Genomic DNA, 57,671 nt, shown 5'->3' with positions numbered 1-57,671 from the left:
ATGCAGCCGCCGTATCAGCCGAGCGGCAACAAGCCGGCTTCGGGCGGCGACACGACGCTCGCCGACCCGTCCAACGCCACGACGTTGCCGGCGCAGACGCAGCAGAACATCGGCGACCTGCTCAACAACGCGGGCGTGTCGTGGGCCTGGTATGGCGGCGCCTGGGGCGCGGCGCTCTCCGCGGCGCAAAGCGGTACCTCGGGCGTGATCTACGGCGCGAACATGAGCGCGCCGAACTTCCAGCCGCACCACCAGCCGTTCAACTACTTCGCCGGCTACGCGCCGGGCACGACGAACCGCTCGACGCACCTGCTCGACGGCGGACTCGCGGGTTCGGAGTTCATCAAGGCGATCGACGCCGGCACGCTGCCGCAAGTGGCCTTCTACAAGCCGCAAGGCAACCTCAACGAGCACGCCGGTTACACGGACGTGCAGTCGGGCGACCAGCACATCGCCGACGTGATCGCGCATCTTCAGAAGAGCCCGCAGTGGAACAACATGGTCGTGATCGTCACCTACGACGAGAACGGCGGCTTCTGGGATCACGTCGCGCCGCCGAAGGGCGACCGCTGGGGTCCGGGCTCGCGCATTCCGGCAATCATCGTGTCGCCGCTCGCGAAGAAGGGCTTCGTGGACCACACGCAGTACGACACGACCTCGATCCTGCGCTTCATCACGCGCCGCTACGCGCTGCCCACGCTGCCGGGTCTCACGGCGCGCGACAAGGGGCTGACCGCGAACGGCAACCCGTCGATGGGCGACCTCACGAACGCGCTCGACATCGTGCACTAAGGTTTCTTCAAGCAGCAGCAATGCGCGTTACGCGCAACCTTTCGGGGCAGCTTCGGCTGCCCTTTTTTGTTTGCGCCGGGTCGACGCTCGTAATGCGCCTGCGCGCATCCGTCACGCGGTACGCCGCTAAGGTTTGGTAAGGGCTCGCGAAAAACACGCTGTGCCGCGCGTTTCGGCGCGGCGCCTCGCACGCGAAGATCGGAGCGCGAAATACGGTGCCGTCCCCTGTCGCCGTGTTTCGCGCATCAACGTTCAACCATCGGAGCGAGCCCTCATGCAACTGACCAACCTTCCGTCCACCCACTTGCCGAACCTCAACGAGGCCGCGGGCACGACCGCTGCCGCCGGGACCACGCCGGCCAGGATGGGCAACCGCACCGGCGCGCGCACCGGCACCGCCACGCAAGCGGCCGCCGAGCCCGCCGCCGACACCACGCACAAAGCCCGCACCAGCTCGATGGTCGGCTCGAACGTCGATACCACCGCGTGAGCGGCTCATGGTGACAGCTGTTCCGGCACGGTCGCGCGGATGGCGCAGCCGGCTCCGGCCGTTGCTGCGCACCGTGCGCGGATGCGGCGCGTGGCTCGCCGTGGCGGCGGCCACGTTCCCGCTCGACGGCTGCGCTGTCGCGGCCCTGCCGTGCCGCGTGGTCGCGGCCACGCTGAAGGTGGTTCCCGTCGTGGGCCACACCGCGGCCGTGCCGTTCGATACGTGCGCCGACGTGATCGACTGAAGCGGTCGACTGACGCGGTCGACTGAATCGGTGTATGGGCGAAAGGTGGACGGGTTTCATGGTGAGGCGCAACGGTCCGGTCGCGCCCGCCTTCTTGCAGCCTTGCCGTCATTCACCGACGCCGCATTCGCCCCGCCGCCGGTCGCCCGTCGCAATAATTCGCAAGACACGGCAAGCCCGAGCAAGCCCACGCAAGGTTCCGCAACGCGCCGGCAAGCTCTGATAACAACCGGGCGCGCCGCCGGGCGTATTCAGCGCATTGCCGCAGTCGTGTGCGCCGTATCGTCTGGCCATCGCTACATCGTGTTCGCTCGTGTTCGCTCATGTTCGTTATTGAGCCGTCATCCAGGTCCGCAGCCATGATCGCGTCGTTCCGTTTCCGTCCCACCGTTGGCCGCCCCGCGCGGCATCACGGGTGCCACCTGCGCCCCATGCGCGGCACGCGCCTCGTCAAGCCGCTCGCCGTCGCGGTTGCCGCGTTGCCGTGGCTCGTTACGGGCTGCGGGTCGAGCCGACAGCCTTCGGTGGTCAACATGCCGATGCAGCCGCCCACCGTCGCGCAGCCTTACACGGTCAACACGCAGGGCGCGATCTTTCAGCCGGGCACCGCACTCGCGCTTTACGAGACGCCGCGCGCCCAGCACGTGGGCGACGTGCTCACCATTCGCCTCTCGGAATCGTGGTCGGGCAACGATTCGGCCGACACCGAACTGAGCCGTGCAAGCTCGATCAGCGCCGAAGCCGCGGACAAATCGACGGGCGCCGCCGCGCGGCTCGCGCGCCTTTTCAACATCGGTTCGGCGGACACGACGTTCACGGGCAAGGGCACGACGAAGAACTCGATGGGCATGGACGGCACGCTCGCCGTTTCCGTGATCGGCACGACGGCAGCCGGCAATCTCGTGGTGGCAGGTGAAAAGGTGATCGCGATGGCCGGTAATCAGGAGCACTTGCGGCTCTCGGGCATCGTCAATCCGAAGGACATCGAGGCCGGCAACTACGTGGCCTCGAACAAGGTGGCGAACGCGCGTATCGAACAGGCGGGCGTGGGCAGCCTCACCGACTCCACCACGGTGGGCTGGCTACAGCATCTCTTCCTGAGCGTGCTGACGTTCTGAAACGGGCGCGGAAAACAGCGGACACCGCGTGACAGCGCAATGATCGCAACGACCTCTCACGCGGCGGCGCGCGCCGCGCGCTTACCCGGCGACCGGGCTGCCCGCGCCGTAGCGCTCGGCCGCGCCCGTCTCGCCCTGCGGCACGAAGATGTAGCCCTGCCCCCAGACCGTCTGGATGTAGCGCGGCTCGGAGGGATCGGTTTCGATCAGGCGGCGCAGGCGCCAGATCGACACGTCGAGGCTGCGGTCGCGGTAGGTGGCCGAGTGGCCGCGCAGCCGTTCGTTGAGCTGGGCGCGCGTGATGACCGTCATCTCGTTCTTGACGAAGATCTTGAGCGTGGCGAATTCGCTGGAACGCAGCGGCACGCGCTCGCCGTTGCGGCGCAGTTCGCGCGCCGCGAAATCCACTTCGAACGGACCGAAGCGGTACGAAGGACGAATCTCCGGCGCGCCCGGCGACACCGTGCTCTGCCGGCGCAGCACCGTGCGGATGCGCGCCACCAGTTCGCGCGGATCGAACGGCTTGGGCAGATAGTCGTCGGCGCCCAGTTCGAGACCCACCACGCGGTCGATCACGTCGGAGCGCGCGGTAAGAAAGATGACCGGAATGTTGTCGCCCGTGGCCCGCAGCTGGCGCAGCGCCGTGATGCCGTCTTGCTCGGGCATCATCACGTCGAGTACGACGATGGAAGGCCGCTCCATTTCGAGGCGGCGTTTCAGGCCGGCGCCGTCATAGAGCACGGACACCGCGAAGCCGTGGCCTTGCAGGTATTCGCGCACGAGATCGCGCACTACGGGGTCGTCGTCGACGAGCAGCACATGTTCAGTCATGCGACGGATTCTAAGTGCTCAAATCGCGTTTTTGCGACAACCAAACCTTTCCAGATATTTCCTGTAATGACCCTTTCGGGCCGCGGCATGCGACTGCGCCCCTCCTGCCGCCCGCCATGCCGATTTTGCGGAGCATTGCCATGCAGTGTTTCCGCGCGCATTTAACACGTCTTTCTCGCTCTTTCAGGAAAGCAACGCGGCTCACTGAACCTCATTCGAGCGTAAGAATTCGTAACGCCACTGTCGGCACTCTGCAAGGTTCTTTTTTTGATGGACGTCTACAATCTGGCCGTGTCGATTCCGGCGTCTGCCATGCCTCGCGGCCACGCCGGTCCGGCCGCTGGTCTGCTTTCCTGCCCGCCCTTCTGTCCCCGATGAACAAGCGAGCCTTTCTCAAGATTCCGTTCGACTCGCTGTTCGGCAGGATGGCGCTCATTTCCATGATCGTGCTGTTCGCCGTGCAGGCGGGCTGGTTCGCCGTGCTCACGGCGCAGCGCCGCCATCACGACGCGGACGGCTACGCGCGCGGCCTGCTGCTCGTGCTCGAAGCCGTGCACAGCGACACGTCCCACGGCGCGCATCTCGCGCCCGCGCTGCACACCCATCTCGTGCCCACGTGGAACATGCCGGCCAGCGTGAAGCTCGAAAACCCCGCCTCCACGCCCATCGCGGTGCTCGCGCGCAAGCTCGCCGCCGACTTGCCCGCGGGCGTGCAGATCGCCGTGGATGGCGAGGCGCAGCACGCCGTGCGCCTCTGGGTGCGTTATCCGGACAGCAGCAACTGGATCGTGACGCCCGTGGACCTACCGCCGCCCAAGCCCATCCTCGTGGAGTCGGTGTCGATGCTGGTGGGCGCGCTGCTGCTCTCCTTCGTGGCCGCGTGGCAGTTGCAGCGGCCACTCTCGCGCGTGGCCCAGGTGGCGCGCCATTTCGGCGGCGGCCGGCGCGCGGCGCCCGTGGCGGAGCGCGGGCCGCGCGAGTTGCGCGACCTGATCCGCGCATTCAACCAGATGATGCAGCAGATCAACGAGACCGACGACGAGCGCGCCGTCATGCTGGCCGGCATCGCGCACGACCTGAAGGCGCCGCTCACGCGCCTCAAGCTGCGCGCGAGCGTGACCGCCGGTGGCAACGAGGAAACGCGCACGCAGTTCATTCGCGACATCGATTCGCTCACGCGCATCGTCCAGCAGTTCCTCGAATTCGCGGCGAGCGCGCCCGCGGCCGGGCCGGACATAGGCGTGGACGACTTCCTCGCCGAGCAGTTCTCGCTGCCCGAAGACGACGATGCGCCGCTCTTTGTGCTCTCGCTCGCCGCCGGCCCCGCGTTCCGCCTGCCGCGCACGCTCATCGACCGGCTCGCCACGAATCTGGTCGACAACGCGCTCGAACACGGCGAGCCGCCCGTCGAGATCAGCACGCAGCGCGACGGCGACGACTGGGTACTCACAGTGCGCGACCATGGGCGCGGCATTCCGCCCGCGCGCATCGAAGACGCGTTGAAGCCCTTCGTGCGGCTCGATCCCGCGCGCGCGGGCGACGGTCATTGCGGCCTCGGGCTTGCCATCGTCACGCGGCTCGCGCGCGACCTGGGCGGCCGCTGCGTGATCGAAAACGCGGCGGGCGGCGGGCTTGCCGTGCGCATCGCCGTTCCCGCCCAGACGCCGCGCGCCCTTGCGGGCCGCCCGACGCAACACGACAACTCACGCGCCGGCACCCGGCTCGCAACCGCATGAACGGGCCCGCCATGGACGCTGCCTTCCACGCCTCACCGCCTTCCTCCATGCCGCTTCACACGGACACGCCGCACGAACCTGCGCGCAACGCTTCCTTGCACCCCGCGTTCATGCCCACGCTCGACGCTTCGCTGCACGGCTCATATGCGCCCGCGCTGCGCACGCACGGGGGCCGCCCGCCGCTGCCCATTCCGCCGCACGGGCTCACGCGCCGCGCGTTCCTGAAGAGCAGCGCGCGCGCCGTGGCGCTCTCCGGCCTCGGTGCGTGCCTGCTGTCGGCCTGCGGCGGCAGCGATACGACGGACGTGCCCGCAGCGGTCCAGCTCACCTCCGTCGAAAATTTCCGCGACGTGAGCGGCTCCGGTGCGGGCTATCCGACGACCGACGGCCGTCGCACGCGGCGTGGCGTCTTCTACCGCAGCGGCGCGCTCTCGCCCGACGACGCCGACGCGGCGACGCTCGCCCGCCTCGGCATCGTCCACGTCTACGATCTGCGCGTGGCAGCCGAAGTCGACGCGCAGCCCGACCGGCTGCCCTATGGCGCCGTGCGCAGCGAACTCGACATCTCGCCCATCGACGTGAGCGCCGCTCGCCCCGCGAGCGAAGCCGAAGCCGTGGCGTGGATGAGCGAGGCCGAGCGGCGGCTCGTGATCGACGCGCAATCGCGCTCGCGCTTCGGCGCCCTCCTCACGCAGCTCGCCAACACCGCGGGACCACAGGTTTTCCACGGGTCGACAGGCAAGGACCGCACGGGCTGGGCCGCGGCGCTGCTGCTCGCGATTGCGGACGTGCCGCTCGACGTGATCATGCAGGACTATCTGCTCACCAACACCTATGCGGCGGCGGCCATTTCCGCGCGCATCGACGCGCTCGCGCGCCGCACCGACAGCACGGCGGCCACTCGCGCCGCGCCGCTCTACCAGGCGCAGCCCGACGTGCTGCAAGCCGCGTTCGACCAGATGCAGCAAAGCTTCGGAACCCTAAACAGTTATCTCACGTCGGGGCTCGGCCTGAGCCAGGGCGTGATCGATACGCTGCGCGCGAAGCTCGTGGTGTAAGCGCCAATGAAAAAAAGGGGTTCTTCACTGTGGTAGTGAAGAACCCCGAAGTGTGGCCTGCCCGGTCGCACAGGCAGGCCTACGAGGGACGTTCCGGTACGCGTGCCTCATTCGGCACAGATACCGCTCGATGCGGCGCACGGCGCGGTGCCGCGCGCGCCGCATCAGGTTCGGTCAATCGGTGCGCGCCACGACCATCCGGTCGACGAGCGCGCCAAGCTTCGTTCTCGGGCTCGAAAAGCGGTCCGTGTTCAGTCCGCGCGTTTCATAGCGCGCATTCACGAGCACCTGACCGCCTCGCATGAGGGTGAGGTCGATGGCCGAGAGGTAAGCGGTCCATTCGTCGCTGAACGAACGGTGGCCCCATTCCATGGTCGCCGCGTAGACGAGCGTGGCTTCGCAGGTGAGCGGCGACGTGCCCGGACTGTAGACCTCCGACATCACGCCGCGCTTGCGCAACGCGTACTGCAGCGCGGGCACGAAATCGCCCAGCGAGACGTTCTGGTTCAGCTCGATGCACACCGTGTGCAGCGTGGCCGGATTGCCGTTCACGTAGGTCGCCGACGGAAAATTCGCGGCCGCAGCGAACCCTGCCTGCACGAGCGAGCCCGCGGCGTCCGCGGCGGAGATCAGCGTCCATGCGCAACCGGAGAGCGCGCTGAAGCACGGCGTGGCAAGCAACGCAGCCAGCAGCAGGGACGCACCGGGCATCGCGCAGCGGCGTCGCCGCCCGCTGCCCGCCGGTAAGCCGCCTGGCGGCACGCTTCTCACTGCCGTCGCCATCACGCGCACCTCATAGGGACACTCCCGGCGGACACGCCACGCCAACCCGCTGCGCAAGCGCCGCCGTCCTCAGCGGACGATGCGCAGATGCAGCGTGCGCGGCCCGTCGACGCTCGCGGTCACGCTCACGGGGCCGTTGTCGCTGCGGACCGTGAAATGCTGGCGCGTCGGCGTGTTCACGTCGTGCACGACGTTGCTGAAGCACGCGGCGATGTCGGCGCCCATTTCTTCGAGCGGGTCGTTCACCACGCCGTCCGGGCCCCAGTGCGCGGCGAAGCGGCAGTCGTAGACGTGGCGGGCGGCACGGCAGTCGCCGAGGAACGGCGCGTCGGTCAGCATGCCGCCGGTCTGGCCGCGCAGCGTCTGGAAGTCGCGCGTGGAGACGACGTGCGCGAGCGCTGCACACGTGTCGGGCACCTGGTCGGCATAGGCCAAGGCCGGCGCGACGGCGAGGCCGAGCGCGCACGACGCGGCAACGGCCGCCGCCATGCGGCGCGCGAGCTGCGCGGGACGCGCGGCGCGTGCATGTGCGACGTCTACCGCGTCGCGCTGAGACTGGGACAGGGAGAAGTGAAGATCGGCTTGCATGGGTAGCGGTCAGGTTCGGAGAGTAATCGACGTAACACACATAACCGGCATGTAACACGCACACGGCGCACAGACGGTGTAACGGCTGGCGTGCCGCGCTCCGCTTGCCGGCTGTCTCGCCGCAGAAGGACGCGTTTCACGCTTGCCGCCATGGTCGGTCAGCGGTGACGCTTCCGAAGCCGCAATAAACGCGGGGATCATGGCGCCCCCTTTCCGGATGTTATCGACGCTTACGTGGCGCGCCCCGGCTCTTACCGTCCGCCTCCGCACGTTACGGGCCGCGCCGCTTTCACGGCTCGCCGTCTTCGCTATCGGGCAGCGCCGCTTCGAGAATCGCCAGCACGCGCGCCGCGCGCCCGTGCAGTTCGTGGTCGAGCCGTTGCTGCCGGCGTTCGTCCGAGCGCAGCCAGGTGCAGGCGTCGAGCACCTCGGCGCCCGTCGGACCGATCTCCAGAATCTGGGCCACGACGTCGTCTTCCACGCGCCCGACGATGTCGCGAATCTCGCTCGCCGTGGCAGGCGCGGGGTGCGGCAGGTTTGTCCCGTTCATTGCGCTTCTCTCCCTCTTTCTCGGTTCATGGTCCGCTTCACAGCTCTCTTCATGGCGCTCTTCATCGCCCTCTTTACGTCTACGGATTGACGCAGGCGCTCCTCCGGCTTTCCATGCTGGCCGCGGCGCCTTGCCGGCCCGTTGACATGGCTCAAACGTATTGCCGTCGCACACGCGTAAATAGATCGTGCGAACCGCGCATCGCCAACGGAGACCTTCCAGATGAACGACGGATACGAACGCCGCGCCCTGCTGCTGCAGCTGGGCAGCGTGCTGCAGACCATCAGCCATGTGGTGGAGCGCGAACGCGACGACGAAACGATTGCCGAGTTGCTCGAGGCAGCACCGATCCTTGCCGACGTGGCGCTGATCGAACACGTGTGGGCACGCATGACGGTGCGCGAATTCGCGGATGCCGCACTGCACGCGTTTTGCCTCTGGCCCCAGTTGCTGCTGGAAGACACGCTGGATCGCGACGCGCTGGCCGCGCCGGTGCGCGAGCATCTGTTCGCCGGCAATCCCGGCGGCTGGATGGCTTACGCCGCTTCGCTGCGCGCGGACGTGCCGTGGTTCGGCGAACAGCCCACGCCGCGCGGCGCGGACGGTCACTACGACGGCGAGGCGGCTCGCAACGCCACGGCGTAAACGCACACCGTGCACACTCCGCACACTCGACGCGCCGCGTTGAAGTTCGCCGATTCGCCCCCACGTTTGCCAACGTCACGCAAGCTGCGGCGGACGGGCGTCCGCGATTCGGTGGCAAGCGCAACCAGGTGAACGCGAGTTCACGCACGCAGGACGGCGGCTCAGCCCGCAATAGATATGACTACGGCAGACCGGGTACAAGGCACGAACCGCAACGCGGATCGAAGCAGCGATCGCACGAACGAGTACGGCGAGAGCGTTGCGCGGCTGCTCGCGCTCGCCGCGACGCAGGGATACCTGATCGACGCCGACATCGTCGACGAGTTTCCGGACGAGCGCACCTCGCCGGAAGCGCTCGACGCCGTGCGCACCGTGCTGCAGCAAACCGGCATCGCGGTGCTCGAAGAGCGGCCGGACGGCACGTTCCCTGGAAACGAGACAACGCCTGCCGTAGACCGCGAGGTGCTGGAAGAGGCGAGCGACCTGATCGAAGACGCCGCACGCGGCGCGAGCGCCTCCACGGACCCGCTCGCGCTCTACGCGCGCCGCATGCACGCGGTGCCGCTCCTCACGCGCGACGAAGAAGTGACGCTGGCGAGGGAAATCGAAGCGGCCCGCCGGGACGTGCTGTGGGCGCTCGCCGGTTGTCCGCAGACCGCCGCGGTGCTGCTTGCCAACGTGAACCGCCCGGCAGGCGATGCGGCGGACAACGACGAAACCGATAGCGAAGCGGACGCGGACAGCGAAGCGCCTATCCGCAAGGCACGCGCCGCGCACGCGGATGCCGAACACGCAGAGCAGACGAAACACGCGCTCGCCGCCCTGCGCCGTGCGTTGCGCAGCAGCGGCCCGGGCTCGCGCGCGCATGGCAACGCGCGCACGCGCATCGTCGACATGGCGCTCGTCGGCGGATGGTCGCCGCGCGCGGTGGAAAGCGCGTCGGCCGCTCTGCGTGCGTTGCAGGCTCATGCCGGCGACGCGGCCATCGACCGCGACGCCGCTGAGGCTGTGCCGGCCAAACTTGTCGCCACGCTCGCGCACGAACTGGCCGAGGCGCAACGCCGCCAGCGCGACGCCACGCGCCGCATGCTGGAAGCCAACCTGCGCCTCGTGCTCTCGATTGCGAAGAAGTACGCGAGCCGCGGCCTGGAAATTGCCGATCTCGTGCAGGAGGGCAACCTCGGCCTCATGCGCGCCATCGACAAGTTCGAATATCAGCGCGGCTTCAAGTTCTCGACGTACGCGACGTGGTGGATCCGCCAGGCCGTGTCGCGCGCCGTCGCGGACCGCGCCCGCACCATCCGCCTGCCCGTGCACGTGAGCGATCAGTTGGGGCGCGTGCGGCGCGTGGGGGAACAGATTCGTCAGCGCACGGGCCGCCACGCGGCGCTCGACCAGTTGGCCGCCGAAAGCGGACTCAGCGAAGAGCGACTGAAGACGCTGCTCGCGCTGCCGGGCGAACCCGCGTCACTCGACGCGCTGCTGCCCGACGGCGAGACGGAACTCGTGGACATCGTGGCGGACACGAGTGCAGCTACGCCGTTCGCCTCGCTCGTGGACGAGCGCATGCGGGCCTGCGTGGCGTCGCTGCTGCAGTCGATGAAGCCTTCGGAAGCCGATGTCCTCAGGCGGCGATTCGGCATTGGCGGCGGTGCGCCCGACACCTACGACACCATCGCGCAGCAGGCCGGTGTGTCGCGCGAGCAGGTGCGGCAGATCGAGCGGCGCGCGCTGGCGGCACTGCGTTCGTCGGCTGAAGCGCGTGGGGCGAGGGAGTTTCTGGAAGCGGACGCCGCAGATGCGTGAGGCGCGAAGGGCGCCGCTGAGGAATGCCAGGGTAAATCGGTAACAGCTAGCCGACGTAGCGCGGCAAGCGCTCTGTCCCTTGTACCTCGTTGTCGTTGAACGACTTCGAGTTGCGCAAACCGGTTTGAACGCCGGTCAACGCAACGGCATGGATTGCGGCAGCCGCGCGATGGCACGCAGTAGCGAATCGCCGCGCGGCGTCACGCACGCGTTGACGTACTCGCTCTCGCGCTGCTCCAGCGTGATGAGGCGGTGCGACTGAAGCGCGTGCACCTCGAAACGATCCAGTTGATGCGGCTTGTGCCCGTGCTTGATGAGCATGAGCGTGGCGAATTCGTGCGGGCTGAGCATGATGAGTCCTCGTCGTAGGCTCGAGGCGCGTCGGCGTGCGCGGTATTTGCCCCACCTTATCGGACGCGGTGGGGTCGCCACTTGACCCTCATCAATTCGTGCAGCGCTTCGCGTGGGGCCATTTTCCGCAGACCATCAAGCCTTCGGCGAGGGTCACAAACGGCGATTGAAAACGGCCGTCGATATGGCCCGACGTTAGCGCGCGCGGCTACGCTCGCCCTTCTTTGCCCCTGCGGTGTTCGCCGCGCGCGGTACTTCCTTCGGCGCGACGGCGGCGCCATTCATCTGCTCGATCCACGACAAGGCATCGACATACGAGAGAAAGTGCTGGAGATAGCCCGGCGACAACTCGCGCATCAGCGAGAGCGACCGATGCACGAGACTGCTCGAATTGAGCGGGCCCGCGTTGCGCGGCACCCGGTCTTCGGACTGACGCAGCTGCCGCTCGGCACTGAGCCGCGACCACGTGGCGCGAAAGTAGTCGAGCAGTTCCATTTCGGGCCAGCTCGACGTATTGGCCCGCAGCGATGCAGTGTGGCCTGCGTCACGCTTGCGGTCCTGGCTCGCCAGTTGATCGAGCAGTTCGAACAAGGCCCCACGCACCGGTTCGCGTGGCGGTGAAGCGGCGCGAACCGGTTCTGCTTTGGCGGTATCGAAGCCTGCGCGTGCAAGTTCGGCCGTGTATTCGTCCAATGCCTGCGCCAGCTTCTCGTCGAGCAGATGCCGCGTCGCGCCGCTGTGCGCGGCGGCCCGGCGGCTCAGCGCGTCGATGAAGCGAAAGCGCATGGGTGCCACGCGATGCGCGCCACGCTCACGCCAGCTGTCGAGCAGCGACTGAGCCTGCGTGACGACATCAGACGCATTCGTCGCGTCGTGGGAGGTGGTCGAGTCGGGGCGCGTGTTTGTCGCCATGCCGTCGCCTGTCCCGGCGGCAGCACACTGCCGATCGCCCCGCGCCACGTCTTCCCGCCCGCTACTCACGATGCGCACCGTTGGCCGTAGCGAGCTTCGGCACCGCCGTGATCTCCACGCGCCGGTTCTTCGCGCGTCCTTCCTTGTCGGCGTTCGAACTCACCGGCTGCTGCGAACCAAACGCGGCCGCGAATACGGACGAAGCCGGAATGCCGGCATCGATGAACGCGCGCGTCACGGTCAGCGCGCGTTTGGCCGAGAGTTCCCAGTTGTCCGCGAACTGCCGGTTGCCGGAGCGCACCTGGAGGTCGTCGGCAAAGCCGCTCACCATCAGCATCTCGTTGTTGGTCTTGAGGAACGCGGCGAGCGGTCCCGCGAGGCTCTTCAGCAGGTCGCGGCCCTGCGGCTGCAACTGGTCGGAATTGAGCGCGAAGAGCACGCTGCCATTGATGCCGATGCGTCCGTTCACGAGCGTCACGCGCCCTGCCGCAAGCGGCCCCGCGAGCGCCTGTTCCAGCGTCTTGCGATGCTGCGCCTCCAGTTGCCGCTGGCGCGTCTCTTCGCGCAGCCGCGACGAGAGTTCGATCTGCAGGCCGATCACGCCCACCAGAATCAACACGAACGCGCCCACCAGCACCGACATCAGGTCGCCGAACGCGGCCCAGATGGGCGCTGTGGCCTCTACGGTGCCTGCGCTGCTATCGATTTCGTCGCTCATGCCGCGTCGGCTCCCGTCGGCGCGCCCCGGCCGGCCAGCTGCTGCAGGTCTTCGACGATCTGCTTCTGCGACAGCATGCTCAGGTCGATCACTTCCCGTGCCTGCGCCACGTAGTACGCCAGCTGTTCGTCACTGCGCGTGAGCGAGCGGTCGAGCGCGCTCTCGATACGCTCGAGGTGCGCCACCAGCCGGTCGTTCGAGGCACCGAACAACTGCACGGCGCCCGCGAAGGCGTCCGAGAGGCTCGCCACTTCGATAGCGCTCGCGCTCACCTGGCCTGCGACGCCATCGAGCCGCGCGGCCTCGGTCTCCACCTTGTCGCTGAAACGCGTACCGACGCGTTCGAGCAGATCGGCCGAGGTGGCGACGAGCGCATCGATCGCCTCGCGCTGCCGCGTCGATGCGTGATTGACCGCATCCAGCAAGGTCGCGAGCGTGTCGAGAATGCGGCTGCGCTCTTCGAGCATCGCGGTGTCGCGCACCATGCTCTCCGAGAGCTTCTGGCGCAGTTCGGCCACCACTTCGGCGGCGGCCTTCGGCGCTTCGGATGCCGCGGCGACCAGCCGGGAAATTTCGCCGATGGTTTCGCGCGCATGCGCCTCGCTCTGCGCCGACATGGCCTGCGCCGTATTGGCCAACGTCTCGCAGATTTCTCGCTGACGGCTCGCCGTCTGTGCGCCCGCCTCTTGCCACTCTGCGCGCAGCGCAGCTGCCATCGAGGCAAGCGACGCGCTCCATGCTTGCAGCCGTTCTTCGTCGCGTGAGGCAAGCTGCGTCTGCAGACTGGCGTGCGATTCGTTCACCGCCTGCACGAGCGCGGCACCGTGCTGCTCGAAGCGTGCCGCAGCGGCGCCGAGCGCCTGTTCGTTCGCCGCCGCGAGTTTCGCGCTCGTTTCGCCCTGGCGGGCGAGCGCCTCGTTCCATGCCTGCGAGAGGCTGCTCGCAGTCGTGTCGAGGCGCGCCGTCACGCCCTCCAGCATGCCGGCCGAGCGTTGTTCGAAGGTTTCGGCAAGCCGCGCGGCCGACGCGTGCAGATGCTGCATGAACACGTCGCCCGAACGCCGATGCTCGGCGAGGGCGCGGTTCCAGACCTCGGAAACGTTGGCAGCCGTCGATTCGAAACCGCTCGCCAGTCCGTCGAGTTGCCGCTGCACCGCTTGCGCGACGGTGTCGTGCAACGACGACGTCTCGCGTGCCAGGCCCGCCATGGTCGCTTCCACCACGGGCTGCAATGCCTCGCCTGCGGCGCGCGCGCTTTCGGCCGCGCTCTCTTTCAGCGATTGCCGCATGGATGCCGCAAGGCTCGCCCACGTCGCCTCGGTCTTGCCGAGAAACGCCTGCTGGCCCGCCATCTGCCGCTCGTGCGCGGCAAGGCTTTGTTGCTCGAGCGCGGCCATCATCGTTTGCAGGCGCTCGACGAGCACCGGCATGGCCTCGGCCTGGCGCTGCATGAGCTTGAAGGTCTGCTCGCGCTGATGCACCTGCGAGTAGACGCGCAGCGTGGTCGCGATCTTCGCGTCGAGCAATTGCACGGCTTCGCCGCGCTCGCGGCGGCACAGCGCGGCGAGCAGCCCGAGCATCGCCGAGGTCGCCACGCCCGCAATCGAGGTGCCGAACGCGAAGCCGAGCCCCTTCACGGGCGCAGCGAGCGTGGTGCGTACCGCGTCGAGATCGCTCGCGCCTTGCAGCGCCGCGCCGGTGCCCTTGAGGGTCGCCACCATGCCGAGCAGCGTGCCCAACATGCCCAGCAACACGAGCAGACCCACCAGATACGGCGTGAGTGCGGGCGCCGGCAAGACTGCGCGCTCGCCCTCCACGCGGGCGCGCACGGCGCCGCGCAGGCCGGGATCGAGCTGATCGAGCCAGGCGCCGAGCGCGGGCGGCCGGTCCGCCAGGCTCGCGACGGCGCGCACGAGCGTGGCGGTGGCGAGCCGGTAGCGGCGCAATTCGAGCGCGCCCGCGACGTAGCAGGCGCCGATCAGCAGCGTCACCGCCGAGGCAAGCGGGTTCGAGGCGGCGTAACCCACGGCGATCCAGCACACGGCGGCGAGACCGGCCAGGAACACAGCAAGATCGATGCGAAATGAGGACAAGGCGCGGGACAGGGAGTCGTGCATAGGGTCTTGAATCAGGCTTGGCGAGTGCGAAGCGCAGCGAGCAGCGCTTCGACCGGTTGGAACCGAACCTCCAGTTCGGCGAGCAATACGCTCTGCACGTCGCGCCGGAACGCGTCGAGGCGCTCGCCCGAGAGTACCGGCGGAGTTTCGTCGGAGGCGTCGACCGTGGTTGGCGCAGCGGTTGGCGTATCGATTGGCGCTGCGGCCTGTGCCTCGCGGCACAAACGGTCGAAGTACGCGCCGAGCAGCGTGGGCACCGAAGCAAGCAGCGTGCGTTCGCGTGCGAAGAGCGCGCGCTCCATCACCGCATCGAGCACGGCAAGGCGCGCCATGCCGGACGTGCGCGCTGCGAGCAACGCGCGCAGCCGGCCGCGCAGGTCGCCGATGTCCGTTTCCATCGCCTGCTGCAACGAGAGATAGGACTGGCGAAACGCGGCGTAGTCGCCCGCGGCCTGCTCCGGCATGACGCGCGAGCCGCCGCGCGGCGCGCGGGTGCGCCGGCTGACGGCGAGCACGCCGTCATTGGCGATCGCCTTCGTCAACGCGCCGCGCACGTTCGCGCACAGCGCTTCCTCGGCGCTGCCGAACGAACGCGCGCCGCCCGCGGGGACGCGCGGCGCGGGCGGCGACGCGTTCAGTGCCGTGGAAAGCGCAATGGCGTCGGTCCAGCCGAGCCATTGGCTCAGACGGTCGGAGAGCGACTGCGCGGACGCGGGAACGTTGGCGTCTACAAGACGGGCCAGCAGACGAACGAGGGTCGGACCGCCAAAGGCGGTACGGGGCGGGACTTGCACGATACGACCAGAGGCAAAAAGGCAGCAGTTTACACGCTGCCCGAAGGCTGACCGTCGTCTTTGTCAGGAAGGCAAGGCGCGCATGGGCGCGGTTCAGGCCACGTGGATCGCGAATCCGGTTTCGTCCGGTGCGAGGTCGGCGCGCAGCGTGAGCGCCGGTATCTCGTATGCGCCGCCGTTCTGCTGACGGAACGGGATGGGGGCGGTCGTGCCGAGCGTGTCGAGCCGTTGGCCGAGCGCCTCGCGCACCTGCGCGAACCGCGCTTCGTCCATGCGGCTCGTGCGATAGACGACGAACGGCGGCAGCACGTCGAAGCCCGGGTAATAGAGGATGCCGTGGTGGATCGGGAACAGCAGGTCGTCGATGGGACCGTTCACGCCGCGCGGACTGTAATGCGACTCCCAGCCGCCCGTGGTGACGACGAGCATCGCGCGCTTGCCCTTCATCAGGCCTTCGCCGTAGCGGTCGCCCCAGTGCGTGTCCGAATGCTCGCCCACGCCATAGGCGAAGCCGTACGCGTAGACGCGCTCCACCCAGCCCTTGAGAATGGCCGGCATGGCGAACCACCAGAGCGGGAATTGCAGGAGGACCGTGTCGGCCCAGCGCAGCTTCTCCTGCTCGCGCGCGATGTCCGCGGCTTGCGTGCCGTGCTGGAAGGCATGCTTCGACTCGAGCGAGGGATTGAACGGCGCGCCGGCTTCGCGCTCGGGGTAGTCGCTCGCGTCGAGCACGGCTTTCCAGTTCATCGCGTAGAGGTCCGAGACCTGGACCGCGTGCCCCGCCTGCTGAAGATGGTTGACGGTGAAGTCCCGCAGCGACCCGTTCAACGAGCGCGGTTCGGGATGGGCGTAGACCAGCAAGACGTTCATGAGTAAGCCTCCGTAGGTGAACGAAGGCAGGATAGGTGTGACGCCGGTATATTGGAAATGAATTCCCAATATGACAGGTATTGCCATGGACGATCTCAGAAAGCTGGACCTCAATCTGCTGATCACGCTCGACGTTCTGCTCTCCGAGCACAACGTCACGCGGGCCGCCGAGCGCCTGCATCTCGCGCAGCCTTCGGTCAGCGTGCAACTGGCGAAGCTGCGCAGCGTGTTCGGCGACCCGCTGCTGCTGCCGGGGCCGCGTGGCATGCGGCCCACGGCGAAAGCCGACGAACTGCGCGAACCGCTGCGGCAGGCACTCGAAGCGCTGGAGCGCGCGGTGCTGCCGGCGCGTGCGTTCGACCCGGCCAGAGCCACGCACACGTGGCGCGTCTCGGCATTCGATTACGGCGAATCGACGATCGTGCTACCCGCCTTGAGCGGTCTGCGCGCGGCGGCGCCGGGCACGCGACTCGCGGTGGTGACCGTCCCGCCATCGGAGCTGGCGAAGCAGGCCGAACAAGGCGCGATTGATCTCGCGTTCCACACCACCGAGGACGCGCCGCCCACCCTACGACGCCGCGCCTTGTTTACCGAGCGATACGTGCTGGTCGGGCGCGCCGGACATCCACGATTGAAGCGCCGCCCGACGCTGGCGCAGTTTTGCCAGCTCGAGCATGTGATCGTGTCGCCGAAGGGCGGCGGCTTCGTCGGCGTTACGGACGACGTGCTCGCCAAAGCCGGCATGACGCGCCGCGTCGTGCTTTCGGTGCCGCACTTTCTCTTCGTGCGATCTGTGCTGGAAAGCACCGATCTGGTCGCGATGCTGCCCGAACGGCTCGTGCGCGGCATGGACACGCTGCGCGTGGTCGAACCGCCGGTGGACGTGCCGGGCTACGAGATGTCGATGCTGTGGCACGAGCGTGTGCATCGGGACCCGGCGCATCGGTGGTTGAGGGAGTTTGTGGGGGGTGGGGTTTGAGGGGTGATTACGGTGCTATCTTGTCGGGCGTCGATGTACGGTTTGTGGCTAGGGAACACAGGTCGCCACGTCATTGCTCAAGGGATCGGTGGAGCTGACCTGCTGCTTGTCTTGGCTGAGGGCTCGCGGTTTCACTGAGCCATCAGATCCATCAATCTACACGTGCCTCTTAGTTTGATTTCGGCCTCGGCGATACTTCCTCACAGCCACCACACCCCAGCCGATGGCTTCAATTGAAAGCGCAACGATGAATGCAATCCGGTAAATCGATACGATCGTGCCGTGGCTTGCCACTTGGCGTACAGACATGGGCGTTAGCCCCCAATGTTTGGAGCCCCAAGCGATAGCACCCGGAAGGTACACAAGTCCGAGATAGACGAGGACTACCCCAGTTACTCGGGCACAAGCTCCCTTCCAACTGCCGCTCCGTAAGAGTTGGTCAATTCGTGATTGCTTCATTTCATTTCGGTGCTGGTTGACTAGGAACAAAAGATGTCGTACCGGACGATAGGCTCGTCATCACCCACGCTTGAACTTCGCGAAGTCCTTCGCATGATCCTTCGCCCACTGCCGCTCATTCGGGTGCAACTGCCGCTTGTAAAGGTCACGGCTTTCCGCCAAACAATTGAGACAGCTTGCCAAGGAAACCCTGCGGTGGCGGCACCCACCCTGGCTCAAGGAAGTCGTGAACGTTATCGTAGTGCCTCAGCGGACGGATAGGCAGTAGTTCCATCGGAATCAGGGGATGCTCGATCTCAACGGGGATGCCCCGATACCAGCACAGCTTGGCCTCCAGGGTACCGCGGTAAGCCATGAACTCTTCCGCCACATCGCCGCTTCCTTTGATAGATGCATGCTTCGCGATTAGCTCTTCCAGGCCTGCCTTATCACCCTTGAGTAAAAGCGAAAAGAAATCACGGCCTTCGGCACACTCCGTTCGCAGTGGCTTTCGGCCGTGCTCTGCAATTTTCTCGATCATGGCACGAACCGTTTGATCCTCGCCGCGGATTGTCATTTGCAACATGTAGACGTGGAAACGGCTATACAATGGATTATTGCGTTCGCTCACCAAATCCGCCGTTTCTAGACGAGCAATTTCTTTGACTACCTCCTCGCAGTCAGATAGCAGTGCAATCTCAATATCTCTTCCCACCTCGAAAGAAGCGCCTCCATCCTGCCCCACGCTTGCGAGAATGAGCTTGGACGCCAGATAGAAATTCTGCTTACACTTCTCGAGGTCGTGCTCAGTGAAATAGGCATAAATAGCTCTGTTTCGCGCGTACCCTGCGAGGCCGCAAAGAATGCTGCCTAACCTGACTGTCTTTCGACGATGCACGAACCACTCGATTTGACGAAGGCTTGCCTTTTCCTCTGCGCCAAGGACATTGAGAAGCTTTTGATCGCGGCTTAGTTCAATCATTTTGCCCCTCCGAGTTTGACAACAGTTGCCCCTTGGCTATCAACACCGGTAACCAACTTAACAAGCTTCCCATTATCCTTTGCCGCTTGAATAATGTCCGCGGTTTGCATCGCAGCAGCATCACCTGTTTGCCGCAGACGATCGATTGCACCGGTCACCCAATCATCTGTCATCTGCGTCGGTAAGGATCCGGAAGGGCCATTCAGCTTGATTGACCCGTTCGCATTGAGTGGCTTGACCTCGTTGATATAGACCATGTCGCCTTTCACATACACTCCGTCAAAGCAATTGACGCCACACTTTCCATCGAGCTGTGTGAAACCGTTGCGCGCAAAAGTTGTTTACGACAAATTCGCGCGCGTCACCCTGCAAGGTCGTATTCGGCAAGTTGTCGATCTGAGAAAGCATTGCGCGATCCGCAGCCGATAGCGGCAATGTCATACCCTGGTTCGTCACTTGGCCGGTTGCAATGAAACCTCCCGGAGAGGCAACCACCTCGCCCGCGAGGGTCGCGTCAAGTGCCCCTAGCAGGCTGTTGAAATAGCTTCCGCCATGGTCATCGGACCGGGAGCGGTAAACGTTGAAACAAGGAAGCGGACAACACTGAGACCGAAGCGATGCGCGGAGCGGACGGCTACACCGAGACGATGTTTACGATGGCAAGGCTGGATGACTTCGTGCCGGCCAATCACCCGCTGCGCCCGATTCGCATTTGGCTGAACGACGCACTCAAGCGCATGGACCCGGTGTTCGCTCGGATGTACGAGAGCGACGCGAAGGGTGGCCGCCCGAGCATCGCCCCGGAGAAATTGATTCGCGCGTTGCTGTTGCAGGTGCTGTATTCGATTCGAAGCGAACGCATGCTGATGGAGCAAATCTCCTACAACATGCTGTTTCGCTGGTTCGTCGGCCTTTCGATGGACGATGCGGTGTGGGACCACTCGACCTTCAGCAAGAACCGTGACCGGCTGCTCGAGCACGACGTCATCGTTGAACTGTTCAACGAGACGGTTGAGTCGGCGCATGCGCGCGGTTATCTGTCGGGCGAGCATTTCAGCGTGGACGGCACGCTGATTCAGGCGTGGGCCGGGCACAAGAGCTTCGTGAGCAAGAACAAGTCGGATGACGATGCGCCGCCTGATGGCGGTGCGCGTGAGCGCGAGAACTGGCACGGTGAGAAGCGTAGCAACGAGACCCACGAATCGAGCACGGACAGCCAGGCGAAGCTGTTTCGCAAGAGCCGGCGCACTGGTGCGCTGCTTTGCTACATCGGGCACCTGCTGACGGATAACCGGCATGGTCTGGTGGTGAACGCGCAAGTGACGCAGGCCAGCGGTACGGCCGAACGCGACGCTGCGGCTCAAATGCTCGCGGACGCGGCGCAAGTTGCCAGCGCCCCCATTACTGTGGGGGCGGACAGGAATTACGACACGGCGGGCTTCGTGGCGAGTTGCCGCGCCAATCGTGTGACGCCGCACGTGGCGCAAAACGACGGCCGCGCGGGTGGCTCGGCGATTGACGCTCGGACGACACGCTGGGCTGGCTACGCCATCAGCCAGCGCAAGCGCAAATGCATCGAGCAGGTCTTCGGCTGGGGTAAGACAGTCGGCCGGATTCGTCAGGCGATGTATCGCGGCCGCGAGCGGGTCGAGCAGTTGTTCTTGCTGACACAGGCGGCCTACAACCTCACACGCATGCGTACGCTCGCGAACAGAACGGAGTAGAAGTGCAAATCGGCGAGGAGACGGCATTGGTTCCACCTGAATTAAGGGCGCTCGCTATCAAATCGACACGAACCAAACCGACGCGATGGTTTTTTAGAAAGACATCCCTTGCGTCAGTGAGATGTATTTCAACAGCCTGCTAGAGCGCGCCCGACAGTGCCAATCACTTTGTTGGTCACCGCGCCACCTAGCAGCATTTGCTCCAAGGTGTAATCGGGCTGAGCGGAACCGTTGCAGGTAGCAAGGTAACCAAGGCGGTTTTGATCGCGCAGGTCCATTCTCGGCACGACAGGCCCGGGAGCCTGCGTGCCCAGAATGTAGTTGGTGTACTGATCCGCGCACTGCGCCGGCGTCGCACTGAAATATGTCTCCACGCCTCCATCGGCCATGATCGGGCTGCCCCCGACCATAATCGGTTTGCCCATGTACGGCGCCAGCATATCTTGCGCGGTCTGCAAGTTCTTCAAATATGTGTCAACACCGCCGAGCGCACCCTCGCTATTCGGCATAGCCGCCGTCTGCAAAATGTTCTGAAGATACGCCATGTTCTTGGCATTGGCCACGTCGTCGACTTGGCCTTCGGCTACGCGCTCAAGCAAATCAGACCAAGCGGTGGTCGATGTCGAGATGCAGGCAGCATCGCCATTGCAGGTCTGCTCGGCCTTCTGCTGCGCCAACTTTTTGATTAGCGCACGCTCATCCGGATGCAATTGCCGGTTGTAAAGATTGGGGTTGATTCCTCTCACTCGTCCCAGTCTCGCGGCGGAGGCAAACGCTTTCTGGCAACCGACCCCATATGAACGAGCACTCCAACGAAAAAATTGCAGATACCAATGGCAACTGAAAATATTCCCAAGTCCATCCACCCCATTGCCCCAAAAATCAAGCCAACGCCAGCAAAAACAAATCCATAAGAGGCGATCCGGAGCGGTTTGAATCTCTCATCCCCGCAGTAACGCCTAACCAAAAAAAACGCAGCAAAAAACAACAGCGCGACCGGAAGTGACAATATTCTGAAAATCATTTAATTCCCCGATATACAAGCGGAGGCTTGCTTACATTGCGTGACGCCAGCAGCACCACCGATACCGACACCGAAGACCCCTTTTCCTCCTGAAACATTGCCCGACGGGTCTCTCGTAATCGTGGTATCACCGGCTATCCCATCTCCTCCAGAAATAAAGCCCCCCTTGCTGCCCGAAATTCCTGTGGTGGCTCCGCCCTGCGAAATGGTTACCGCCCCACCTGCTCCCGCATACATCCCAAGGCCGTAATTTCCGCAAGCCTGGCCGTATACGCAAAGGTTCGGATGATCTCCCAAGCTAATTGCTGCGCCCACTTCACCACCGCCACCTACGCTAAATAGATGACCGCTTGCATTTAAACCAAATTGCACCGTCACTGTGCCAAACCCTATTCCTCCCAAAGCCGCTCGCTCAGGCGTCATCGGTCCAGTCAATATTCCAGGATTCGCATACTCCTCTAATGTAGCCGAGAAGAGATTACTCGGCGCAAACTGCGTGAGATAGTTCGAAGCAGTTTGATTCGCTACAGGGCCACTACCCGCCAACTTATCGGTTCTCTGGTAGCCAGCTGCCAGCAGCATATTTTGTGCTTCTGCATCCGTGAGAGATTGCCCGGTTTGGTCCTGGTAATACTTTTCGAATGCCTTCACATTGTCCTTCGCCCACTGCCGTTCATCCGGATGCAACTGCCGATTGTAAAGATCCGCACTCAACGCCCCACCCGCACCACTCATCGCCCCCGCCGAACCGCCAAGCGCGCCGCCTGCCGCCGCGCCGGCAAGTCCCGCGATGGCGTTTGACAGCAGCTTTCCGCCCAGCGAGTCGTCGAACGTATGGCTTGTGGCGTTGCTGGCAATGTCGCCGGCGATCGTGCCGCCCATGGCGCCGGCCACGTTGCCTCCACCCAGCGCAGCCCCGAGGCCCGCCACGATGGCATGCGCGCCAACCCGAGCAGACCCGTCGTTGGCCCACAGTGCCATTTGCTGCTCGGCCGCCGTTTTGTCAGCCTGCGCCTGTGCCACTCCTGCCGTATCGTTGGCTGCCTCGGCGGCGGCCTGAGCCTTTATCGCGTTATCCCGTGCAGCTTTCGCTCGGTCGTACAACGCGCCGGCAATATCCCCCACCACCTGCATCCCGACCTGGCCCACGCCCTGCTGGACCGCGATATCGTTCTGCACCTTCTGCGCGTCGAATGTATTCTGCACGGCACCGTTGGCATTGGCCGTATCGCGGCTCAGGCCAGCCGTGCTGTCATGGCCCGTGCCCGCATCGCCGCGCACGGTAATCGTTCCCGCGCTCACCGCCGCGTACGTCGTGCCCGATGCATCACTGCCCGTGCCTGCTACGGAGAAGCCGCTCGGGCCAAGCCCCTGGGAGTTCTGCGGGCCCGGCAAGTGTGATGCGACCTGCGTCACCGGCGTTTTGACGGTGGCCCCGTCCTTCGCGCTCCAGCCCGTGCCGCCGCTTGCACTGAAGCCGATCGTGTCGCCCGAATAGCTCGCGTGGTTGTCCAGATTCGTGTAGCCGAAGCTCTGCGTCGAAAGGCTGTTCTTGTCGGCACTCGCAGTGCTCGCGATCACCCCACCGTCCAGCTGCGTATGGTTGCCGACGTTGACGTTGAAACCGCCGTTGCCCGCGTAGATGCCGCTTTGCTGGTTTACCGACTGGAAGTCCGACTTGATGTCCTGCTGGCTGACACTCACGCTGCCGCTCACTGTCTGGCCCCAGCAGAACGGCGGAATACAGATGCTCGCCTGGAATCCACCGCTCGACTGCTTGCTGTCGTAAGTGCTCTTGTCCTGCGGGCTCTGGATGTTCAGGTCACGGCCCACGCTCGCCGCCACGGTATCGCCGGCCACTTCGGCTCCGCGCAGATTCGTATCGCGACCGCTCGTGATCGACAAAGTGTTGCTGGCGCTGATCTGAGTGTCGCGGTTCGTCGCGCTCTGTCCGTTGGCCTCGCCGTGCGACGTGTTCGCCGCCAGTTCCAGCGTGAAACCGTTCTGCTGCCCGCCGAGACCTAGCCCCACGCCGATACTGCCGCCGCTGCTGCTGTTGTGACTGGACTGCTGGCTCGTATCCACGGCGCTCTGCAGGTTGACGTCGCGCGCTGCATCCAGCGTCACGTTCTGCCCGGAGATCTGCGTGCCGCGCGCGTTGATGTCGCCGTCTGTCGCGAAGCCTGCCGCGTCCTTCGTGCCGCTGCCCGTGGCAATCAGGTTCACATTACCGCCCGCATGCAACGTGCTGCCGTCGTTGGCCACCGAACTGCTCTGCGAGTCGCTATGGCTCGAACCTCCGCCAATACTCACGGTCGCCTTGATCAGCGGTTGGCCGGTGGCCTTTCCAGCGCCCACAGCGCTCGCGACGTTATAGGCGTTATAGGCGGCCAGCGCGGCCTGCGCGTCGCCCAGCGCGGCGAGCCGCGAATCGCTCGAACGGTGCGGACCCGTCGCCTGGTTGATCGCCGCCACCGCATTGCCGGCCGCGCCGCTCAACGCCAGACTTACCCCGAACTGGCTCGAGTCCTGGCTCATGCTGCTTTGCATGGCGTCGGTGCCAGGATCGAGGTTCAGGTTCCTTCCGATCAGCGTCAGGTCCTTGCCCGCGCCAAGATCAGAGCCGGCAACGGTTACGTCCTGCTTCGCGTCGAGCGTCACGTTGCCGTTGCCGCTCACGATCTGGCTGCGCATCGTGCTTTGCGTCTGCGACGCGTTGTCCTGCACCGTATGGCTATTCGCCACGCCCACACTGAAACCGGTGCCCGTGCCGTTACTGCCCAGACTGCCGAACTGATGACTGCTCGACTCTTGGTGGTTCGTGCTCGTATCGAGTCCGGCCAGCACGTTGATGGCCCCCTCGCTCGCGATCAGATCGACGCCCTGCGTGCCGCTGATCCCGGAGCCGACAACATTGATGTCGCCCGTATGGCTCTTCACCACCACGCTGTTACCCGTTACCGTGCTGGCTGCCTGTTGCGTGGAGGTGCCATTGTTGTCCGACGCGCTGCGGCCTGCGTTGTAGGGCGACGGACTCACGCCGCCGCTGTTCGGGCCGCCGCTTATCCAGCGCGACAGGTCGCCCGGACTGGGGCTTGCCAGCTGGAAGCTCGAACTCGAACTGCTGGACTGGCTGGTCTGCGCGTACTGGTTCGTCGACGCCTGCAGCGTCACGTTGCGGTTAGCATCGAGCGTGGTCGTACCACCGGCCGAAATCGTGGAGCCCGTGAGCGTGATATCCCCGCCGACCAGTGGCGCAGACGGGCCTCTGCGCATCATCGCGCCGTCCCCAAGGTCCGCCGCTGCGCCCGTTGCCACGAGAGTCACGTTTCCGCCACCGCGGATCGTGCTGCCCATGCTCGTCAAGCTGGAAGAGTCTGTCGTGCTCGAGCTGCTGCTGCGCCCGTACGACAGCGTCACCGACGGCGTATCCGCCGCGCTGGCGCCAATCTCGTTGCCGATGCCTTGGGCACGACTAAACGCGGTGCCCGATGAACCCGCGCTCGACAGGTTGCGCACGGTGTCGAGCGGCGTGCCGGTCACCGCGACTGAAATGCCGCTCGAGTGCGCTTCCTGGTGGTCATGCTCGTTCGCTGTGTCCTGACTCGGGTCGATCGTGATGTTCTGTGCCTGGATCGCGATGTTGCCGGTCGCGCCGGTCGTGTCTGCCGCTGCCTTGCCGGCAACGATGTCGCTGCCGCCGATATGAACGTCCTTGCCGGCGGAAATGGCGACGTTGCCTTCTACGCTGCCCACTGTGCTGCGCGACTGGCTTTGCGTGACGGAATTCGCGCTGTACTGATCCTTCTGCTCGCTCGACCCGTAGCTGATGCCGATGCCGCCTGTGCCGGAGAAGCCGGAGTGCTTCACATCGTGGAACTCGGAATCCTGATAGGTATCCGTCGCGGCGACGATGTTGACGTTGCCCTTCGCCGCAAGTCCAACGTCATGCGTGCCGACGATGCTGCTGCCGGTCACGTTGATGTCCTTGCCGCTGACGATGGAGACGCCGTCTGCCGAAATCGTGCTGCCATCGGCGGAGGTCGAGGTCTGGTCCACCTGGTTCACTGCACTCGTGTGACTCGCCACACCGCTGTGGCTGTGCGTTTCGTGCGAATCGGAGACATGTGTTTCCGTGGCCGTGCCGACATTGACGCTGCCCACGGCGATCAGCGTGGCGTTGCCCTTGTCGAGCGACACGGTGCTCGCCGTCACGTTGATGTCCTTGCCCGACACAATTGCAAGGCTCTGTCCGCTCGTGAGCGTCGTCGCCGTCACCGCATCATCCGACGTATGCAGCGTCTCCGCGTAGCTGCCGTGATGGTCGCTGCCGGAACTGTTGCTGTTCACGGTCGAGGTCGCGGTCGCTGCCTGCAGCGTCACGTTGCCCGCGGCCGCGATCGTGCCGCCGCCGTCCAGCTTGATGTTCGCGCCTGTCGCAGTGAGGTCGCCGCCCACCGCGATCGCCGACAGGCCGCCCACCTTGACGGCGCTGCCGACCGACTGGTTCATGTCCGTGTCGGACACGCCATTGGCGCGCTCCACAACCTTGTGCTCGCCCGTCTGTACGGAGCCGAGATTCCAGTTGCCGCCGATGTTCATGCCCAGCGCGCCGCCCACATTGAGGCTGCCCGCGTTCTGCTCGAAGTTGCCGCCCGTGATGATGGTCGCGTTGCCCGCCACGTTGATGCTCGCCAGCGGCCCGAGCGTCGCCGTGACGCGGGTTGCGCCCGTGCTGCTGACCTGGTCGAGCGTATTCACCTTCGTATCCAGCACGAGGTTGCCGCCCGCCTGCAGCGCCAGGCTGCCTGCGTTCACGGTCGCCGACGTGAGGTTCACGTCGCCTGCCGTCACGAGCGACATGTTGCCGCCGCTCTGCAGCGTACCGAACGAGCTGTCGATGCTCTGTGCGCTGATGGCGAAGCTGTTTGCCGCCTTGATCGTGCCGCTGTTGGTGACCGTTGTCGCATTCTGCAGATCGATGTCCGTCGCGGCGATCACCGGGCCGTTGCCCATGTTCTCCTGGCTCGCCTTCGCCAGATAGACGACGGGCACGAGCACCTCATGCCCATCGACGATCTGGTTCTGCATGATGACGACGTTGCTCGTGAGCTGCGACACCTGGTCGGGCGACAGGCCCGTGCCGGGCGCGAGATTGAGCGACTTCGCAAGCTCTGCGCCCGAGGTCATGAGCGACTTGAACTCGTCCTGCGTATTGGCGTAGTTCGTCAGTACCGACTTGCCCGTCATGGACATGATCTGGTCCTGCACGAGCTTCTGTTCGTAGAACCCATCGCCCAGGCGCAACTGGATCTGGCCGGGATTCATGCCCATCTGCTGGAAGTAGTAGTCGCTCGAGAGCCACTGTTGCTGACTCGTAAAGGCCGGGTTGGTCTCCACGAGGTACGGCGCGTTCGGCGCGGCATCGACGCTGAAGAGGCCGCCCTTCGGCAACGTGATGTTGTTCAGTACCGTTACCGCGGTCGCGCCCGCGATGATGGGATTGTTGAAGTTGGCGAGGCCGCTGTTGGAGATGTGGCCACCCTGTACCGCGCCGGTAACGGCCCGCGCGCCGCCGCCCGTGCTGACCGTTCCATTCACCGAACCGGCACCGACCCTGCCGCCTGTCGAACCGGCGGCAATCGTCCCGCTGACCGACCCCGCACCCGCGCCGGAAACGCTTTGCCCAGGTAGCAGCCCGAGCGGCGTCACGGACGCATTGCCCGCAGTGTTGTTGATGGTCACGCCGGTACCGCTCAACGTGCCGCCCGCGGTGAAGGAGGACTCGTAGGCGGGCAACGCATACGTGCGAACGTCGGCGGGCGCCGCCTGGGTATAGCCGCCGGGGCGGGAGCCGACGAACGGCGCGTCGCCGAACGGCAACTGCCAGTTGTGTTCGCTGTTGTCGTAGTTGTCGTAGTGATATTCGCCGGAATAGGTGACCTGCACCTGCGGTGCAGTCTGTCCCTGCCAGCTGTTCTGGTCGAGCGTAGCCGGCATCGCAATATTGCCCGCCGCCGCCACCTGGCTCCAGTAGTTCTGGAACGTGCCGACCGAAGAGGCGTTCAGGTTACCGCCCGCGATGATCTGCGAGCCCGGACTCACCGACGTGACGGTGTTGGCGACTGCTACACCCGTATAGGTCGTGTACTGGTACGTGCTGTTCCACTGCCCGCCGTGCGGCGGATCGGTGGGCACGCCTCCGATCATCGTCGGACTGCCTTTCGAGCCCATGACCTGCGGATTACCAGGGCCGCAGGCAGCCATGTCGGTGGCCGTACACCCTGACAGACTGATCCCAAGGCTTTGCAGCAAAGCCGGGTCGACCGAGGACGTGAACCCGGACGTGCTCATCGCACGCCGCGTGTTCGTCACCTGGCTCGCAGCGATCTGCATGTCGCCGCCCGACTGGATCAGGCCCGACTGGTTGTGAACGAGCCCCGCGTTGAAGTAGTTGCCGTTCCCGTCCTTGCCGCCGGCCAGGACAACCCGGCCGAGGCCGTAGATCGCGGTCATCGCCGGGGCATCTGTCGCGGTGGTGTCGTCCCGGTTCTCGATATCGGCGGAGAGCAGTTCGAGGAGGCCGGCGCTGTCGGTCGCGCCGATCAGTGCGCTCGTGCCGAGGTTCTGCAGCGCTTGCGTGGCATTCAGCGAGACGCTGCCGCCAACGATCGTGCCCGTGTTGGTGAGCGTATTCGAATGCGTTGCGAGCAGCCCGCCAGCCGCCATGGTCCCAGTGTTCTGGATGTCGGCTGCATTGACGACGAGGCCGTTGACCGCGACGAGCGAGCCGCCGTTGCTGAACGTGCCCGGCAGCGTGAAGGTCAGGTTATGTCCCGCACTGAAGCCATAGCCCGGGGCCGTGGTGAAGTTGCCCTGCAGGTTCAGCGTGAGGTCGTTGACTGCGCTGTATGCGCCGCCGCCCACGAGTGAGCTGGCCGCTACCGAGAGATTGCGGGACGCCCCGATCTGCCCGCTGGCGTTGTTCAGATTGCCGCCCGTCGTAATGCCGACGTCGCCGGTGCTGCTTGCGACGTTGCCGATCCTGCCGCCGCTATTGTCGAGGTTGCCTGCGTTGATCTGCAGATTCGCGCCGCTCAACTGGCCGCCCTGCGTGTTCGAAATCGACGCTGCTGTCAGCGTGACATTGCCGCTGCCGCTGATCGCCCCCATGCCCGCCGCGCCACCGGCGTTGCTGTTCGCGATCTGGCTGCCGCCGTTGACGGTCGTCGCGCCCGTGCCGACGTTGGTAATCGCGCCGCCCGCGTTGTTGATCGAACTCGCGGTGAGGCTGAGCGTGCTGCCTGCGGCTGCGCCGCCCGCGCCGATCACCCCGCCGGCGTTGACAAGCGCGCCGCCGCTCGATGCGGTCAATCCTGTACCTGACGACAACCGGCCGCCCGTGTTGTTCAACACGGTCTGGACGACCGCAGACATCAAGCCCTGCGAGGCGAGCGTACCGCCCGTGTTGTCGAGGCTGCGCACCGATATCGTGGCCTGCCCGTTGGTCGCGATATGCCCGCCGACGTTCGATACCGATCCCGCGCCGCTGCCCGGAGCGATGGTCAACGTTCCGGTGCCGGCGTGCGTGATCGTGCCGCCGTTGTTATTGAGCGCCGCAGGAACAAGCGTGAGGTCCGTGCTGTTGGTCTGGATGACGCCGCCGTTCGAGTTATCGATCGTGCCGCTGACATCCAGTCCCATAGCGCTGGCTCCCAGCTGCGTGAGTGACCCGTGCCCGTTCGTCAGATTCGTCGCGGTAATGCCGAGCTGGTTCGCAACGATCCTGCCGCTGCTGTTGTCGAGCTGGGGCACCGTCAGCGATACGGTATTGGCGCTTACCGTGCCGCCCGCGTTACGCAGCGACGCAGCATGGGCCGTCACGCTCTGGGCGCTCATCGTGCCGCCGCTGTTGTCGAGCGCCCCTGCCACCGTGGCGTCGAGGTTCTGACCTGCCGTGATCGTGCCGCCGTTCGTCAATGACGCAGCCTGCACCGAGCTGTTGCCCGTCGCGCTCATCGTGCCGCCGCTGTCGGTGAGCGCGCCGCCGCTCGACACGTCGAGGTCCGCGTTCGATGCGAGGTGACCGCGCGTGTTGTCGACTGCGCCCGTCACCGTCGCGACAAGCCCCGAGTGACCTCCTATCGCGCCGCCGGTGTTGTTCACGCTGCCCGCGGAAAGCGCCGTACGGCCGTTGCTGACGATCGTGCCGCCTACGTTCGTCACGGCGCCTGCGCCGTTCGCTGCGTCGATGGTCAACGTTCCCGACCCGGCGTGCGTGATCGTGCCGCCGTCGTTGTCGAGCGTGGCCGGCGCGAGCGTGAGGTCCGCACTGTTGCTCTGGATCACGCCGCCGTTCGAGTTGTCCAGCGTGCCGCTCACGCTCATGCCCATCACGCCCGATCCCAGCTGGGTCAGCGAACCCTGAGCATTGGTCAGGTTCGTCGCTGCCAGATCCAGCTGGTTGGCGGTGATCCGGCCACCGCTGTTGTCGAGTTGCGGCACGACGAAAGAAAGCGTATTGCCGCTCACCACACCGCTGGCGTTCCTGAACGAGGCGGCGCGGGCGGTGACGGTCTGTGCGCTCATCGTGCCGCCGCTGTTGTCCAGCGTATTCGTTGCCGTAGTACTGAGTGTCCGGCCCGCGGTGATGCTGCCGCTGTTCGTGACCGACGCAGCCTGTACCGAACCGTCGCCCGTCGCCGCGATCGTGCCGCTGGCGTTGGTCAGCGCGCCGCCGCTGACCAGGTTCATGTCGGTGTTCGACACGATCTGCCCGTGCGTGTTGTCGAGCGCACCGGCGACGGCCGCGGCAAGTCCGGTCTGGGCGCTGATCGTCCCGCGTGTGTTGTCGATGCTGCCTGCGGAGAGCGCAGCCCGTCCGTTGGTGGTCACCGTGCCGCCGACGTTCGTGACACCGCCCGCACCGCTGGCCGCATCGACGGTCAACGTGCCGGTACCGGCATGCGTGATCGTGCCGCCGTTGTTGTCGAGCGTGGCAGGCGCCAGCGTGAGGTCCGTGCTGTTGGTCTGGATCACGCCGCCGTTCGAATTGTCCAGCGCGCCGCTCACGTCGAAATCCATCGCGCCGGTGCCGAGCTGGGTAAGCACACCATGTGCGTTCGCGAAGTGGGTCGCGCTGAGATTCAGCTGGTTCGCCGTGATCTGGCCGCTGCTGTTGTCGAACTGCGGCGCGCTCAGGGACACCGTGTTGCCACTGATCGCCCAGCCTGCGTTCTTCAGCGACGCGGCATTCGCAGACAGCGTCGCCCCGTTCAACGTGCCGCTGCTGTTGTCGAGCGTGCCCGAGGTCGTTACGCCGAGTGTTTGCGCAGCGGTAACCGTGCCGCTGTTCGTCAGCGATGCTGCGCGAATGGTCGCGTTGCCATTGCCGCCGATCACGCCGCCCGTCACACCTTGCGCGGTGGTGCCCGAGGCGTTCGTGATCTGGCCGCTCGCCGTCAGCGTCAGGCCATCGCCGTTTTGCGACACGATGCGCCCGCCGGCGTTTTGCACGTTGGCCGCTGATACGTCGACGGCCCCGCTTGCTTCGAGGCGGCCCGCCGTATTGTCGATGTCGCCGTTCGATGCGACGTTGAGCGACTGTGCAGAGGTGATCGAACCCGCGCCATTGGCAAGGCTCGCCGCGGTAACCGAGGCCCGCCCGTTCGTAGCAATGCTGCCGCGGCTGTTGTCGAGCGCCCCCGTCTGAACGTTCAGTGTCCCGTTGCCCGCCTGACTGATCTGTCCATTCGCGTTCGTGAAGCTGCCTGAGCGCAGCGTCGCATTCTGCGCGTTGGTGGTGATCGTGCCGCCCGTGTTGTCGAGCGTGCCGGTAGCAACCAGCGTCGTGTCGGCTGCACCGGTCTGCGAAAGCGTGCCGCCGCGGTTCGAAATGGCGCCTGCGGTCACGCCCAGCTGCGCTGCGCCCGTTTGCCCCTGATCGTTCGAGAACGTGCCGGCGGCGTTCACCGTCAGACTACCGCTGGCCTGCAGCGAACCGCCCGTATGAACGATGTTGCCGGTATCGCCACCCGCTCCTGTCGCGATCAGCGACGCATTGCCTCGCGTCAACGTTTGCGCACCCCCCATGTTCAGACTGCTGCCCGACAGCGTGAGATTGCCGCCCGACATCTGCTGGCCAGTAGCGGCAACGACGCCCGTGCCCGTCACGGTGAGACTGCCACTGCCCGTCACGTTGCCATTCGCGTCGACACCCGCGCCGAGCGCGCCGCCCGAATTCACGCCCGCCGCCGTCACCGTGGTGTTACCGAGTGCGGCCACCGTGCCGCTGTTGGTCACCTGGCCCTGGCTGTTCAGCGTCGTGTTCTGGGTGGCGTAGACCGAGCCACTGTTCGACACGTCGCCGGCTGCGGAAATCGCCACGTTGCCGCTGGCGCTCGTCGTGCCCGAGAGGGTCACCTTGCCCTGGCTGTTGAGCTGGACATCGCCTGACTGCGACGCGATCGTGCCGGCGCTGTTGACGCCGACGCCCGCCTCGGTCCCCACGAGCCGGATCTTGCCCGCGTACATGCCGCCCAGTTGCGCGACGTCGATCGCCACACCGGGGCTGTTGCCGTCCGGACCGAGCCATTGAGCGCTGAGGTCGTCGTGACGAACGTCGTTGTTGCCCGCCACGACGTTGAGCGATTGCCCCGCCCACACCTTGCCGTTGATTGCCACGCTGCGCGCAATCAGGTCGACCTGGTCGACATTGCTGCCGTTGAGGCCGGCGGCGCCCACCTGGATCTGACCACCCGTCACGTGAAACGCGTCCAGACTGCCGGTGCCGCCGAAGACCGGCGTGCCGGTCGTCAGAATGCCGCGGCTCGTGTTGATGAAGCCACAGCCATTGCAGTAGATGCCCGCAGGATTCGCGATGACGACTTCCGCCCGCTGCCCGGCCACCTCGGTGTAGCCAAGCAACTGGCTCGCGTTGCCGCCCACGACCTGGTTGACGATCACGCGCGCACTGCCCGATGCGAGATTCGGGTTGCCCGCCACATACCCGGCCTGCTGGGTGAGCACGTTGTTTGCCGAGTTGTTGAGAATGAGGCCCGACGAACCGACGTTGTACTGCGTGTAGGTGTTGTTCGATACGCCGGCCCCGTTCGGCGTCGCGATCTGGACGATCGGCAAGCCGTTCGCGGTCACGCCGACTGCCGTCTTCGTGCCCGCCGCGCCTGGCGCGGCCACGACCTGGGCATCCACCCAGACCGGCTGCATGCCGAGCACGCACAATGCGGCGAATGCCATGTGCCGCATCGACAGCATGTCGATGAAGTCGCAACGCGCAGCAGCGAGGGTGGCCCTACGCGTTGTCCCGGCCGAGCGCCCCTTGCCGAAGCCCGTCGCGGTCTCCTGCACGACAGTCCACAGGCCGCGGGCGGCATTGAAGATCACGCGATAGATGTTCGTGTTCATAGCATGAAGCTCACGCTGAAGCCCGCAACGGGCCAGTGGTTCGGGAAACGTTCGGGCTGGTACAACGGACCGCCGATGAAGACGTCGTAACTGACGTGTTTGAACGCGCTGCCGCGCAGGCCGATCACAGCGCCAACGAGTCGGCGACCCAGCAGGTTGTTGGCCTCGGGACCAAAGACCTCGCCGCCGTCGAGCCCGACGTACACGGCCTGGCCCAGGCGCGAAATGGGGACTTCCAGCTCGTTGCGCATGAACACGCCTTTCTCGGCGGCGAGCATGGTGTCGCCATCGAAGCCGCGCACCGTATAGCGGCTGCCGATCGAGAAATACTCGGTGGGATAGAGCACGTTCGGCGTGTTCTGGGCCCGCACGGTCGCGGTGTAGCGCAGCGGAAAACCAGCGATGGCGAATGGCACGCTCAAGGTCGCGTCGAGCGTTTCCATGTGGTAGTAGTACGTCGGTGCGCCGACGCCGGGCAGATCGGCCTGTGCGCCGAACCACGGCACGCCCCAGCGATACGCCAGCGTGCTGTCGAGCTGCGCCGCGCCGAAGTAGTGCTTGTGCTCCCAGCCGACTTCCGCGTAGCTGTTGTCGCGATGCTGGACGTCGATCTCCGTGCCGTCGATGAACGCTTCGCTGAAGCGTTTGCCGACGCGGAACTCCACCATGTTCTTCTGCACCTGGTTGCGGTAGAACTGGTACTCCGCCTTCACGTCGAAGTTGCTTGATTTGCCGCTCGAGACGAGCGTTGTGAACGCGCCGGCGATCTGCTGGTGGTAGTCGTACTGGCTGCCCGTCGCCGTGAACGTCCAGTTGCCCCAGGGAATCGAGTAATACGCGCTGCTGCCGTGGGTGCCGTACTGGCTCGTGTGGCCGTTGATGTCGTGGCTGTAGCCGATGTTGAGCAGATCGGACAGGCCCAGCGGATTGTCGAGCGTGAGGCTCACGCTGCCCTGTAACTGGCCCGTGGACCTGAGTCCGCTGTCGTCGGCACTCACGGAGAGCGACCACGGCTTGGTGCGCTTCACGGTAATCACGACGTCGCTTTCGCCGGCCGCCGGTCCCGGCACGATCTGCATGTCGACGTCCTGGTTCGGCACGCGCTTCATCTGCTCGAGGCCCTGCTCGAGATTGCGCAGGTTCAACAGGTCGCCTGCCTTCGTCGGGAATGCGTTGCGCCAGGTGCCGTACGTCGACGGATCGGCAAAACGGATCGCGCTGATCACGCCGGGAATCAGCTGGAGCTTCAGTTTGCCGGTCGAGATGTCCTGCGCGCCGATGACGACACGCGTTGTCGAGTAGCCCTTCTCGATGATGCGGGCCATCACCCGATGCACGATGAGGTTCAGCCCCTCTCGCCCCACGCATTGACCGCGATAGCGCTGGAGGTAACCGCTCGCGAACGTCAGCTCGCCGGGAAAGAGCGGATTGGGCGACAGCGCGCGAGCACCAGCCGCCTCCACGATATCGCTCAGGCCGGGTGGCACTTCCAGCGTCAACTCTTCGACCTTGAAGCACGGCGTTTCGGCAGGCACCTTGCCGTCGTCTTCCGGTGCGCGTTCGACGGGCTGAAGCGCAACGTTGGGCGCGTGTAGCGCGCGCTCACGCTCGGTCGCCTGCTCCTGCGCCCGCCGATGCTGTTCCTGCTCGCCGAGCGGATCGTTGGATTGCGCGTGCGCGAGATGGACAGGCAAGGCGACAAGCAGGGTCGCACATACCACTGCGAACGGCTTGACGCTGCGCCAACGCGCGCACCTGCCCTCTGCGAACCCTTGGGAGGTCCGGCCGAATTTGCTCTTGCTCATCGGCGGTACTCAGGAAGCGTGGGTCGCTACGTCCTGCCGATTCCCTGGCAAGCGACGAGTCTTGACTGCCTCCGGCGCGCAGTAACGCGTGACCTGTTCCCGATCCTGCCGAGCTTCAATGGCATGCGGTCTCGTGCGCGAGCTGTGAGCGGCGGATGTGCACGCATGCTTCGAAGAGGGTGGCGCGTGCAGCGCACGTGCGCGCACATTCGCACCATGCACGACGTCCATAAAGGCACGCTGCACTGCCCGGTCTTTCGTGATGATTTCCCCGACATTCGCGCTGCAGCCCTGTACTTCCCCGATGGCCACAGGCGTACCCCGCAGCTTGCCTGACGCAAGCCGATGGACCCCGTAGTTCATTTTTTATCGTCAGACTGTTTTTGTAACGGGATGTAATTTACCGAAACACACAAAGATCTGACATAAAAGATTGCAGCGAATGCGTAAACGCAACACTCTATGCGCCTTGAATCGCCTGGCAAAACTGGTTTACGTGGGCAGCGAAAAAAGACGCACGCGCATCGGCTCTATCGCCAGTGAGCCGCGAGCGCCAAAAGGGAGACATGTTGAGAAACGGTCTACGCCTTCCCTATGGAGTCCGAAGAAATGTATTGCAGACACATGGGAAGCGAGGCGACAGCAATTCTGCGAGATTGGCACGGCAGGAGGGGCTCGAACCCCCGACCCTCGGCTTAGAAGGCCGATGCTCTATCCAGCTGAGCTACTGCCGCGTATCGACGGGAAGCGGCGTCGGGAAACGACGCCCGCAGTGAAGATGGTCGTGGCCCCCAAGGACGGGAGCAAGCGTGGAATTATACCTTGAATGCCGCGGCCAGAGCCGCGCTGACCTGCATCCGGGCGAGGTTACACCGGTTGCGGATGGAGCATGAACCAGGCAAGAAACGCCGCGCCGGCAATCGCGCAATAGATGCCGAACGACGCAAGACGGCCGCGGCCTTCGAAGTAGCGCATCAAAAAGCGGATGCTGAGCCACGCCGCAATGCCGGTCAGTACGCCGCCCACGAGCGCGTCTCCCAACTGGCCCGGCGCGTGAAAGAGCTTCGGCAGTTCCAGCAGCCCGGCCGCGAAGATGATCGGCGTGCCGAGCAGGAACGAAAACTCGGCGGCCTTTTCCGCGGTGAGGCCCGCCGCGTTGCCGGCGATCATCGTCAGGCCGCTGCGCGAGAAACCGGGAACCAGCGCGCCGATTTGCGCAAGGCCCACCAGGAACGCCTGCCGGAAAGTCAGCTTTTCCGGCAGACGATGTGCGCGCGAGCGCTGCAGCCTGTCGCCGACCCAGAGCAGCAGTCCATTGATGATCAGCGCGATCGCCACGATCCGCAGGTCGTGAAAGATGCGTTCGAGCCGCTTTTCGAGCACGAGACCGACGATCCCGGCCGGAATGGTCCCGATGATGAGCGCCCACATCATGTGACCGTCGTCGTTGTGTCGTCCTGCGAGCGAACTGAAAAAGCCGCGGACCAGCGCGATCCACCGCTTGTGAAAATACAGCAGCAGTGCGAGTGCGGTGCCCAGATGCAGCGCCACGAGGAAGGGCAGCAGTTGCGGCGCATGCTTGTCGATGTGCATGCCGAACAGCGCGGGCACGAGGAGGGTGTGTCCGAGACTGCTGACAGGGAAAAGTTCAGTGACGCCCTGCAACACGCTCAAAAAAATCAGGAACGAAAAGCTCACGCGCGGATCCTCGCATTGGGTGAACATCGCGCCGGCATGCCGCCCCGGCGCCCGAAGCGCACCGATTATGCCGGTGCCGTATGGATGCGCCAAGCATTCAGCGATTTTTGACGATTTATTTATTGCACTGCGTCAGAGCGACGAGGTCGGAGGAAATGACGGGACCATGACAAGCAAAAGGCCCGCCATGATGCGGGCCCTGCTGAAAAGATATCGTCAGGAAGACGAAAGGCAAGCGCGCGGCAACGCGTCGACGTCAGCGCGCGACCTTGTAGAAAAAGTAGACAGTGCTCGCGGTGAACATGCCGAATAAAGCCACGCCCATTGCCATTGCGAGATCCATAGCGCCTCCGGTCCGGTGTCGGGCCCGGGGTCGCGTCTTACCGGGCGGTATGAGGATTATCGGCAAGCCTCTGCATGCGCGACACTCGCAATTTCCCGGGAAGGGTTTCCCCGTAGCCTGAAGGCGTGCACAATCGCCGTTGGCCTGCGGGCCGCGCGCCTTGCATGGCGCGGGTTCCATTCCTTTCCCACGTATTCGACGTATCCGATCGACATGCCCCAATTCCAGCAACAGGACATTATCGAGATCGCTCATGGCGCGTCGCTGCTGCGCGTCGCGCCGCAGGCCGGCGGCCGGCTGCTGTCATGGCACATCGACGGCCAGTCCGCCATCTATTGGCCAGACGACGCGAACTGGGCCGAACCCGCGCGGGTGCGCGGCGGCAATCCGCTTTTGTTCCCGTTTCTGGGACGCCATCGCGTGGACGGCGAAATCGGCCGCTGGCGCAGCGCCGACGGCACGGTCCGCAACGTGCCGATGCACGGCTTCGCGCGCGACCTGCCCTTCGCGGCTCAGCCCGACGCGGACGGTCACGGCGTACGGCTCACGCTCACCGATAGCGAGGCCACGCGCGTGGGCTACCCGTTCGGCTTCCGTTTCGAAGCCACATATCGCCTCGTCGACGCCCATACGCTCGATGTCGTGCTGACGACTACGAACACGGGCACACAGACCCAGCCCTCCCTGCCCTACTATGCGGGCCATCACTTCTACTTCACGCTGCCGCACGAGCAGCGCGCCGGAACGACGCTCGAATTGCCGCGCACGCAACGCCGCCACCAGTTGCCGGACGGCACCATCAGCGCGCCGGAGGCCGGTGCGCAGCGCTACACGCTCGACGAAGCGCGCATCCACGATCGCTTCCACTGTCTCGACGGCACGCCCGATACGCCGGTACGCGTAATCGCCCCCGGTCTGAACCGGACGATCACGATCGATCTGCGTCGCCCGGGCTCCGTACCGTGGTACGCGGTGACGACCTGGACCGAGCGCCCGGAATCGGACTTCTACTGCGTCGAACCGTGGCTCGGCCTGCCCGATGCGATCCACAACGGTCTCGGCCTACGCTGGCTCGCACCGGGCGCGACCGAAGAGGCCGCACTGCGCATCACCGTCGGCGCACTACGATAACCATCCATCGCGATGCGCAAGGACAACGCCGCGCTCCATGCGCGGCATTTCATTTGACGTCGCAAAATGCAAACCCGTTAAAATCGGACGTTTTTGCAACTGTCGCGCGATCGGGGATCGGCACACGCGCGGCGCATGGCGAGGTCCAATGTTGGCAACAAGAATCAGACGGCTCGCCTGTGCAGGGCTCGTCGCGGCACTCGCCGCATGTGGGTCGGCACCGGTGGGACCGGGCTACTATCGCGTCGAGCGGGGCGACACGCTATCGAAGATTGCGCGCGCCAACCGGCAGTCGGTGCAGAACATCGTTCGCTGGAACAGTCTGTCGAACCCGGACTCGATCGAGGTGGGTCAGGTGCTTCGCGTCGCCCCGCCTTCCGGTACCGTGTCGAGCGGCAACGGCGCGTCGCGCGGTACCGCGGAATCGACTACACCGGCCGCTCGCGGCGGCACGACGGCCGACAGTACCCCCCCAGCAGCACCGTCGGCAGCGCCCGCTGCGCCCATCTCGCTGGTCTGGCCGGCCGCCGGTAACGTGGTGCGAGGTTTCGACGGCAAGAACTCCAAGGGCATCGACATCTCGAACAGTCCCGGCACGCCGGTCGTCGCCGCGGCGCGAGGCACCGTGGTCTACGCGGGCAACGGCCTGCGCGGCTACGGCAATCTGTTGATCATCAAGCACAACGGCGATTACCTCACGGCTTACGCGCATAACCGCACGCTGCTCGTGAAGGAAGGGCAAACGGTTGCGCAAGGGCAGAAGATCGCCGAAATGGGTGATACGGACTCCGATCGGACGATGCTGCATTTCGAACTGCGCTATGAAGGGCGCTCCATCGACCCCTCCCGTTCGCTGCCGCCGCGTTAGTCGAAGCGGGCCGCAATGCGCGCGCGAACATCGCCGTATTGCAGGGACAAAAAAATGCCCGGCTCGAGGCCGGGCGAACGGGGGTTCGGCGCATATCGGCAAAGGACCGGTTCGCCATGCGCCAATTCGGAATCTAGCAACGCGCCTAATACAGCGCAATCGATTAATTGCCAATGAAATGTGACGCGGCGAACGGATTACGCGCTATGTGAAGCGAAAAAGAAACGGCGCTGAAGGTGAAAACATCGCGAAACGATGTAATACCGCAGACAAAAAGAGACCAGCCAGTGCGGCGTCGTATCGGCAAGAAGCGCGCGGCGCATAGCTGCGCGGGATTCGCGTGAACAATGCATCGGGGCGAGCCGGCATTTTCAGCAGACAGCAAAAGCGCGCGTTAACGAAAGGATATGCCGGTCTCGTAGCGATTTAAAGCTTTGTGCGCAAGCGCACTCATCCAATGAGTTTTAACAATAGCGCGCGTATAGGGCGCGTATAGGCACACGAATACACACCACTTTCTCGTACGACTAAAAAACGTAAAAATTAGCTTATCGCGAATTTAATAGCCAGCTACCGCCTGGCCATATCGCGCGATTCCGCGGCCGGAAGCAATGCTCTCGATGGCGCCGCGGAATCGGGCGAGTGCATCAAGCACCCGGCAACATGCGGCGAATCACGCCGTCACGTAATACGAAGTGATGGTAGAGCGCGGCCGCCACATGCAGGCCGATCAAGCCAAGCAGTCCCCAGGCGAGAGCACTGTGCAGATCGCCCATTTCGTGCCCGAGTGCGGATCCCTCAGCCGAGAGAGGCGGCAGTGGAATTACGCCGAACAGCGTGAGCGACCATCCCCTCGACGACGCGTTGGCCCACCCCATCAACGGTTGCGCGATCAGCAGCAGATAAAGGACGCCATGCGTGAGACGCGCTACCGAACGCAGCATGGCCGATCCTTCGACAGGCGCCGGTTCACGGCGCACTGCCCGCCATATGAGCCGCACGATCATGACGGCGACGATGGCAGTACCCAGTTCGAGATGCCACGTGATGAGCCCGACAGGCTGCGTGCCGCGATGGATGCCCGGCATGGTCCACGCCACAATGAACTGCGCGACGAGCAACGCGAAGATGAGCCAGTGCAGCAATCTCGAAAAGGGATCGTATTTGGGGGGAGTGGAATAGGCCATGGATACCTCGATGGTTCGGTCCTCGAATACGCCGTGCGGCGAACCGCACAGCACAGCATTTGCCGGTTGGAAGCATAACGAGTGCCAGTGTGCGGCTCAAGCAGCCTGACGGCCAGGTCTGCGAACCGCTTGCCGCCGGGCAGGACGGCACGCGCTTGCACGGCAGTCGATTCTCGATGGTTTATAGTACCCACCGCTCATGTTCCAGCCCAATACGATGACGACGAACCCAGCCTCCCACAGCCCGCTCTATCTCAAGCTTCTTGGCGAAACGGCGAAGATCGACTGGCAGGATCTCGAACGCTTTTTCGCGCAAGGCAAGCTGCTGCGAGTGGCGCGCGATCTTGATCTCGTGAGCGTCGCCGAGGCGATCGCAAGCGACGACACGCAGCAGGTCACGCGGTGGCTTTCTGTGGGACTTGTCGAGCGCATGCAGGCAGACACGGCGGCGGACTTCGCGGCCCGCAATCCTGAGCTGTGGGCCGTCGTCGTGTCGCCCTGGGTGTGTGTTCAGGAGCGCAGTTGAGCAGCCCTGCCGGCGAACAGGCTGCTTCCCCGCCGGCTCCGGAGGGCTGGCACCGGCGGGTTCTGACGCTCGCCTTCCCCATCGTTATCGCGAACCTGACCCAGCCCATTCTGGCCGCGGTGGATACCGCCGTGGCCGGCCATTTCGACGGCGCGGCGAATCTGGGCGGCGTCGCGCTGGGCGGCCTCTTTTTCAATTTCGTCTTCTGGGGCTTCGGCTTCCTGCGCATGGGCACGACCGGGCTGGTCGCGCAGGCGTTCGGCGCGAACGATGCCGCCGCGTTGCGGATCAACGTCGTGCGGGCGCTGGTACTCGCGCTCGTGGCGGGCCTGGCGATTCTCGTGCTGCAAGGCCCACTGATCGAGCACGCGCTGCGCGCGATCGGCGGCAGCGAAGACGTCCGGCGAAATGCGCAGATCTATTGCCGCGCGCGAATCGGCTCCGCGCCGTTTGCGCTCGCGAATTACGTCGTGCTCGGATACCTGCTTGGCGTGCAGCGGGTCCGCACGGCGCTCGTCATCCAGGTGTTCATCAACGCGGCCAACGTCGTCGCCTTACTGCTTTACGTGTATGGATTCGGCTGGAGCATCGCAGGCATCGGAGCCGCGACGGCGACCGCGGACGCGCTCGGCTTCGTGCTTGGCGCCATCGTGCTGTGGCAGTTGCGGCCACGCAATCTGCCGCCGCTCGATCGCGCGCAGCTCGCCGATCGCGTCGCGCTGAAACGACTGGTGGCGATCAATCGCGACATCTTCCTGCGCACCCTGTGCATCCTCGGCGCATTCGGATGGTTCGCGCACCTGGGTGCAAGCCAGGGTGACGCGATTCTGGCTGCCAACGCCCTGCTGCTCAATTTTCAGACCTTCATGGCGTACGGACTCGACGGTTTCGCCCACGCCGCGGAGGCGCTCGTGGGCGCAGCAACGGGCGCGGGCAATCGCCACGCCTTCCGGCAATCCGTCAGGGTCACGATGTTCTGGTCTGGACTGGGTGCGCTGGGGTTTGCGCTGGTGTACGGCGCGGCAGGTGACTGGATCATCGAGCGGCTGACGGATCAGCATGCGATTCGGGTTGCCGCGGAGGTTTTTCTGCCGTGGGCGGCGGTATCGCCGATCGTATCGGTGTGGGGCTTTCTGCTCGATGGCGTCTTCATTGGCGCCACGCGCACGCGGGACCTGATGTACTCCATGGCACTGTCGGCCGGCGTCTTTATGGTTGCGTCGTGGGCGCTTGTTACGCCATTCGGCAATCACGGACTATGGGCCGCGCTGCTGCTGTTCATGGCGGCACGCGGCATCACGCTGCTCATGCGACTGCCGCGGCTCGCGGTGTCGGTAGGGGCGCACCAGCCGTAGACGCGGCGGCGGATACGGGACTCGTGCCGCTGGCCTCGCCGCTTCGGGTGCAGCGGGCAGTCGTTGCTGCATTCGAGGAACGCAGCGCTTCGGAGCGCTATTTCTGCGTTGCCTCAGGCGTCTCGATCATCTGGGGCGGTCGGACGTCGGTCGGCACGCCGTGATAGTCGGGCGGATCCTGCGGCGGACGACCATGCCGGGCCGCGGACGAATCGTCGGCGCAGCCGGTCAAGGCGGACAAGAACAACACGATCAAAAAGAGACGACTCATGGATTTCCCGAAGCCGGATCCGGCAAAGTGGCAAAGTGGCAAAGTCGCGAGTCTACCCGCAAAGCGCCGGCAAGGCGGGGCTGGCCGGCTTCCCGTTAGGTACAGTCCCGTCCCCGGTTCGTTTTTGTTGTTCTACTATGTAGGCATGGCCGCAATCGTCAAAGGAGGCTGCCATGGATGCCGAGTCAATCGCGGGCCTCGTCGGGCTGACCGTGGGCTTGCTCGTCCTGCTTGGGCTGACCATCTTCGAATCGAGGACCTACCGGCGCGAGCACCACGGTGAAGGCATGATGCACCACTGGCTGGCCGAGCATCACATGCTCGACTGGACGCGGCGCAGACATTGACGCCCTGCGGGGTCGTTCTGCGTGCGGCTGGCGCAATTGCAGCGTGTCTGAGGACTTCGTACCCTGTATTGTGAGCAGGAGAGAGAAGGTCGGGGTCGAGGCGGATAATGGTGGGCGCGAAGACGAATAACCGTCGGCGCAAAGCCAAGACCCCGCCTTTTGAGGGGCGGGGTCTGTATCGGCAAGGGGAGCCTGACGATTACCTACTTTCACACGGGCAATCCGCACTATCATCGGCGTGGAGTCGTTTCACGGTCCTGTTCGGGATGGGAAGGGGTGGGACCGACTCGCTATGGTCATCAGGCATGACGGGTTGCTGCGTCGCTGGGGGCGTAGGTGGCCCGGCTGCGGCGCAGCCAATCGGGAAGCAGCGTGGTAATGGGGGTTGTGACTGGGCACAACGCGCAACTGTGGCGGTGTGTATCTGAAACACACCGGTTATAGGATCAAGCCTTACGGGCAATTAGTACCGGTTAGCTTAACGCATTACTGCGCTTCCACACCCGGCCTATCAACGTCCTGGTCTTGAACGACCCTTCAAGGGGCTCGAAGCCCCGGGGAAGTCTCATCTTGAGGCGAGTTTCCCGCTTAGATGCTTTCAGCGGTTATCTCTTCCGAACATAGCTACCCGGCGATGCCACTGGCGTGACAACCGGTACACCAGAGGTTCGTCCACTCCGGTCCTCTCGTACTAGGAGCAGGCCCCCTCAAACTTCCAGCGCCCACGGCAGATAGGGACCAAACTGTCTCACGACGTTTTAAACCCAGCTCACGTACCTCTTTAAATGGCGAACAGCCATACCCTTGGGACCGGCTACAGCCCCAGGATGAGATGAGCCGACATCGAGGTGCCAAACACCGCCGTCGATATGAACTCTTGGGCGGTATCAGCCTGTTATCCCCAGAGTACCTTTTATCCGTTGAGCGATGGCCCTTCCATACAGAACCACCGGATCACTATGACCTGCTTTCGCACCTGCTCGACTTGTCGGTCTCGCAGTCAAGCACGCTTATGCCATTGCACTATCAGCACGATTTCCGACCGTACCTAGCGTACCTTCGTACTCCTCCGTTACGCTTTGGGAGGAGACCGCCCCAGTCAAACTGCCTGCCATGCACTGTCCCCGATCCGGATTCACGGACCTGGGTTAGAACCTCAAACAAGCCAGGGTGGTATTTCAAGGTCGGCTCCACGCAGACTGGCGTCCACGCTTCACAGCCTCCCACCTATCCTACACAGACCGGTTCAAAGTCCAATGCAAAGCTGCAGTAAAGGTTCATGGGGTCTTTCCGTCTAGCCGCGGGTAGATTGCATCATCACAAACACTTCAACTTCGCTGAGTCTCGGGAGGAGACAGTGTGGCCATCGTTACGCCATTCGTGCAGGTCGGAACTTACCCGACAAGGAATTTCGCTACCTTAGGACCGTTATAGTTACGGCCGCCGTTTACCGGGACTTCAATCAAGAGCTTGCACCCCATCATTTAATCTTCCGGCACCGGGCAGGCGTCACACCCTATACGTCCACTTTCGTGTTTGCAGAGTGCTGTGTTTTTATTAAACAGTCGCAGCCACCAGTTTATTGCAACCCCTTCACCCTTCCGGCGCAGGCCGGTCAAGCTACCAGGGCGTACCTTATCCCGAAGTTACGGTACCAGTTTGCCGAGTTCCTTCTCCCGAGTTCTCTCAAGCGCCTTAGAATACTCATCTCGCCCACCTGTGTCGGTTTGCGGTACGGTCAACGTGAAACTGAAGCTTAGAGGCTTTTCCTGGAACCCCTTCCAGTTGCTTCGCAGCCGAGGCCGCTCGCGCCACACCCTTGAATTGCGTGCCCGGATTTGCCAGGGCACCTTCTCCAATGCAGCGACCGGGACTTCCAACACCCGGACAACCTTCCGCGATCCGTCCCCCCATCGCATTTCACGCCGGTGCAGGAATCTTGACCTGCTTCCCATCAGCTACGCATTTCTGCCTCGCCTTAGGGGCCGACTCACCCTACGCCGATGAACGTTGCGTAGGAAACCTTGGGCTTACGGCGAGGGGGCCTTTCACCCCCTTTATCGCTACTCATGTCAGCATTCGCACTTCCGATACCTCCAGCACACCTTCCGGTGCACCTTCGCAGGCTTACGGAACGCTCTCCTACCATGCAGATAAATCTGCATCCGCAGCTTCGGTACATGGCTTAGCCCCGTTACATCTTCCGCGCAGGACGACTCGATCAGTGAGCTATTACGCTTTCTTTAAAGGGTGGCTGCTTCTAAGCCAACCTCCTGACTGTTTTAGCCTTCCCACTTCGTTTCCCACTTAGCCATGTTTGGGGACCTTAGCTGGCGGTCTGGGTTGTTTCCCTCTTGACACCGGACGTTAGCACCCGATGTCTGTCTCCCGTGATTGCACTCTTCGGTATTCGGAGTTTGCTATGGCGAGGTAATCCGCAATGGACCCCTCAACCATGACAGTGCTCTACCCCCGAAGGTGATACACGAGGCACTACCTAAATAGTTTTCGGAGAGAACCAGCTATTTCCAGGTTTGTTTAGCCTTTCACCCCTATCCACAGCTCATCCCCTGACTTTTCAACGTCAGTGGGTTCGGCCCTCCAGTACGTGTTACCGCACCTTCAGCCTGGCCATGGATAGATCACCTGGTTTCGGGTCTACACCCAGCGACTGGACGCCCTGTTCGGACTCGCTTTCGCTACGCCTGCCCTATACGGTTAAGCTCGCCACTGAATGTAAGTCGCTGACCCATTATACAAAAGGTACGCCGTCACCCCTTTCAGGGCTCCGACTGTTTGTATGCATGCGGTTTCAGGATCTGTTTCACTCCCCTCCCGGGGTTCTTTTCGCCTTTCCCTCACGGTACTGGTTCACTATCGGTCGATCACGAGTATTTAGCCTTGGAGGATGGTCCCCCCATCTTCAGACAGGATTTCACGTGTCCCGCCCTACTTGTCGTACACCCAGTTCTTCCACAATGCTTTCGCCTACGGGGCTATCACCCGCTATGGCCGCACTTTCCAGAGCGTTCAGCTAACACTGCAGATAAAGAGTACAGGCTGCTCCCATTTCGCTCGCCACTACTCTGGGAATCTCGGTTGATTTCTTTTCCTGCGGCTACTTAGATGTTTCAGTTCGCCGCGTTCGCCTCACATGGCCTATGTATTCAGCCACGGATACTCCAGAAGGAGTGGGTTTCCCCATTCGGACATCTCCGGATCAAAGCTTGTTTGCCAGCTCCCCGGAGCTTTTCGCAGGCTACCGCGTCCTTCATCGCCTGTGATCGCCAAGGCATCCACCACATGCACTTGTTCGCTTGACCCTATAACGGGTGAGTCTCGTCCCCAATGGAGACATGACCACAACCGCTACAGGTTGAGTTCTCGCGTTGTGCCGTATTCCAATGCCATCTTGCAATGGCCCTGAGATACTTCGATACAATCACAACCCTGACTGACCTACTCACGCCCATCTCACAAGGCGCTTTCGCATCAGTCAAATTACTGCTGCTTCCTGATTGTTAAAGAACGACAGCGGCATCAACTTCATGCCGTCTGGCTGGCAGTCGCCAGGGCGCAGTACCCGCCTTCATGCGGATGCTGCGCGCTGGGGACTGGTGGAGGCAGACGGGATCGAACCGACGACCCCCTGCTTGCAAAGCAGGTGCTCTCCCAGCTGAGCTATGCCCCCAAGCATAACCAATTCATACCCAGGTGATCCGCCCTCCCCCTTCGGGGGTGGGATGCCCGTAGGTGCTGAAGCACCAACGCGCATCGACATGGTGGGTCTGGTTGGATTCGAACCAACGACCCCCGCCTTATCAAGACGGTGCTCTAACCGACTGAGCTACAGACCCCTGAGTCTGTCATTCATACAGCCGACAAGTGTGAGCGCTCTGACTTTGGACGCGCTGCTCTGGAAAGGAGGTGATCCAGCCGCACCTTCCGATACGGCTACCTTGTTACGACTTCACCCCAGTCATGAATCCTGCCGTGGTGACCGTCCTCCTTGCGGTTAGACTAGCCACTTCTGGCAAAACCCACTCCCATGGTGTGACGGGCGGTGTGTACAAGACCCGGGAACGTATTCACCGCGGCATGCTGATCCGCGATTACTAGCGATTCCAGCTTCATGCAGTCGAGTTGCAGACTGCAATCCGGACTACGATCGGTTTTCTGGGATTGGCTCCACCTCGCGGCTTCGCAACCCTCTGTTCCGACCATTGTATGACGTGTGAAGCCCTACCCATAAGGGCCATGAGGACTTGACGTCATCCCCACCTTCCTCCGGTTTGTCACCGGCAGTCTCCCCGGAGTGCTCTTGCGTAGCAACTGGGGACAAGGGTTGCGCTCGTTGCGGGACTTAACCCAACATCTCACGACACGAGCTGACGACAGCCATGCAGCACCTGTGTTACGGCTCCCTTTCGGGCACCCCCGGCTCTCACCAGGGTTCCGTACATGTCAAGGGTAGGTAAGGTTTTTCGCGTTGCATCGAATTAATCCACATCATCCACCGCTTGTGCGGGTCCCCGTCAATTCCTTTGAGTTTTAATCTTGCGACCGTACTCCCCAGGCGGTCAACTTCACGCGTTAGCTACGTTACTAAGGAAATGAATCCCCAACAACCAGTTGACATCGTTTAGGGCGTGGACTACCAGGGTATCTAATCCTGTTTGCTCCCCACGCTTTCGTGCATGAGCGTCAGTATTGGCCCAGGGGGCTGCCTTCGCCATCGGTGTTCCTCCACATCTCTACGCATTTCACTGCTACACGTGGAATTCCACCCCCCTCTGCCATACTCCAGCGCTGCAGTCACCAATGCAGTTCCCAGGTTAAGCCCGGGGATTTCACATCGGTCTTACAGCACCGCCTGCGCACGCTTTACGCCCAGTAATTCCGATTAACGCTCGCACCCTACGTATTACCGCGGCTGCTGGCACGTAGTTAGCCGGTGCTTATTCTTCCGGTACCGTCATCCACCAGAGGTATTAGCCCCGATGATTTCTTTCCGGACAAAAGTGCTTTACAACCCGAAGGCCTTCTTCACACACGCGGCATTGCTGGATCAGGGTTGCCCCCATTGTCCAAAATTCCCCACTGCTGCCTCCCGTAGGAGTCTGGGCCGTGTCTCAGTCCCAGTGTGGCTGGTCGTCCTCTCAGACCAGCTACGGATCGTCGGCTTGGTAGGCCTTTACCCCACCAACTACCTAATCCGCCATCGGCCGCCCCTTGAGCGCGAGGCCCGAAGGTCCCCCGCTTTCCTCCTCAGAGCGTATGCGGTATTAATCCGGCTTTCGCCGGGCTATCCCCCACTCCAGGATACGTTCCGATGTATTACTCACCCGTTCGCCACTCGCCGCCAGGCCGAAGCCCGCGCTGCCGTCCGACTTGCATGTGTAAGGCATGCCGCCAGCGTTCAATCTGAGCCAGGATCAAACTCTTCAGTTCAAACCTGTTACTGTCTCTGTCCGTCTCCGGACAGGTCGCTCAACTCGGTACTGACAGGTCGTGAATCTCTTCACTACCTTCCTTACCGTGTGAGACTCTTGATACCTTTGCTTCCCGGCAACTTCACGTCACCGGGCGCGCCGCCATCAAGCGCCCACACTTATCGGCTGTAAGTTTTTAAAGATCGTTCGCCGCACCACCAGGACACTTCACCCCGGTACCGCCTGCGTCGCTGCATCAGCAGCAGAGAAACGAGATTATGAAGACTTCCGGGTCAGCCGTCAACAGGTTTTTTACCGCTTCCACCCTGCCAGCCTCACCACCACCTCCCCGGAACGCCCCGCCACGCGGGCCTTCCCGTCTCTCCCCGCCCCGGCTCCCGGAGCGCGAAAGAGCGAGATTCTAGTCACCCCGCACACGCCTGGCAAGCAGTTTTTTCACATCCCCGAGCGGATACCTGGACATTCGACAGAAGGAAAGCCAACGTCAAGACCTCGTCACCCGCAGAAGTCTCTCACTGGCGCCATACCGCGCAGCAATTCGCACTTTCCACCCGTTGGCGTGCCGCCGTCTGCATTCCAAAGGTCAACCAACATCCTGACACGTGCGACGTTCCAGGGCGTTAGCACCGACTCCAGCACCGCAACATGCCGAGCACTACCCTCCGACGTCCTTTGGGGCATGTCGTCGCCGCACTTTCTGGTGACACTCACATATTGCCGAGCACGCACGATGCAGTTCATGGAACCGTCTAGAATATGACGTTCTTCGCCCCTCATTTACTGGATTTATGCGCTCGCGAATCGCCAAACGCCTCCCCCCCGACGCCGACAAGCTCGTCGGCCTCTCGCTCGCGCTATTCGCGTCGGGCAGCCGCACCGAAGACCGCTTCTGGGAGACGAAGCTCGACACGCTGCTCGCGAAGATCGTCCGCAACGGCAACCAGACGACGCTCGACGCCGCGCTCGATCATCTCCAGCAAAACCATCCCGACGCCTACGGTGCGCTTGCCGACATGGCCGAGACGCACAGCGAGTCGTTCATCATCGAGCACGAAGGCACGCAGTACGAGGCGCTCCTCATCGCCGCGCCAGTGCTCGCCTGGACGCGCTATGTGATTCCGTCCGGCCCGCTGAAGACAGAACCGGCGGACGCGCTGCGCGCTCATCTCCAAGCCCACGTACTCGCGGGCGAGACACGCGTCGCCATGGCGCCGTATCTGTACAGCATCGATCAGTTGCCGCGCCACCATGTCGAAACCTGGCGCATCGCGCAGCAGCTCGCGCAGGCGGCAATGAGCGGCAGCAACGCGCGAATCAATTTCGGCGAATTGCCCGAAACGTCTCCCATTCTCGCGGACCCGCGTTTCCTGCTGGCCGTAGTGGCCGCACCGGTGGGCGCCCCGCTATTCCGCTGGCAGGAAGAAGAGCACGGCGCGCGCATTGAGCGCAGTCAGTGCCTAGAGCAGTGGGCTACCCAAGGCGGCGCCAATCTGGCGCTGGTACTGCCTGGTTGCGAATTCGAGTGCCTGTTGCCTGACGCGTACTACTCGGCTTGTCGCGACGCAGACGAGCGCGTGCGCCCGCACACCGTGCGCACCGCCGTGCGTTATCTGTTCGACACCATCGGCGCCGCACCACAGGAACTGCGGGCAGTCGTAGCCGGCTTTGGCGAACGCCGCATCGACGAATACCGCATCGGCTTCACGCGGCGCGGCAGCAATGACGTCATTTACGGCGTCGTCTGGCCACTGTACGGCCGCGAAAACGGCGAAGCGGAGATTGACGAGGAGCCCGGCGAGGAGCATGTCGCCGATGGCCCGCTCGAAGAAATCGTCGGTCTCCTGAAGGAAACGGGTGTCACCGATATCCGCCGGCATGCGGGGCGCTTCGAACCGGAATATTGCGACGATTGCGGCGTACCTCTCTATGCCGATCCGCTAGGCGAGATCGTTCATGCCGAAATGCCGGAAGACGCCGAGCCTGCACAACCGCATTTTCATTGATTACGCATAATCTGATGCAAGCCCCGCCCTGCGCGGGGCTTTTTCTTTTTATTAATTGATTCTATACCTTCCGGCCAGGCCGATTTTCCGAAAGCTTTTTGTCATAATCCTTGTGGTGCCACATCGCAAGCCCCTTGGATTCCCTTGGGATGCGCGCATCGAGACACATGAAATGGCCCATAGGAGAACGAACGCAATGCGATTCGCCGTATTCAACCCTGACGCGGAACGGCGCGAGGGACTCAAGGCGCTGTTGAGACAAATCGACCGACAGGCGCGCTTCATTGACATAGTGGACTGGCGGAGCGCCGACCGCGCCGTACGCCATTGCACCCTCGACCTGATCGTCATCGACTGGCACGAAGGCATGCGGCTCGGCGACGTGCACGCCTTCGTGACAGCGTATCCGCGTCTGCGCCTCGCGGTCGTCATAGATCGAGGATCACCGGGACTGGCCCGAAGCCTGATCGACAAGGGCGTACCGGGCGTGATTCCACGCTCCATGGACGCGCGCCTCATTTTGCGCGCGCTCGAAATGGTGATGCTAGGCGGAGAGTACCTGCCGGCCGACGTACTGAAGCCCGCTGGCGCAGAAGGCAGCGAGCGACTAAAACGGCGCGCAGCCCAACTCGCCGTCCCGCCAAAGCGAGCCAGGCTTTCAAGCGGCTTGTCGCCACGGCAGGAGCAGATCATGCGATGCGTCCATATGGGCAGCACGAACAAGATGATCGCGAAGACCCTGGGCATCAGCGAAGGAACGGTGAAGATCCACCTGGCGTGCATTTTCCAGCAACTCGGCGCGCCGAACCGTGCCGCAGCCGTTGCGATCTATAACGGCTGGCTTTCGTCGCAGCTTCAGGTCTTGAGCGAAGATTCCGCACAGGCGCCGAAACCGGTGCCGGGCGAGCCAGGCCCTGTGCCGTTACGCAAACGAAAGAAATCGTCTTTCTCGTATCCGTTGCCGGGCGACAACGCCGCCGAAGATCTGCCGATGGCTGCTGAGCCAGCGCCGCCCTTCGACGCGTCGGCGCCGAACCCGGACGACGATACAAAGGAAGGATGATCGCGCGCACAGACGACTGCGGCTGGCATGGAATGCGCTCACACGTTTTGTCGTCCAACGAGTAATATGAGACACATGGGTTTCCTCTATACGCCGCTTCCGCTGTGGGTCGCCGTCGGTGCCTGGATCGCCGCCGCCGGTCTGCTTGCGCTCGCGTTGTGGCGAAACCCGTTCAAACGTCTGCACGATGCCACGCTGCAACACGTCTGGCTTGCGATCATCGTCGCGGTATCGGTGCTCTGGGCAACCAACGCGTGGCTCGAGGACGGCACGGTCATGCACGTTCTCGGTGCCACGCTCGTGGTTACGCTGTTCGACTGGGCACTCGCGCTCGTCGCGATGGCGGTCGTCACCGGCCTTGCCGCGCTCGTCTTCGACGCATCGTGGCAAGGCATCGCGCTGACCTTCCTCGTGTTCGGCGCGCTCCCGGTTGGTGTTTCAGCGCTGCTCCAACGCGCCGCGGTTGCCTGGTTGCCCCGTAACCTGCTCGTCTTCATCGTGAGCCAGGGCTTCGTGGCGCCGGCGATTGCCGTCACCGTCGCAGCGTACGTTGCACTCGGCGCGCACATCGGTCTGGCAAACGGCTCGATGCTCGTCGTGCCGGCCGGCTACGCCTTTAGCGTGCTGGTGCTTGCGTCGGGCGAAGCCTGGTTCACCGGGATGTCCACGGCCCTCATCGCTGTCTATCGTCCAGCCTGGGTCACGACGTACGATGTGCGCCGCTACAGGCTTGGCGGACCTCGCACCTGAACCGCTCGCCTGCAGTTGCCTTGCTCACGTGTCTCCGCGGAGCGCACGCAAGCCGCCTTCCATACTCAACATACAAGAAGCGCACCGCCGCTCTTGATGGAGCGCTTCCCGCCGAACGTCGATCAGAGCCGCCACGAGATGCGTCAACCCACAAAGCACAAAAATGTCGAATGAGGATTGAACTACCTTTGCCGACACAGCATCTTACGTCTCAGATGTTTTCACCCCGCCATCCCACTAGATGGATCGAACCCAAGCACACCGCCGGTGGCTGCGGTTGATCGGCCCGCTGACGGCTTTCGCGGCAAGCATTTCGCTTGCATGCGTCACGCCTGTATGGGCCGATCAACTGGAACAGCACAACGAACTCGTCAATCAATTTGTCAGCCAGATGCACGCGGACCCGCTGGTCGCGGACTGTGCGGCGCATGGCAACTTCGTCGCGAGCACCTCGACCGCATTCGACCACGTCGAATTCCCCCCCAGTTCGTTCGACAGCTCGCACTCGTCCGTCACGCCATGGAACGATTCGTTCGATGAAGGCAAGCAACGCGTCAAGGTCGATACGATCGTAACGGTGGAAGGACTGGGCGTTTCGCAGAATGGCGCTAACGGCCCATTCCAGCTCAAGTTCCGCTGCGGCTACGTCGGCCAGCAGATGCTGGCGTTCAGCTGGAACGACCCCGTACCACCCGCGAAGCCACGCGCATCCCATTCCGCCAGCAAGAAGGGCAAAGGCAAGCACGCGGTGACGGGCAACGGATCTTCAAGGAAGAACGCGAAGAAGAGCAACTCGGGCACAAAAAAGAAACACTGAGCCGCAGCCCGAGCGCCTCTGTCCGTCAGCGACGCAGTGGCCTTGCATTGCACGGGGCCACAAATGAACGCCGCAGCGGCGCATGGGGCCGCTTCACCGCTCCGCGCCACGGTGCGCGACCTGGCGAGTCGCCTGCTCCCGCTTCGGAAACAAAACGGGGAATCCGCGAGACGCAGATTCCCCGTCAGCACTCGGGCGTTATCGCTCGAAGGCGGTCAATCGAATGTCTCGACGTGCCGCAAGATGGCCTGAAGCATCGCCGCGCCCAGGGCCGCACTGCGCTCGCCGTTCCATCCCACGCGCTCGTCCGGCAAGTTCGCGTTGTCTTTGAACGGCATTTCGAGCGTGAGCGACAGACAGCCGAACGCATTGCCGATGTACTTCGACGCGAGCCTCAACGCGTCCTCGCGATACTTGCTGGCCGCGTAGCCATGCTTATCCTGGAAGTCGGGGCTCGCCAGCTTGAAGGACTCGATGAACGCCTGCTGCTCGGTACGCTGTCGTTCTGTGAATCCAGGCAGCATTTCGGACCCGGCGACGAACACATACGGCAGCGCTTCATCGCCGTGGATATCGAAAAACAGATCACAGCCAGTCGCGTGAATCGCGTTGCGCACATGCAGCACTTCAGGACTGCGCGCCGCATCGGGCTCCATCCATTCACGGTTCAGATTCGCCCCCACCGCGTTCGTGCGCAGATTGCCGTGCACGCTGCCGTCCGGATTCATGTTCGGCACGATGTGGAACACGGCGTGATCGTAGAGCTTGCGCGCCACCGGATCGCCGGCCCAGTCGCCCCAGCCGGCCAGCCGTTTCACCAGCCCTTCGACGAACCATTCCGCCATGGTTTCGCCCGGGTGCTGCCGCGCGATGATCCACACCTTCTTCTTCGGCTTGCCGTTGGCGGGCAGCGCTTCCGGCGTGCCGAGCGTCAGCAGCGAAACCGGCCGCCCTTCCACCGTCGTACCGAGCTCCGTCAGCACCGCATGCGGCATCTGCTGGACCGCCCCGAGAAACTCCGAGTGGCGCTCCTCGCTATACGGCTCGAAATACGCGTAGTAGATGCGGTCGAACTCCGGCGTGTGGTCGATGGTCAGCACGCGTCCGTCATACGAGGTGGGCACACGAAACCAGTTCACACGGTCGTAGCTCGCGACCGCATGGTAGTCCCGCCAGCCCTCGGCGAATGCGCATGCGTACGCGTTCTCGAACGTCATTACGCAGCGCTCGCCGCGCGCGCCCGAAAGCCGGAAGTAGAACCATTGCGCGAACTCCGACCGATTGTCGGGCCGCACGCGCAGGCGAATATCAGAGGCGTCCGCGCAGGACACCACGTCGATCGCGCCTGCGTCGAAATTGCTGGTGATGGAAAGCGTCATGGGATAGCGGCTCCTCGGCCGGTGCGTCAGTCAGCCGCCCGGCGGCGGAATACGTATGTCGAATCGTTCGACGCGGCTTTGTCGAACGCGTAGCCTTCGGCGTCGAAACCCTTGAGCGCGGTCGGCTCGTCGATGCGGTTCTCGACCGCGTAGCGCGCCATCAAGCCACGCGCGCGCTTCGCGTGAAAGCTGATGACCTTGTAGCGGCCACCCTTCCAGTCTTCGAACACAGGCGTGATGACGGGCGCATCCAGCAGCTTTGGCCGCACCGAGCGGAAATATTCGTTCGAGGCGCAATTGACCAGCACGCGCGCCGCCTTTGCGCCCGCCTTCTCGTTGCGCGCGAACTGCTCGTTCAGCGCGTGCGTGATGCGCTCGCCCCAGAACGCGTACAGGTCTTTGCCGCGCCCGTTCGCGAACGGCGTGCCCATTTCGAGGCGATAAGGCTGCAGCAGGTCGAGCGGTCGCAGCAATCCATAAAGGCCTGAGAGCACGCGTACGTGCTTCTGCGCGTAATCGAGATCGGCGGCCGAAAGCGTCTTCGCGTTGAAACCCTCGTACACGTCGCCATTGAATGCGAGCACCGCCTGTTTCGCGTTGTGTGTGCCGAACGTCGGTGACCACTCCGCGAAACGCTGAAAGTTCAGCTGCGCGAGCGGGTCTGAAATCTTCATGAGCGTAGCGATCTGTTGCGGCGAGAGACGGCGCAGACCGTCGATCAGCTCAGCGGCGTCATCGACGAAATGGGGAAGGGTGTGCTTTCGGATGTGCGCAGGCGTGTCGTAGTCCAGCGATTTGGCCGGCGACAGAACGATTATCATAGAGGCTTCCAGGCACGCCGTGCCTGCAGGACAGAGACAAAAGCCCGATTGTAGCGAATGTAACGAATGCCCGGCTCCCAAGGTTCGACCCCAACCCGCCCGCCCCACTCGACTCGCGCGCTGCGCGTCGTGCTCGACTCGAACGTCTGGATCGACATCCTCGTATTCGACGATCCTCACACGCGGCCCATTCACGCCGCGCTGGAAGCGGGTGCGCTGGAGGCCGTAGTGGACGAACGCTGCTTCGCGGAACTGGCGCGCGTGCTCGAGTATCCGCAGTTCGCGCAGCGCTCGGTCGACAAGGCAGCCGCGCTCGCTAACGTCGAGCGGCTGACGCTGCGTGTCGAGCGCGCGTTGCCAACGGAAGGCGCAAGACCGTTGCCGCAATGCAAGGACCGCGACGATCAGAAGTTCATCGAACTCGCGCATGGCAGCGGCGCCGCATGGCTCGTTTCGAAGGACCGCGCCGTGCTCAAGCTCGCCAAACGCATGACGCGCGACTTCGGCTTGCAGATCGCGCCGCCCGCGCAGTTCGTCGCAGCCTGTGTCGCGCTCGCTGAGTCCGCTGGGCCGAACGAGCCCGTGCCCGCGTGACGACCGCACGGGGACCGGAGCCCACGATGCGCGGCGATTCCCTACAATCGACGTTGCTTTCCACTCACTTTTCACCCCGAGCCCTCTGCCACGCCGCGCCATGAACGCACCGCACGACACGCCGCCAACGACGCCCGTCTTCCCGTCCCGCCTGCCGAACGTCGGCACGACGATCTTCACCGTAATGAGCGCACTCGCCGCAGAAAGAGGCGCGGTGAACCTGGGCCAGGGATTTCCCGACTTCGACTGCGATCCGCGCATCGTCGACGCCGTCGCAACGGCCATGCGCGACGGTCACAATCAGTACCCGCCGATGGCCGGCGTCGCGCCGCTGCGCGAAGCAATCGCGGACAAGATCGCGAACGTCTACGGCCGCCGCTACGATCCGGCCACCGAGATCACCGTCACCGCCGGCGCCACGCAGGCGCTGCTCACGGCCATCCTGGCCGCGGTCCATCCCGGCGACGAAGTGATCGTGATCGAGCCGACCTACGACAGCTACCTGCCCTCCATCGAGCTCGCGGGCGGCACGCCGGTCTTCGTCACGCTCGAGGCGCCGGAATACGCAATTCCGTTCGACCGGCTCGCCGCCGCCATCACGCCGAAGACGCGGCTCATCCTCATCAATACGCCGCACAACCCGACAGGCACCGTCTGGCGCGCTGAGGACATGCAGCGGCTGCAGGACATCGTGCGCGGCACCAACGTGCTGATCCTCTCCGACGAGGTCTACGAGCACATGGTGTACGACGGCGAACCGCACGAAAGCGTCGCGCGCTACCCGGATCTCGCCGCCCGCAGCTTCATCGTGTCGAGCTTCGGCAAGACCTATCACGTGACGGGCTGGAAGGTGGGCTACGTCGCGGCACCAGCCGCGCTCACGGCGGAATTCCGCAAGGTGCACCAGTTCAACGTCTTCACGGTGAACACGCCGATGCAGATCGGCCTCGCCCAATACCTGCGCGACCCGGCGCCGTATCTCGAGTTGCCCGCGTTCTATCAGCGCAAGCGCGACTTCTTCCGCGCCGGCCTCGCGAACACGCGCTTTCGCCTGCTGCCCTGCGAAGGCACCTATTTCCAGTGCGTGGATTACTCCGCGATCAGCGATCTGCCCGAAGCCGAATTCTCGAAGTGGCTGACGACCGAGATCGGCGTGGCCGCAATTCCTGTCTCGGCCTTCTATCACGAGCCGCACGAATCGGGCGTCGTGCGCTTCTGTTTCGCGAAGAAGGAAAGCACGCTCGCGACGGCGCTCGAGCGGCTCGCGCGACTTTGACGCCGGCCTGATGCGATGAGCGCGACGACGACCCGACCGGCCTTGCCGCTCCCGCCGTCGCGCAGCGTCCCTTCACGTACGTTGCTGCTGCATGGCCTCCACATAGGCCTTGCGGTCCGCGCTGACCCGCTGCGCCGCCGGGCGCTCGCCCACCACCTTCACATAGCGCTTCCAGTCGATACCCGCATCGAGCAGGAAGTCGCGTCCGTAGATCGCCTGCGTAGCCATGCCGACAGGCGGCAAGCTCACGAACGCCGCCGTGTCGGCCACGCAGAACCGCTCGCCGCGCAGATAAGGCGCGAACTTCGCCAGTCGCACAAAACCCGCGATGTGATGCGCCAGCAGCTTCTCGGTGCGCGCCTTCGTGGCGTCCGTAATCGTGCCGCCGAAGAACGCTTCCTTGTACAGATTGCGCGCGACGAGTTCAAGATGGGTATCGACGAACGCGATCAGTTCACGCTCCTTCGCCGCCTCCCACGGGTCCGCGGAGAAGATCTGCCGGTCCGGGTAACGCGCCGCGAGGTATTCGACAATCACCGCCGACTCGCACAGATCGCCCTCATCGGTTTCGATCCACGGCACCTTGCCGAGCGGCGAGTGCGCGCGCACTGCGTCTTCCTGCGACGGCTGCACAAACACTTCCTCGAACGGGATGTCGTGTTCGAGCAGGACGAATTTCACCTTGTTGTAGTAATTGGACAGCGCAAAGCCATGCAGACGAATCATAGGGTTTCCTTCCGGTTGGGCAGGACGGCCGGAACCGCTCTGCGAATCGTGCCTGTTAGTGTCTATGGCCAGGGCTGGCCCTCAGATCATAAAAATGCACGAGCGTGCTATTCTAAACCGGACATGGAGTCGAGCATCAGATGAATTCACCGCACTTCAACATCGAGACCATCGGGATCGTCGGCACCGGCGCCATGGGCCGCGGCATCGCGCAGATCGCGGCGCTCGCGGGTCTCACGGTGCGTCTTTTCGACACCAATCCCCAGGCCATCGACGCGGCACGC

The 57,671-nt window shown here is 63.9% G+C and carries 44 protein-coding genes, 3 tRNA genes and 3 rRNA genes (2 of these 50 only partly in view); 23 read left to right on the top strand and 27 right to left on the bottom strand.

Features of this window, described 5'->3' with window-relative positions:
• From U0042_RS24670 to U0042_RS24655, 4 genes are all read left to right on the top strand, one after another.
• Positions 1 to 792 carry the 3' portion of an acid phosphatase gene (locus tag U0042_RS24670; protein ID WP_114814745.1) on the top strand. 786 nt of this gene lie to the left of the window's left edge, so the window shows 792 of its 1,578 coding nt (coding positions 787-1,578); the start codon falls outside the window, past its left edge; its stop codon occupies positions 790 to 792.
• Between the two features lie 274 nt (positions 793 to 1,066).
• Entirely contained in the window at positions 1,067 to 1,282 is a 216-nt protein-coding gene (locus tag U0042_RS24665) for a hypothetical protein (RefSeq protein ID WP_114814744.1), read from the top strand.
• A gap of 7 nt (positions 1,283 to 1,289) precedes the next feature.
• Positions 1,290 to 1,526 carry a DUF6726 family protein gene (locus U0042_RS24660; RefSeq protein WP_232833584.1) on the top strand — a complete coding sequence of 79 codons (237 nt, stop codon included), beginning with the start codon at positions 1,290 to 1,292 and terminating at the stop codon, positions 1,524 to 1,526.
• A 431-nt stretch (positions 1,527 to 1,957) separates the two neighbouring features.
• Positions 1,958 to 2,644: a flagellar basal body L-ring protein FlgH gene (locus tag U0042_RS24655; RefSeq protein ID WP_114814783.1), complete on the top strand. Its 687-nt coding sequence runs from the start codon at positions 1,958 to 1,960 to the stop codon at positions 2,642 to 2,644.
• An 81-nt stretch (positions 2,645 to 2,725) separates the two neighbouring features.
• Here the strand turns inward: U0042_RS24655 and U0042_RS24650 are convergent, their stop codons facing one another.
• Positions 2,726 to 3,475 (bottom strand): response regulator, encoded by a 750-nt coding sequence (locus U0042_RS24650; protein ID WP_114814742.1) that lies wholly within the window; start codon positions 3,473 to 3,475, stop codon positions 2,726 to 2,728.
• Between the two features lie 374 nt (positions 3,476 to 3,849).
• On the opposite strand from U0042_RS24650, the gene U0042_RS24645 reads away from it, so the two are divergent.
• Together U0042_RS24645 and U0042_RS24640 are read left to right on the top strand one after the other, a co-directional pair.
• Entirely contained in the window at positions 3,850 to 5,211 is a 1,362-nt protein-coding gene (locus tag U0042_RS24645) for an ATP-binding protein (RefSeq protein WP_114814741.1), read from the top strand.
• Between the two features lie 11 nt (positions 5,212 to 5,222).
• Entirely contained in the window at positions 5,223 to 6,269 is a 1,047-nt protein-coding gene (locus tag U0042_RS24640; RefSeq protein ID WP_232833579.1) for a tyrosine-protein phosphatase, read from the top strand.
• Between the two features lie 174 nt (positions 6,270 to 6,443).
• On the opposite strand, the gene U0042_RS24635 is transcribed toward U0042_RS24640, so the two are convergent.
• From U0042_RS24635 to U0042_RS24625, 3 genes are all read right to left on the bottom strand, one after another.
• Positions 6,444 to 6,980 carry a hypothetical protein gene (locus tag U0042_RS24635; protein WP_114814739.1) on the bottom strand — a complete coding sequence of 179 codons (537 nt, stop codon included), beginning with the start codon at positions 6,978 to 6,980 and terminating at the stop codon, positions 6,444 to 6,446.
• A gap of 141 nt (positions 6,981 to 7,121) precedes the next feature.
• Positions 7,122 to 7,640 carry a hypothetical protein gene (locus U0042_RS24630; protein WP_232833578.1) on the bottom strand — a complete coding sequence of 173 codons (519 nt, stop codon included), beginning with the start codon at positions 7,638 to 7,640 and terminating at the stop codon, positions 7,122 to 7,124.
• Between the two features lie 289 nt (positions 7,641 to 7,929).
• Positions 7,930 to 8,190: a hypothetical protein gene (locus U0042_RS24625; protein WP_114814738.1), complete on the bottom strand. Its 261-nt coding sequence runs from the start codon at positions 8,188 to 8,190 to the stop codon at positions 7,930 to 7,932.
• Positions 8,191 to 8,412: 222 nt separating this feature from the next.
• Between U0042_RS24625 and U0042_RS24620 the strand changes: the two genes are divergently transcribed.
• Together U0042_RS24620 and U0042_RS24615 are read left to right on the top strand one after the other, a co-directional pair.
• Positions 8,413 to 8,835: a hypothetical protein gene (locus tag U0042_RS24620; protein ID WP_114814737.1), complete on the top strand. Its 423-nt coding sequence runs from the start codon at positions 8,413 to 8,415 to the stop codon at positions 8,833 to 8,835.
• Positions 8,836 to 9,012: 177 nt separating this feature from the next.
• Entirely contained in the window at positions 9,013 to 10,641 is a 1,629-nt protein-coding gene (locus tag U0042_RS24615) for a sigma-70 family RNA polymerase sigma factor (RefSeq protein WP_114814736.1), read from the top strand.
• Positions 10,642 to 10,776: 135 nt separating this feature from the next.
• On the opposite strand, the gene U0042_RS24610 is transcribed toward U0042_RS24615, so the two are convergent.
• From U0042_RS24610 to U0042_RS24585, 6 genes are all read right to left on the bottom strand, one after another.
• A complete protein-coding gene (locus tag U0042_RS24610) occupies positions 10,777 to 10,992 on the bottom strand; it encodes a hypothetical protein (protein ID WP_114814735.1) in 216 nt (71 codons plus the stop codon).
• Between the two features lie 195 nt (positions 10,993 to 11,187).
• On the bottom strand, positions 11,188 to 11,904 hold the full coding sequence (locus U0042_RS24605) for a DUF2894 domain-containing protein (protein WP_114814734.1): 717 nt from the start codon (positions 11,902 to 11,904) through the stop codon (positions 11,188 to 11,190).
• Between the two features lie 61 nt (positions 11,905 to 11,965).
• Positions 11,966 to 12,622, bottom strand: coding sequence for an OmpA family protein (locus U0042_RS24600; protein WP_114814733.1), 657 nt, complete (start codon positions 12,620 to 12,622; stop codon positions 11,966 to 11,968).
• On the bottom strand, positions 12,619 to 14,739 hold the full coding sequence (locus U0042_RS24595) for a DUF802 domain-containing protein (RefSeq protein ID WP_198665417.1): 2,121 nt from the start codon (positions 14,737 to 14,739) through the stop codon (positions 12,619 to 12,621). Before U0042_RS24595 ends, U0042_RS24600 begins: the two co-directional genes overlap by 4 nt.
• A gap of 11 nt (positions 14,740 to 14,750) precedes the next feature.
• A complete protein-coding gene (locus tag U0042_RS24590) occupies positions 14,751 to 15,536 on the bottom strand; it encodes a DUF3348 domain-containing protein (protein WP_114814731.1) in 786 nt (261 codons plus the stop codon).
• A gap of 90 nt (positions 15,537 to 15,626) precedes the next feature.
• On the bottom strand, positions 15,627 to 16,403 hold the full coding sequence (locus U0042_RS24585; protein WP_114814730.1) for an NAD(P)H-dependent oxidoreductase: 777 nt from the start codon (positions 16,401 to 16,403) through the stop codon (positions 15,627 to 15,629).
• Between the two features lie 85 nt (positions 16,404 to 16,488).
• Here U0042_RS24585 and U0042_RS24580 point away from each other — a divergent pair, with 85 nt between their 5' ends.
• Positions 16,489 to 17,382, top strand: a complete 894-nt coding sequence (locus U0042_RS24580) for a LysR family transcriptional regulator (protein WP_232833577.1) — start codon at positions 16,489 to 16,491, stop codon at positions 17,380 to 17,382.
• 604 nt (positions 17,383 to 17,986) lie between these two features.
• Here the strand turns inward: U0042_RS24580 and U0042_RS24575 are convergent.
• The gene (locus U0042_RS24575) at positions 17,987 to 18,802 is read right to left on the bottom strand and encodes an Imm49 family immunity protein (protein ID WP_114814729.1); all 816 of its coding nucleotides are present in this window, start codon (positions 18,800 to 18,802) and stop codon (positions 17,987 to 17,989) included.
• Positions 18,799 to 19,071, bottom strand: a complete 273-nt coding sequence (locus tag U0042_RS24570) for a hypothetical protein (RefSeq protein ID WP_157977905.1) — start codon at positions 19,069 to 19,071, stop codon at positions 18,799 to 18,801. Before U0042_RS24570 ends, U0042_RS24575 begins: the two co-directional genes overlap by 4 nt.
• A 348-nt stretch (positions 19,072 to 19,419) precedes the next feature.
• Between U0042_RS24570 and U0042_RS24565 the strand changes: the two genes are divergently transcribed.
• Positions 19,420 to 20,526, top strand: a complete 1,107-nt coding sequence (locus U0042_RS24565; RefSeq protein WP_011488753.1) for an IS5-like element ISBxe5 family transposase — start codon at positions 19,420 to 19,422, stop codon at positions 20,524 to 20,526.
• 128 nt (positions 20,527 to 20,654) lie between these two features.
• Here U0042_RS24565 and U0042_RS24560 read toward each other — a convergent pair whose 3' ends face one another.
• From U0042_RS24560 to U0042_RS24535, 6 genes are all read right to left on the bottom strand, one after another.
• Entirely contained in the window at positions 20,655 to 21,272 is a 618-nt protein-coding gene (locus U0042_RS24560) for a hypothetical protein (protein WP_157977935.1), read from the bottom strand.
• On the bottom strand, positions 21,269 to 21,550 hold the full coding sequence (locus tag U0042_RS24555; RefSeq protein WP_157977934.1) for a hypothetical protein: 282 nt from the start codon (positions 21,548 to 21,550) through the stop codon (positions 21,269 to 21,271). Before U0042_RS24555 ends, U0042_RS24560 begins: the two co-directional genes overlap by 4 nt.
• On the bottom strand, positions 21,551 to 32,974 hold the full coding sequence (locus U0042_RS24550; RefSeq protein WP_198665450.1) for a hemagglutinin repeat-containing protein: 11,424 nt from the start codon (positions 32,972 to 32,974) through the stop codon (positions 21,551 to 21,553).
• Positions 32,971 to 34,779: a ShlB/FhaC/HecB family hemolysin secretion/activation protein gene (locus U0042_RS24545; RefSeq protein ID WP_114815332.1), complete on the bottom strand. Its 1,809-nt coding sequence runs from the start codon at positions 34,777 to 34,779 to the stop codon at positions 32,971 to 32,973. The genes U0042_RS24550 and U0042_RS24545 overlap by 4 nt, the downstream gene beginning before the upstream one ends.
• Before the next feature lie 657 nt (positions 34,780 to 35,436).
• A tRNA-Arg gene (locus U0042_RS24540) sits at positions 35,437 to 35,513 on the bottom strand.
• A gap of 133 nt (positions 35,514 to 35,646) precedes the next feature.
• The gene (locus U0042_RS24535) at positions 35,647 to 36,477 is read right to left on the bottom strand and encodes an undecaprenyl-diphosphate phosphatase (protein ID WP_114815335.1); all 831 of its coding nucleotides are present in this window, start codon (positions 36,475 to 36,477) and stop codon (positions 35,647 to 35,649) included.
• 19 nt (positions 36,478 to 36,496) lie between these two features.
• Between U0042_RS24535 and U0042_RS24530 the strand changes: the two genes are divergently transcribed.
• The 3 genes from U0042_RS24530 (at position 36,497) to U0042_RS24520 (ending at position 38,819) form a co-directional block, all read left to right on the top strand.
• Positions 36,497 to 36,790 (top strand): hypothetical protein, encoded by a 294-nt coding sequence (locus tag U0042_RS24530; protein ID WP_157977933.1) that lies wholly within the window; start codon positions 36,497 to 36,499, stop codon positions 36,788 to 36,790.
• A 243-nt stretch (positions 36,791 to 37,033) separates the two neighbouring features.
• Positions 37,034 to 37,951, top strand: a complete 918-nt coding sequence (locus tag U0042_RS24525; protein ID WP_114815331.1) for an aldose epimerase — start codon at positions 37,034 to 37,036, stop codon at positions 37,949 to 37,951.
• A 148-nt stretch (positions 37,952 to 38,099) separates the two neighbouring features.
• Entirely contained in the window at positions 38,100 to 38,819 is a 720-nt protein-coding gene (locus U0042_RS24520) for a peptidoglycan DD-metalloendopeptidase family protein (RefSeq protein ID WP_114815330.1), read from the top strand.
• Positions 38,820 to 39,466: 647 nt separating this feature from the next.
• Here the strand turns inward: U0042_RS24520 and U0042_RS24515 are convergent.
• Entirely contained in the window at positions 39,467 to 40,006 is a 540-nt protein-coding gene (locus tag U0042_RS24515; RefSeq protein ID WP_114815334.1) for a cytochrome b, read from the bottom strand.
• Positions 40,007 to 40,205: 199 nt separating this feature from the next.
• Between U0042_RS24515 and U0042_RS24510 the strand changes: the two genes are divergently transcribed.
• The 3 genes from U0042_RS24510 to U0042_RS24500 all read left to right on the top strand — a co-directional run bounded on the left by U0042_RS24510 (position 40,206) and on the right by U0042_RS24500 (position 42,505).
• Positions 40,206 to 40,532 carry a DUF2288 domain-containing protein gene (locus tag U0042_RS24510; protein ID WP_114815329.1) on the top strand — a complete coding sequence of 109 codons (327 nt, stop codon included), beginning with the start codon at positions 40,206 to 40,208 and terminating at the stop codon, positions 40,530 to 40,532.
• Positions 40,529 to 41,887, top strand: a complete 1,359-nt coding sequence (locus tag U0042_RS24505; protein WP_114815328.1) for an MATE family efflux transporter — start codon at positions 40,529 to 40,531, stop codon at positions 41,885 to 41,887. Before U0042_RS24510 ends, U0042_RS24505 begins: the two co-directional genes overlap by 4 nt.
• A gap of 444 nt (positions 41,888 to 42,331) precedes the next feature.
• Positions 42,332 to 42,505, top strand: coding sequence for a hypothetical protein (locus U0042_RS24500; RefSeq protein WP_017777675.1), 174 nt, complete (start codon positions 42,332 to 42,334; stop codon positions 42,503 to 42,505).
• A 190-nt stretch (positions 42,506 to 42,695) separates the two neighbouring features.
• Here U0042_RS24500 and rrf read toward each other — a convergent pair.
• The 5 genes from rrf to U0042_RS24475 all read right to left on the bottom strand — a co-directional run bounded on the left by rrf (position 42,696) and on the right by U0042_RS24475 (position 47,956).
• Positions 42,696 to 42,809 (bottom strand): 5S ribosomal RNA (gene rrf, locus U0042_RS24495).
• Positions 42,810 to 42,947: 138 nt separating this feature from the next.
• Positions 42,948 to 45,828: ribosomal RNA gene (locus tag U0042_RS24490) — 23S ribosomal RNA — on the bottom strand.
• A 292-nt stretch (positions 45,829 to 46,120) separates the two neighbouring features.
• Positions 46,121 to 46,196, bottom strand: a tRNA-Ala gene (locus U0042_RS24485).
• An 89-nt stretch (positions 46,197 to 46,285) separates the two neighbouring features.
• A tRNA-Ile gene (locus U0042_RS24480) sits at positions 46,286 to 46,362 on the bottom strand.
• A gap of 63 nt (positions 46,363 to 46,425) precedes the next feature.
• Positions 46,426 to 47,956, bottom strand: a 16S ribosomal RNA gene (locus tag U0042_RS24475).
• The 16S, 23S and 5S rRNA genes sit together here with 2 tRNA genes alongside, the layout of an rRNA operon.
• A 790-nt stretch (positions 47,957 to 48,746) precedes the next feature.
• On the opposite strand from U0042_RS24475, the gene U0042_RS24470 reads away from it, so the two are divergent.
• The 4 genes from U0042_RS24470 (at position 48,747) to U0042_RS24455 (ending at position 52,591) form a co-directional block, all read left to right on the top strand.
• Positions 48,747 to 49,961 (top strand): DUF2863 family protein, encoded by a 1,215-nt coding sequence (locus U0042_RS24470; protein WP_114813434.1) that lies wholly within the window; start codon positions 48,747 to 48,749, stop codon positions 49,959 to 49,961.
• 196 nt (positions 49,962 to 50,157) lie between these two features.
• Positions 50,158 to 51,024, top strand: coding sequence for a helix-turn-helix transcriptional regulator (locus U0042_RS24465; RefSeq protein WP_114813435.1), 867 nt, complete (start codon positions 50,158 to 50,160; stop codon positions 51,022 to 51,024).
• Between the two features lie 75 nt (positions 51,025 to 51,099).
• Complete coding sequence (locus U0042_RS24460) at positions 51,100 to 51,774, top strand: energy-coupling factor ABC transporter permease (protein ID WP_114813436.1); 675 nt, start codon at positions 51,100 to 51,102, stop codon at positions 51,772 to 51,774.
• 241 nt (positions 51,775 to 52,015) lie between these two features.
• The gene (locus tag U0042_RS24455) at positions 52,016 to 52,591 is read left to right on the top strand and encodes a BspC domain-containing protein (RefSeq protein ID WP_114813438.1); all 576 of its coding nucleotides are present in this window, start codon (positions 52,016 to 52,018) and stop codon (positions 52,589 to 52,591) included.
• 215 nt (positions 52,592 to 52,806) lie between these two features.
• Here U0042_RS24455 and U0042_RS24450 read toward each other — a convergent pair whose 3' ends face one another.
• A complete protein-coding gene (locus tag U0042_RS24450; protein WP_114813439.1) occupies positions 52,807 to 53,970 on the bottom strand; it encodes a M14 family metallopeptidase in 1,164 nt (387 codons plus the stop codon).
• Between the two features lie 26 nt (positions 53,971 to 53,996).
• Positions 53,997 to 54,791 (bottom strand): peroxide stress protein YaaA, encoded by a 795-nt coding sequence (yaaA, locus tag U0042_RS24445; protein WP_114813442.1) that lies wholly within the window; start codon positions 54,789 to 54,791, stop codon positions 53,997 to 53,999.
• Positions 54,792 to 54,857: 66 nt separating this feature from the next.
• Here yaaA and U0042_RS24440 point away from each other — a divergent pair, with 66 nt between their 5' ends.
• On the top strand, positions 54,858 to 55,385 hold the full coding sequence (locus tag U0042_RS24440; RefSeq protein WP_114813444.1) for a putative toxin-antitoxin system toxin component, PIN family: 528 nt from the start codon (positions 54,858 to 54,860) through the stop codon (positions 55,383 to 55,385).
• A gap of 100 nt (positions 55,386 to 55,485) precedes the next feature.
• A complete protein-coding gene (locus U0042_RS24435; protein WP_114813446.1) occupies positions 55,486 to 56,661 on the top strand; it encodes a pyridoxal phosphate-dependent aminotransferase in 1,176 nt (391 codons plus the stop codon).
• Between the two features lie 72 nt (positions 56,662 to 56,733).
• Here U0042_RS24435 and U0042_RS24430 read toward each other — a convergent pair whose 3' ends face one another.
• Complete coding sequence (locus U0042_RS24430; RefSeq protein WP_114813448.1) at positions 56,734 to 57,387, bottom strand: glutathione S-transferase; 654 nt, start codon at positions 57,385 to 57,387, stop codon at positions 56,734 to 56,736.
• 140 nt (positions 57,388 to 57,527) lie between these two features.
• Here U0042_RS24430 and U0042_RS24425 point away from each other — a divergent pair, with 140 nt between their 5' ends.
• Positions 57,528 to 57,671, top strand: the 5' end (the start) of a protein-coding gene (locus U0042_RS24425) for a 3-hydroxyacyl-CoA dehydrogenase (protein ID WP_114813450.1). 1,419 nt of this gene lie beyond the right edge of the window; only the first 144 of its 1,563 coding nucleotides appear in the window; it begins with the start codon at positions 57,528 to 57,530; the stop codon falls past the right edge of the window.

The sequence above is a fragment of the Paraburkholderia kururiensis genome (genome assembly GCF_034424375.1).
Classification (GTDB): domain Bacteria; phylum Pseudomonadota; class Gammaproteobacteria; order Burkholderiales; family Burkholderiaceae; genus Paraburkholderia; species Paraburkholderia kururiensis_A.
This window is presented reverse-complemented; position numbering and strand designations above follow the sequence as displayed.

Bases quoted from the DNA above. Each gene is read 5' to 3' on its own strand.
- U0042_RS24500 (WP_017777675.1), top strand. From the start codon at position 42,332: ATGGATGCCGAGTCAATCGCGGGCCTCGTCGGGCTGACCGTGGGCTTG.
- U0042_RS24640 (WP_232833579.1), top strand. From the start codon at position 5,223: ATGGACGCTGCCTTCCACGCCTCACCGCCTTCCTCCATGCCGCTTCAC.
- U0042_RS24630 (WP_232833578.1), bottom strand. From the start codon at position 7,640: ATGCAAGCCGATCTTCACTTCTCCCTGTCCCAGTCTCAGCGCGACGCG.
- U0042_RS24605 (WP_114814734.1), bottom strand. From the start codon at position 11,904: ATGGCGACAAACACGCGCCCCGACTCGACCACCTCCCACGACGCGACG.
- U0042_RS24620 (WP_114814737.1), top strand. From the start codon at position 8,413: ATGAACGACGGATACGAACGCCGCGCCCTGCTGCTGCAGCTGGGCAGC.
- U0042_RS24610 (WP_114814735.1), bottom strand. From the start codon at position 10,992: ATGCTCAGCCCGCACGAATTCGCCACGCTCATGCTCATCAAGCACGGG.
- U0042_RS24450 (WP_114813439.1), bottom strand. From the start codon at position 53,970: ATGACGCTTTCCATCACCAGCAATTTCGACGCAGGCGCGATCGACGTG.
- U0042_RS24440 (WP_114813444.1), top strand. From the start codon at position 54,858: ATGCCCGGCTCCCAAGGTTCGACCCCAACCCGCCCGCCCCACTCGACT.
- U0042_RS24665 (WP_114814744.1), top strand. From the start codon at position 1,067: ATGCAACTGACCAACCTTCCGTCCACCCACTTGCCGAACCTCAACGAG.
- U0042_RS24460 (WP_114813436.1), top strand. From the start codon at position 51,100: ATGGGTTTCCTCTATACGCCGCTTCCGCTGTGGGTCGCCGTCGGTGCC.
- U0042_RS24515 (WP_114815334.1), bottom strand. From the start codon at position 40,006: ATGGCCTATTCCACTCCCCCCAAATACGATCCCTTTTCGAGATTGCTG.
- U0042_RS24600 (WP_114814733.1), bottom strand. From the start codon at position 12,622: ATGAGCGACGAAATCGATAGCAGCGCAGGCACCGTAGAGGCCACAGCG.
- U0042_RS24510 (WP_114815329.1), top strand. From the start codon at position 40,206: ATGTTCCAGCCCAATACGATGACGACGAACCCAGCCTCCCACAGCCCG.
- U0042_RS24455 (WP_114813438.1), top strand. From the start codon at position 52,016: ATGGATCGAACCCAAGCACACCGCCGGTGGCTGCGGTTGATCGGCCCG.
- U0042_RS24645 (WP_114814741.1), top strand. From the start codon at position 3,850: ATGAACAAGCGAGCCTTTCTCAAGATTCCGTTCGACTCGCTGTTCGGC.
- U0042_RS24625 (WP_114814738.1), bottom strand. From the start codon at position 8,190: ATGAACGGGACAAACCTGCCGCACCCCGCGCCTGCCACGGCGAGCGAG.
- yaaA (WP_114813442.1), bottom strand. From the start codon at position 54,791: ATGATAATCGTTCTGTCGCCGGCCAAATCGCTGGACTACGACACGCCT.
- U0042_RS24520 (WP_114815330.1), top strand. From the start codon at position 38,100: ATGTTGGCAACAAGAATCAGACGGCTCGCCTGTGCAGGGCTCGTCGCG.
- U0042_RS24550 (WP_198665450.1), bottom strand. From the start codon at position 32,974: ATGAACACGAACATCTATCGCGTGATCTTCAATGCCGCCCGCGGCCTG.
- U0042_RS24655 (WP_114814783.1), top strand. From the start codon at position 1,958: ATGCGCGGCACGCGCCTCGTCAAGCCGCTCGCCGTCGCGGTTGCCGCG.
- U0042_RS24585 (WP_114814730.1), bottom strand. From the start codon at position 16,403: ATGAACGTCTTGCTGGTCTACGCCCATCCCGAACCGCGCTCGTTGAAC.
- U0042_RS24555 (WP_157977934.1), bottom strand. From the start codon at position 21,550: ATGATTTTCAGAATATTGTCACTTCCGGTCGCGCTGTTGTTTTTTGCT.
- U0042_RS24545 (WP_114815332.1), bottom strand. From the start codon at position 34,779: ATGAGCAAGAGCAAATTCGGCCGGACCTCCCAAGGGTTCGCAGAGGGC.
- U0042_RS24635 (WP_114814739.1), bottom strand. From the start codon at position 6,980: ATGCCCGGTGCGTCCCTGCTGCTGGCTGCGTTGCTTGCCACGCCGTGC.
- U0042_RS24435 (WP_114813446.1), top strand. From the start codon at position 55,486: ATGAACGCACCGCACGACACGCCGCCAACGACGCCCGTCTTCCCGTCC.
- U0042_RS24580 (WP_232833577.1), top strand. From the start codon at position 16,489: ATGGACGATCTCAGAAAGCTGGACCTCAATCTGCTGATCACGCTCGAC.
- U0042_RS24615 (WP_114814736.1), top strand. From the start codon at position 9,013: ATGACTACGGCAGACCGGGTACAAGGCACGAACCGCAACGCGGATCGA.
- U0042_RS24525 (WP_114815331.1), top strand. From the start codon at position 37,034: ATGCCCCAATTCCAGCAACAGGACATTATCGAGATCGCTCATGGCGCG.
- U0042_RS24565 (WP_011488753.1), top strand. From the start codon at position 19,420: ATGCGCGGAGCGGACGGCTACACCGAGACGATGTTTACGATGGCAAGG.
- U0042_RS24660 (WP_232833584.1), top strand. From the start codon at position 1,290: ATGGTGACAGCTGTTCCGGCACGGTCGCGCGGATGGCGCAGCCGGCTC.
- U0042_RS24465 (WP_114813435.1), top strand. From the start codon at position 50,158: ATGCGATTCGCCGTATTCAACCCTGACGCGGAACGGCGCGAGGGACTC.
- U0042_RS24575 (WP_114814729.1), bottom strand. From the start codon at position 18,802: ATGATTGAACTAAGCCGCGATCAAAAGCTTCTCAATGTCCTTGGCGCA.
- U0042_RS24650 (WP_114814742.1), bottom strand. From the start codon at position 3,475: ATGACTGAACATGTGCTGCTCGTCGACGACGACCCCGTAGTGCGCGAT.
- U0042_RS24430 (WP_114813448.1), bottom strand. From the start codon at position 57,387: ATGATTCGTCTGCATGGCTTTGCGCTGTCCAATTACTACAACAAGGTG.
- U0042_RS24595 (WP_198665417.1), bottom strand. From the start codon at position 14,739: ATGCACGACTCCCTGTCCCGCGCCTTGTCCTCATTTCGCATCGATCTT.
- U0042_RS24470 (WP_114813434.1), top strand. From the start codon at position 48,747: ATGCGCTCGCGAATCGCCAAACGCCTCCCCCCCGACGCCGACAAGCTC.